Genomic DNA, 57671 nt, shown 5'->3' on the forward strand with positions numbered 1-57671 from the left:
TTGCCCTGGCGCATCACCGTGAAGGTGTCCAGCGACGGCGGCGTCATGACCTGGAAGACCTGGCGCGGCGGCAGTACTTCGCGCAGGGTCATGTCGGTGACAAAGCCCCAACCCTGCCACCCCTCGGGCGCCATCGGAGCCTGATGCACCAACCGTTTGAGCGCCGTCAGCGCCGGGGGCGTCCACTCGGGCGACGACGGCGTGGCCGCCCAGGGCCGCCACATGGCATGGCTGGGCCCCGGCTGCGGGGCGTCGGCTTGCAGCAACCATTCACGCGGGCCCTCGATGTGCAAAATCAGCTCGTCGTGCCCGTGGGCCTCGGGGTTCTTGAGCCGTAGCAACGGCTCATCGTCACGCCGGTACACGGTGTAGCGATGGCTGTCGTCCACCACGAATTGCTCGCCCTGCTTGGCGAAACTGCCCCGGTTACCGGGGCCTTGCAGCGCGACTGCATCGTCCAGGGTACGTGCCTTGCGCCAGTGCGTCAGGGCTTTGAAGGGTTTGACAAACCACGCGTGGCCCGCAAAAACAGCCGACGACCGGCGATGCAACTGCCTCAACGCGCCGCGCAGGGGCACCCCCTTGCTGCCGGGCACAAACGTGGTCAACACATCGATAAAAGCCAGCAGGGTCACAAAGGCCAGGTCCACCCCTTCATGACTGGTCCGCCCATGATGCAAGCGCCTGGCCGCCAGCAGCACTTCCCACAGGCTGATGCCCAGCCCGATCACCGGCACAAACGACAACACGCCGCGTACCGTGGCCTCGCGCTGTTCGCCCAGGCGTTCTTCGCGGTAGGCCGCCAGCAGTTGCGCAGAATGGGAGCGGCCCTGGCTGCGCCGCTGGATCTCGAACACCCGCGCATGGGCCAGCAACGCCACCATGTCGTCATGGTCAGTGGCGATGACCTCCAGCCAGGCGGTGGGGGCTTGGTCGACCTGCTCCTGGATCTGCGCCTCGATGTCATTCAGGGCGGCGGCCGCCACGGTGTGTTTGACCTTGAAGGAATGGATAAAGCGCTTGATCGCTTCAAAGGTTTCCAGAATGTGAAAGTGCGGCAAGGCCACCGGCGTCAGTTTGCGCACGTGCCTCACCCACGCAGGCGGGCCGGGCGGCGCCCCGGGGTAACCGGCCAACGCCTGCGCCTCCCAGCCCGGTGCCACCTGCTCGGCCAGCGCCTTGACGCGCGCTGGCAGGGCCCATTCACGGTTCAGCTCAGCGAGCATCGCCGCCCAGCCGGTGTGTTCGGTCAACGCCGGGTAACCCGACGCACTCGGCCAATACACCACGCAATGCCCGGACGCGACGTCGTGCAGCACCAGCACCCCGGCGATGTGCCGGGGATGCGCCAGGGTGTGGCCCACCAAACGCAGCACACACAGTTGCAACGGTTGCAGGGTGCCAGCCGTGCTGGCGGCCATGGCGCGGTTGAACAGGCCTTGGCCACTCGCGCTCAGCCCCTGCTGCGCTGCCGAATACAGGTGCAAGCGGGCCTGCTGGCGGATCACCCGCTCGCCCAAGCCACGGGGCAACCCCGCCTGGGGGGCCACGGGGTAGAACGCCTGCTGGATCAAGCCCTCGTACTGGCCGCCAACGTTCAAGGCCGACAGCGTCTTGATCAGGTACTGCGGGGTCAGGCGCGCTTTCCACTGGGGCACTAGATAACGGGCGCTGTTCAAGCGCCATTCGGTCCAGGGCGCCTGGGCATCCAGGTTGTTCAGGGCCAGTTGCAGCAGGCTGAACGTGCTGCGTTGCGGGCTGACAACCTTCTTGATTTGCCGGTCGCCCACCACGCACTGGCTCGACCACCCGCAATAGTGGGCGCTGACGTCATCGGGAATGTCGATAAAAGGCCGGTCGATGTCCAGCCCCGGCAACAGGCCGTCGGCGCTGAGCCGGGTGGTCAATGCCTGGCGGGCGAACTGGTCCAGCGAGGGCAGCACTTGCCAGAGCCGCCGCTCGAACGCCGCCGCGCTGGCCAGGTACACCCGCTGCAACCGCCAATATTCGCGGCGTCGGGCGGCGGTGGCAGCGGCCAGCCAGGTCGGCAACTTTTCGGCTTGCGCGGCGGCGTAGCGTAACAATTCGATGTGGGCCAGGGCCTCGACGCGGGCCTCGTTGGGCGCGATGCGGAGGTGCTCACGCAGCTCTTGGGCCACTAGCTGGCGGCCCAAGGCCAGGCCTGAAACTTCGCTGAACAGCCGCACGTTCTCGCCCAACAGCCGGTGCAGGTGGATGTGATGCTCGATCAGTTCCTTGAACACCGCCAGCAACACGTTGCCGTCCGTCGCCCGGTACTCGATCGGCGATGCGCCATTGCGCACTTCGTCACGCCCCAGCAGTTGCCACACCGGCGAACCGTCGGGGCTTTGCAGGCTGGCGCGCAGGCTGGCAGACAACGCGTCGAGGCCAGCAAACGCCTGCAGCCCGCCATACTGGCCGAGCATCACCCAAAGCACCGGCTGCGCACGATGGGGCCAGCGCAGGGCGCGGGTGGTGGTCACCACAAAGCTGTTGCGCAGCAGGCCGCCCTCGCGCAGCGAAACGCGCAGCACGCAGGTGTCGCTGCCCGGGCGCTGCGTGGCCAAAGGCGCATCCAACACTTCAAACAGCCTGCTCAGGGCGGGCTGCGGCAAAAGCTTCAGGCGCTGCTGGGTCCGGGCCTCGTACATCAACGCCTGGTGCTGGGCCAACAGCAACACTGTCGCCCGTGTGCGGCGGCCTTCGGGGCGCTCCACCCAGTACGCCTTTTTGAACAGCTGTTCGTCGGGCACTTGAAGGCTGGCGTGCACCGCCTCGCGCTGGGCCTGCTGCTGCGCCAGCTGCGCGGCGAGCACCCGCCAACTGTCGGTGTCTGTGCCCAGCGCCTTGTTGTTTAGCAGCGCCAGCAGGCCCGTCTCCCAACGCTTGACCTGCTGCTCCCGGGTGCGCAGCGCCTGCCCGGGGGCCGGGCGGCTCAGGGTTATTTCGTGCTGGCGGCGCTGCTGGTCCCACGCGAGCAAATCGGCCAAGGCGCCGCTCAAGCCGGTGCCTGTCACCAGGCGCTTGCGGCCCTGCTCCACAAACCGCATGAAACGCGCCGTGCCACCCGCCGCCGGTTGCGCCGGGCCCGGCGCGTTGACCCCGTGGTGATGCAAAGACAATGCACACGCCAGCTCGTGCTGCCACTGGCCCTGCCGCACGCCGTTCGCACTGTGGCGCAGCGCGTCGTCCGTCAATGCCGGGGCCGGTGTCAGTATCAGGTGGCCTTCGGCGCGGTAGCGCTGCAACGGCAGGCATTGCCATAAATCGTTGACCAGCGGCTCGCCGATCAACGACGGCAGTTCGCACTGCAGCGACGCCCACGTGGGGAACTCATGAAACTCGCGGGGCAGGCCGGGCAGGTAGAGGACATGGGGTGCGCCCGCCTCCCCTTGCAGGTGCAAGGCGCCCGGCAAGGCCAGCACGCCTTTATCGGCGTGCGGCCACAGCACCGGCGCCACCTGCACGTGGGCCCATGCGCCGCCCGCCCGCTCGCGGGCTTGAACGGTGGGCGCGTCGATCAGGTGTTGCACCAGGGCGAACGCGGGGGGCGAGAGTTGGAACAGCTCACAGGCAATAAGCGCCTTGTCTGCAAACAACGCGCGGCTCTGCGTCACCCAACGCTCGTGGCGCGTCAGCCACGAGCCGTCAGCCAGGCCCTGCCAATAATCGCTCACCGCCCGCTCCAGGGTGCTCAGCAGCGTCAACCCTGCGACGCGCTCCAGGGCTTGCCGGGCAGAAAAAGGCAGGCGGGCAGCCGGGTTGTCCTTGAGGCTCAGGGCGGTGAGCGAGTTGATATTGGCCGCCACCCGGGGTTCGACCAGCAGCGCCAGCGCCCGCTCGGTCAGGCTGTGGACTTTCTGCGCAGCGGCGGGCGGCAACGGTTCGGTGAACAGCAGGGTGTCCGGGTCCAGCGCGAAGGCCTCGCGCAACGCGCCGCGGATGACCGGCAGCACGCGCGGTGCACGGCTCATCAGGTGCCGCAGCAAGGTGATGGACTCGACGCAACGCGCCTCGGCGGCCTGCAGCCGGTTGATCACCCGGCTCGGCTGCGCACTGGCGTTGACTCGCCGGGTCAGGGGTTCATAAAGGGGAGGTGTGGCCATGGCTGGTTCGTCTCGGGCAGGAAAACCGAGCCTAGGCACACCGCACCACGGGTGTGCGCTACATAGGTGAACAGCGCACAGTTTGCCCGGGCGAAAAAAAGCCCGCAGTGTGGGCGGGCGAGGAAACAACGAAGAGCATTGGAGGTGTGAAGCGCGGTGACGACTCAGCTGCCGCGGTAGGTCGAGTAGCTGTAGGGCGAAATCAGCAGTGGGACGTGGTAATGGTCTTGCTCGGCGCTGATGCCAAAGCGCAGCACCACCACATCCAGAAAGGCCGGCTCCGGCAGTTGCACGCCACGGGCCCGGTAGTAATCACCTGCGCTGAACTGCAACTGGTAGACGCCGCTGCGGTAGTTGTCACCTTCCAGCAGGGGCGCGTCGCAGCGGCCGTCGCTGTTGGTCAACGCCGTGGCGACCCGTTCCAGTTGCGTACCTTCGACGCGGTACAGTTCAACCTTGATGGCACTGCCGGGGCAGCCGTGTGCGGCGTCCAAAACGTGGGTGGTCAAACGTCCCATGGCATCAACACTTCCTGAGGTGAAGGGTGGAGGTGGCGCACCTTTTCGGAGCATCCAAAAGGTCGGCGGTGGCTGATTAAGACACTTTTTAAAAAAATTGTACACAATAAATTTTACAAAGATTTCAATCGGCCTTTCCGCGCCGGGGTGGATCGCGATCTTCCAGTAATACTTGCTTTTAAAAGACCTTTTATCCTTTAGCTGACCAGTCGGGCAGGTTTCTTGCAACACCGGATAACCGGGCGAGGGTAGAAAAAATGCGGAAATGCAGGCTTACAAATTGGCTGACAAGTTGTATACAATCACTCATCGCTGTGACGCCACACGGTCTGGTCGCCACACTTTTTGCCAACACGAACAAGAAGGAAGACTGCAGTGAGCGCTGACTACCCACGCGACCTGATCGGTTACGGCAGTAACCCTCCTCACCCCCACTGGCCCGGCAACGCGCGCATTGCCTTGTCTTTCGTCCTCAACTACGAGGAAGGCGGCGAGCGCAATATTTTGCATGGCGACAAAGAGTCAGAAGCGTTCCTCTCGGAAATGGTCGCCGCCCAACCGCTGCAAGGCGCGCGCAACATGAGCATGGAGTCGCTGTACGAGTACGGCAGCCGGGCTGGCGTGTGGCGCATCCTCAAGCTGTTCAAGGCATTCGACATCCCGTTGACCATCTTTGCCGTGGCCATGGCCGCCCAGCGCCACCCGGACGTGATCCGCGCCATGGTCCAGGCCGGCCATGAGATCTGCAGCCACGGCTACCGCTGGATCGACTACCAATACATGGACGAGGACCAGGAGCGCGAGCACATGCTCGAAGCCATCCGCATCCTCACCGAGCTGACCGGCGAACGCCCGCTGGGCTGGTACACCGGCCGCACCGGCCCCAACACCCGCCGCCTGGTGATGGAAGAAGGCGGTTTCCTGTACGACTGCGACACCTACGACGACGACCTGCCCTACTGGGAACCCAACGCCCCCACCGGCAAGCCGCACCTGGTGATCCCCTACACCCTGGACACCAACGACATGCGCTTCACCCAGGTGCAGGGTTTCAACAAGGGCGATGACTTTTTCGAGTACCTCAAGGACGCGTTCGACGTGCTCTACGCCGAAGGCGGCGAGGCGCCCAAGATGCTTTCCATCGGCCTGCACTGCCGCCTGATCGGCCGCCCGGGGCGCCTGGCCGCGTTGAAACGCTTCATCGAATACGTCAAAGGCCACGAACAGGTGTGGTTCACCCGCCGTGTCGACATTGCGCGCCACTGGCAGGCAACCCATCCGTACAAGGAAGCGGCCCAATGACGGCGTTCCGCACCCTCACACCGTCGACGCTGAGCCGTGACGCGTTCGTCGCCGCCTTCGCCGACATTTACGAACACTCGCCATGGGTGGCCGAAAAGGCCTTTGATCTGGGCCAGGCCCCCTCGATCGACCAGATCGAAACCCTGCACCAGCGCATGAGCGATATCCTGTTGAGCGCCGATCACGCCAGCCAACTGGCCCTGATCAACGCTCACCCGGACCTGGCGGGCAAAGCGGCCGTCCAGGGCCAACTGACCGAAGCCAGCACCCATGAACAAGCCGGTGCCGGTATTCACCAATGCACGCGTGAGGAGTTTGCTCGCTTCACCGAGCTGAACGAGGCCTACAAGGCCAGGTTCAAGTTTCCCTTCATCATGGCGGTAAAAGGCAGCAACCGGCATCAGATCCTGGCCGCGTTCGAAACCCGCATTCACCATTCGGTGCAGGCCGAGTTCGACTGCGCACTGGCCGAGATCAACAAGATTGCGTTGTTCCGTTTACTGACTCTTTAAGCGAACCAGGCCCGAGCGTGCATGAGCGCCCATGGCCCGGCAAGCATCCCAAGCCACTCAATTTAAGGCAGACAAGAAGAATGAAAGATTACGCCGCACCGTTCGAGAAGTTCGTCAACCTGGCCGACGCCCGCCTGGGCACCAAGATCCTGTCGGTCACCGATGACTGGTTCGCCGACGCCAACCGCCTGTTCCAACCCACCCCGGCGGTGTGGAAAGAAGGTGTGTTCGATGACAACGGCAAGTGGATGGACGGCTGGGAATCGCGCCGCAAGCGCTTTGAAGGCTACGACAGCGCCGTGATCCGCCTGGGCGTGGCGGGCCAGATCAAAGGTGTGGACATCGACACCTCATTCTTCACCGGCAACTACCCGCCGTCTGCCTCGCTGGAAGCCTGCTTCTTGGCCACCGGTGAACCCGATGAAAACACCCCGTGGGAAGAAGTGCTGTCGGCCGTCGAGCTGCAAGGCAACAGCCACCACTACCACGAGATCAACAACGCCAAGGCGTACAGCCACCTGCGCTTCAACATTTACCCGGACGGCGGCGTGGCCCGCCTGCGCGTGTACGGCATTCCGTTTCGCGACTGGTCGGCAGTGGGCGACAACGAACAAGTCGACCTGGCCTCGGCCCTCAACGGCGGCCGTGCGCTGGCGTGCTCCGACGAGCATTTTGGCCGCATGAGCAACATCCTCAACCCGGGCCGTGGCGTGAACATGGGCGACGGCTGGGAAACCGCCCGCCGCCGCACACCGGGCAACGACTGGGTGATCGTCGCACTGGGCCACCCGGGCGAGATCGAAAAAATCATCGTGGACACCCTGCACTTCAAGGGCAACTACCCCGACAGCTGCTCCATCCAGGCCGCGTTCGTCAAAGGCGGCACCGACAGCCAGATCGAAACCCAGTCGCTGTTCTGGCGCGAACTGCTGCCGAGCCAAAAACTGCAAATGCACGCCGAGCACACCTTCGCCGAGCAGATCAAGGCACTGGGCCCGATCACCCACATCCGCCTCAACGTCTTCCCGGACGGGGGCGTAAGCCGTTTGCGCTTACTCGGCAAGGTCGCTAAATAAGCGCTGAACCCGATCGCGGGCAAGCCTCTCCACACCCGGTGGGAGTGGGCTTGCCTGCAATAGCCATCGACTAAACAACACAGCATTCGGATAAGAAGACAGCCATGCGCACACTGATGATCGAACCTTTGACCAAAGAAGCCTTCGCCCCCTTCGGAGACGTGATCGAAACCGACGGCAGCGATCACTTCATGATCAACAACGGCTCGACCATGCGCTTTCACAAGCTGGCCACGGTGCAGACCGCCCAGCCTGAAGACAACGCCATCATCAGCATTTTCCGCGCCGACGCGCTGCCAATGCCGTTGACCGTGTGCATGCTGGAACGACACCCGCTGGGCAGCCAGGCGTTCATTCCGCTGCTCGGCAACCCCTTTCTGATCGTGGTCGCGCCCCTTGGCGATGCACCTGTATCAGGCTTGGTCCGCGCCTTCGTCACCAACGGCAGGCAGGGCATCAATTACCATCGCGGCGTCTGGCACCACCCGGTGCTGACGATCGAAAAGCGGGATGACTTCCTGGTGGTTGATCGCAGTGGCACAGGCAATAACTGCGATGAGCATTTTTTTGAAGAGGATGAGCGGCTGATCCTCGCCCCCCACCAATAAGAGAAGGCCTGATCACCCGACAACAAGGGGGACAGGCGTGAGGTAAGAACTGTGCAAGCACATCTGTTGGAATGGCTGAACCTGAGCGTACGCTGGGTTCACATGATCACTGGCGTCGCCTGGATCGGCGCTTCCTTTTACTTTGTATGGCTGGAAAACAACCTCAATCGCGTCAACCCCAAGGACGGCCTTTCGGGCGACCTGTGGGCGATCCACGGTGGCGGTATCTACCACCTGGAAAAATACAAGCTGGCCCCGCCGACCATGCCGGACAACCTGCACTGGTTCAAATGGGAAGCCTATTTCACCTGGATGTCGGGCGTCGCGCTGCTGTGCGTGGTGTTCTACCTCAACCCCACCCTGTACCTGCTGGCGCCGGGCAGCAGCCTGAGCGGCCCGCAAGGCGTATTGCTGGGCATTGGCTCACTGTTCGCTGGCTGGTTCATCTACTCCTCTCTGTGCGACTCCGCCCTGGGCAAACGCCCTGCCCTGCTCGGTTTTATCCTGTTTGTGCTGTTGATTGCGGCCGCGTACGGCTTCAGCAAGGTGTTCAGCGGCCGTGGCGCGTACCTGCATGTGGGCGCGGTGATCGGCACCATCATGGTGGGCAACGTGTTCCGCATCATCATGCCGGCCCAGCGCGCGCTGGTGGCGGCGATTGCCGAGAACCGCACGCCCGACCCGGCACTGCCGGCCAAAGGGCTGCTGCGTTCGCGGCACAACAACTACTTCACCTTGCCGGTGCTGTTCATCATGATCAGCAACCACTTCCCGAGCACCTACGGCAGCCAGTACAACTGGCTGATCCTGGCCGGTATTGCGGTGGCGGCGGTGTTGGTGCGCCATTACTTCAACACCCGCCACAACAGCCAGAAATACGCCTGGACCTTGCCGGTGGGCGCCCTGGCGATGATTTGCCTGGCCTACGTGACCGGCCCGACACCGGTGGCGAGCGCGCCAGAGGTGGCCAAGGCTGCGGTCATCGAGTACCAGCCCCTGCCGGAAACCGCACTGGGCGGCGGCCTCAAGCCTGCCGCGCCGCCCGCACCGGCGGCCGAGCCCGCAGCGCCCGCCCAGGCCTCGGTAGCCTTTGACAAAGTGCACGGCGTGATCCAGGAACGCTGCGCCGTGTGCCATTCGGCCAAGCCCACCAGCCCGCTGTTCAGCACCGCCCCGGCCGGGGTGATGTTCGACACGCCTGCGCAGATCCAGCAACAGGCGGCGCGCATCCAGGCCCAGGCAGTCGCGAGCCAGATCATGCCGCTGGGCAACATCACCCAGATGACCCAGCAGGAACGCGACCTGATCGGCACCTGGATCAACCAGGGGGCGCGTACCAACTGATCACCGAACATCCCTTGCGGGCGCAGGCGTTGCAGCGCTCACAAGGGAGAGGGTCGTGCGGGAACAATGAGTGTCACCCCGGCAATTGAATGCCGAACAACACAACAATAAAAACGAGGTGTTGCATGTCCGAGTTAGCCCCAACGCAGATTCCCGCCGCACCCGCCCTGGTGCGGCTGCCCCTCTTGCAACGGATCCTGGTAGGCCTGCAACACGTGCTGCTGATGTACGGCGGCGCGGTCGCCGTGCCGCTGATCATTGGCCAGGCCGCCGGGTTGAGCCGCGAAGAAATCGCCTTTTTGATCAACGCCGACCTGCTGGTGGCGGGCGTCGCCACCCTGGTGCAGTCGTGTGGCATCGGCCCGGTGGGCATCCGCATGCCGGTGATGATGGGCGCCAGTTTCGCCGCCGTCGGCAGCATGGTCGCCATGGCGGGCATGCCCGGCATCGGCTTGCAGGGCATCTTTGGCGCCACCATCGCCGCCGGTTTTTTTGGCGTGCTCATCGCGCCGTTCATGTCCAAGGTCGTGCGCTTTTTTCCACCGCTGGTGACCGGCACGGTCATCACGGCCATCGGCCTGTCGCTGTTTCCCGTCGCGGTCAACTGGGCCGGCGGCGGCAATGCGGCGGCCACCTTTGGCTCGCCGGTCTACCTGGCGGTCGCCGCGCTGGTGCTGGCCACCATCTTGCTGATCAACCGCTTCATGCAAGGCTTCTGGGTGAACATCTCGGTGCTGATCGGCATGGCGCTCGGCTACGGGTTATGCGGGGTGATCGGCATGGTCGACCTCGACGGCCTGGCCAGTGCGCCGTGGGTGCAAGTGGTGACGCCGCTGCATTTCGGCATGCCCACGTTCGAGCTGGCGCCGGTTCTGTCGATGTGCCTGGTGGTGGTGATTATTTTTGTCGAGTCCACCGGCATGTTTCTCGCGCTGGGCAAAATCACCGGCCAAGAGGTCAGCCCGAAAATGCTGCGCCGTGGCCTGTTGTGTGATGCCGGCGCCTCGTGCCTGGCCGGGTTCTTCAACACTTTCACCCACTCCTCGTTCGCACAGAACATCGGCCTGGTGCAGATGACCGGCGTGCGCTGCCGCTCGGTGACGATGATGGCCGGTGCGTTCCTGATCGTGCTGAGCCTGCTGCCCAAGGCGGCCTTCCTGGTGGCGTCGATTCCCCCGGCGGTGCTGGGCGGCGCGGCCATCGCCATGTTTGGCATGGTGGCGGCCACCGGGATCAAGATCCTCCAGGAAGCCGACATCGCCGACCGCCGCAACCAGTTGCTGGTGGCGGTGAGCATCGGCATGGGCCTGATCCCGGTCGTGCGTGCGGATTTCTTCGCGCACTTGCCGTTGTGGATGAGCCCCATCACCCACAGCGGAATCGCCATGGCCACCCTGAGCGCCTTGGTGCTGAACCTGTTGTTCAACGTGCTGGGCGGTTCTGAAAGAACCGCAATGGCCGAGCCCACGCCCCATTCCTGACCCTCACGCGCTGTAACGGCGCACTTGAGCCGGGTTGCCGGAGCCAGTACTCTGCGCGCCCGCTCAAATCGGCTCAAAAAAAACAGCACCGCTAAAAGCTGACCTGATGGCCCACTTACCCCGGCCCTCAAGTACGCGGCCAATGTGCATGAAAAACCCTGTTCCCGGCTATGTTCATGACAGCCGACGACGTTTTTATCGGCGTTTTAAACACCTTGGCGCAGCTCTTGCTAAAAGCATTAAAGCTGACCGAATGGACGATTTTTGCAGCGAACCCAAAGGCGCCACACCAGAGCGCCTGTTTAGAAGAAAACCTTGAATATTGACTCGGGAGCACCGAATGAAACCTATGTTAAAAGGCCTGATGCTGGCAGGATCCCTGCTGGCCGGCGGCCAGGCTGTGGCGGGCGATTTGTTGCAGTGGCAGAACAACAGCCTGACGTACTTGTGGGGCAAAAACTTCACCGTCAACCCGCAAATCCAGCAAACCGTCACGTTTGAACATGCCGACGCATGGAAGTACGGCGACAACTTTCTGTTCATCGACCGCATCTTTTACAACGGCAAGGAAGACTATAACTTCGGCACTAACACCTACTACGGCGAGTTCAGCCCTCGCTTGTCGTTTGGCAAGATCTTCGACAAGGACCTGTCCTTCGGCCCGATCAAGGACGTCTTGCTGGCCCTGACTTACGAGTTCGGTGAGGGCAATAACAACTCTTACCTGATCGGCCCGGGCTTTGACCTGAACGTGCCCGGTTTTGACTACTTCCAGCTGAACTTCTACCAGCGCCACCCGGCAGGCGATCGCCCGGGCAACAACATCTGGCAGATCACGCCGGTCTGGTCCTATACCCTGCCCTTGGGCAACTCCAATGTGCTGATCGACGGCTACATGGACTGGGTGGTGGACAACGACAAAAACCCGCGCGGTACTTACCACGCCAACCTGCACTTCAACCCGCAAGTCAAATACGACTTGGGCAAGGCGCTGCACTGGGGCGAAAAGCAGTTGTATGTCGGCTTTGAATACGACTACTGGAAGAACAAGTACGGGATCGAAGACAGCGGCGCGTTCCGCACTAACCAGGACACGGCCAGCTTTCTGGTCAAGTACCACTTCTGATCCCACGCGGCATTTAAGCGGTACGCAGGACGGCTTGCTGGGCCTATGACAGGCCCAGGAAGCGCGACAACTCCTCGCGCTTGGCCAAGGCATCGCGCCGACCCAACTCGATCAACTCGCTGCAATACCCCGCCTCGAACAGCAGGTAACTCAACACCCCCGCCCCGCTCGTTTTGGTCGCACCCGGCCCGCGTAAAAACAGGCGCAAGGCCGCCGGCAGTTCCGAGCGATGGCGCGCGGCGATTTCATCGATGGGCTGGCTCGGCGCAATCACCAGCACCTCGACGGGAGCCAGCCCCTGGACCGTACTGTTGGCCGGCAACGCGTGGCTGAACTGGTTCAGGCGTTCAAGCAGTTCGATATCGCTTTCCAGGCTGTCAATGAACGTGCTGTTGAGCATGTGCCCGCCGATCTGTGCCAGCGTCGGCTCCTGCCCGGTGTAAGTCCGTGTGAGCGGGTGGGCCGGATCCACGCCGCGCGGGTTGCCACTGACCCCGACCACCAGCACCCGGCTGGCGCCCAAGTGCAGCGCCGGGCTGATGGGGGCCGATTGCCGCACGGCGCCGTCGCCAAAATATTCCTGATCGAGTTTGACCGGCGCAAACAGCAACGGAATCGCCGAGCTGGCCAGCAGGTGGTCAACGGTCAACTGGGTGGGCACGCCGATCCGTCGGTGGCGCAACCAGGCATCGATGGTGCCGCCCCCTTGGTAAAAGGTCACCGCCTGCCCCGACTCGTAACCGAACGCCGTGACCGCCACGGCGTGCAAGGCCTTCTGGCGGATCGCCGCGTCGATGCCTTCCAGGTGCAGCTTGTCTTGCAGCAGCTCGCGCAGCGGCGAGCTGTTCAACAGCGCCACCGGCAACGGGCGACCCAAACCGAGCAGGCTGTGGGTGAGAAAACGGCTGGCCTGGCGGATCACGCCCGGCCAGTCGCTGCGCAGCACCCGGTGGCTGCGAAAGCCTTGCCAGAACGCGGTCAGGCGGCCAATGGCAGCGCTGAAGTCGGTGGCGCCGCTGGCCAGGCTCACCGCATTGATCGCCCCGGCGGACGTGCCGACAATCACCGGAAACGGGTTAGGCGCCCCCGGTGGCAACAACTCGGCAATCGCCGCCAACACCCCCACCTGATACGCCGCACGCGCCCCGCCACCCGAAAGAATCAAGCCTGTGACCGGTTCAGCTGGGCGCATCGCATCACTCCATAGCGGGGAAAAATTCACATCAACGGCGGCGTTTTTCGTACAGCTTGGGCTCGCCCGGCGGACGGCTCTTGAAGCGGCGGTGGGTCCACAGGTACTGCTCGGGGCAGTCACGTACCGAGGCTTCTACCCATTGGTTGATGCGCAGGCAGTCCACTTCGTCGGTTTCACCGGGGAAATCGCTCAACGGCGCGTGGATCACCAGGCGGTAACCGCTGCCGTCGGCCAGGCGCTCCTGGGTGAACGGCACCACCAAGGCCTTGCCCAGGCGCGCGAACTTGCTGGTGGCGGTGACGGTGGCCGCCTGAATACCGAACAACGGCACGAAGATACTTTGCTTGGCGCCGTAGTCCTGGTCAGGCGCGTACCAGATGGCGCGGCCCGAACGCAGCAGCTTGAGCATGCCGCGCACGTCGTCGCGCTCCACGGCCAGGGAATCGAGGTTGTGGCGCTCACGGCCCCGGCGCTGGATGAAGTCGAACAACGCGTTGCCGTGCTCGCGGTACATGCCGTCGATGGTGTGCCGCTGGCCCAGCAGCGCGGCGCCGATTTCAAGCGTGGTGAAATGCAGGGCCATCAAAATGACGCCCCGGCCTTCCCTGTGCGCCTGCTCCAGGTGCTCCAGCCCTTCGACATGGGCCAGGCGCGCCAAGCGCGGCTTGGACCACCACCAGCTCATGGCCATCTCGAAAAAGGCGATGCCGGTGGACGCAAAGTTTTGCTTGAGCAGATGTGTACGTTCTGGCGCGGACTTTTCCGGGAAGCACAGTTCAAGGTTTCGCGCGGCAATGCGCCGACGATCACCGGCCACCCGGTACATGATCGCACCCAGTGCGCGGCCGATCCCCAGCAATACCCGGTACGGCAATTGCGCGATCAGCCAGAGCAGGCCAAGGCCCAGCCACAGCAGCCAAAAACGCGGGTGAAAAAATACAGCTCGAAAACGCGGGCGATCCATTACAGATTCCGGTAAAGACAAGGGCCGCGCATTCTACAACGGTTCGACCCGGCTTGCGGCCCGTGGATGTTCTCGTTATAAGTCTCGACACTTTTCGTGACAAGCCGCTTTGCCGACCATGAGCCAAACCGAACCGCTAGACCAAGATCCCGTGTTCCAGTTAAAAGGCAGCATGCTCGCCATCACCGTGCTGGAGCTGGCCCGCAACGACCTGGATGCGCTGGACCGCCAGCTCGCCGCCAAGGTTGCCCTGGCGCCGAACTTCTTCAACAACGCCCCGCTGGTACTGGCCCTGGACAAACTGCCCGCCGGCCAAGGCGCAGTCGACCTGCCCGGGCTGATGCGCGTGTGCCGCCAGCACGGCCTGCGCACCCTGGCGATTCGTGCCAGCCGTATCGAAGACATTGCCGCAGCCATTGCCATTGAACTGCCGGTATTGCCACCGTCCGGCGCCCGTGAGCGCCCGCTGGAACCTGCCGAAGCGCCTGCCCCGAAAAAACCGGAAAAGCCGCCCGAGCCCGCCATAAAGCCTACAAAGATCATCACCTCCCCCGTACGCGGCGGGCAGCAAATTTACGCCCAGGGCGGCGACCTGGTTGTAGTCGCTCCCGTAAGCCCGGGGGCGGAACTTCTGGCCGATGGCAACATCCATGTATACGGCCCCATGCGTGGCCGCGCATTGGCCGGCGTGAAGGGTGATACCAAAGCCCGAATTTTTTGCCAGCAGTTGACGGCTGAGCTAGTGTCCATCGCAGGTCAGTACAAGGTTTCGGAAGACTTGCGTCGCGATCCGCTGTGGGGGGCCGGGGTACAAGTCAGCCTGTCGGGCGATGTGTTGAACATCATCCGGCTTTAACGGATACTGCCGCATTTTCCAAGCATCTCTGGACTCTGATAGCACAGCGAAACCGGCAAGATTTGTGTAGGAACTATTAAAGCTGCGGGTTTTTCCCGGCTTTTCCCTACAAAGACTGTCCGCCTGCGGCGAGTGTCAAGAGATGTTTTTCAGGGACTGGACAGTCCTTTTTCCTTAGGGGTGAAACACCTTGGCCAAGATTCTCGTGGTTACATCCGGCAAGGGTGGTGTGGGCAAGACCACCACCAGCGCCGCTATCGGTACCGGTCTCGCTCTGCGTGGCCACAAGACAGTCATCGTCGACTTCGACGTGGGTTTGCGTAACCTCGACCTGATCATGGGCTGCGAACGCCGCGTGGTGTACGACTTCGTCAACGTCGTCAACGGCGAAGCCAACCTGCAACAGGCCCTGATCAAAGACAAGCGCCTGGAAAACCTCTACGTGCTGGCCGCAAGCCAGACCCGTGACAAAGAAGCGCTGACCAAAGACGGCGTGGGCAAAGTGCTCGCCGAGCTCAAGGAAACCTTCGAGTACGTGGTCTGCGACTCCCCGGCCGGTATCGAAACCGGTGCTCACCTGGCGATGTACTTCGCTGACGAAGCCATCGTGGTGACCAACCCGGAAGTGTCTTCGGTACGCGACTCGGACCGCATGCTGGGCCTGCTGGCCAGCAAGTCCCAACGCGCCGAAAAAGGCGAAGACCCGATCAAGGAACACTTGCTGCTGACCCGCTACAACCCGGATCGCGTCAGCAAGGGTGAAATGCTGGGCGTTGAAGACGTCAAGGAAATCCTGGCAGTGGCCCTGCTGGGTGTAATCCCCGAGTCCCAGGCAGTGCTCAAGGCTTCCAACCAGGGCGTTCCAGTGATTCTCGACGACCAGAGCGACGCCGGCCAGGCGTACAGCGACGCCGTCGATCGCTTGCTGGGCAAGACCGTGGAACATCGCTTCCTCGATGTACAGAAGAAGGGATTCTTCGAGCGCCTGTTTGGAGGCAACTAAACAATGAACATTTTTGACTTCTTTCGTACCAGAAAAACGCCTACAACTGCGTCCGTGGCGAAAGAGCGTCTACAGATCATCGTGGCGCACGAACGCGGCCAACGCAGCACCCCGGACTACTTGCCCGCCTTGCAGAAGGAACTGGTGGAAGTGATCCGCAAGTACGTCAATATCGGCGACGATCAAGTGCAGATCGCCCTCGAGAATGAGGGAAGCTGTTCGATTCTGGAACTTAACATCACCCTGCCTGATCGTTGATCGAACAGGCCGTCGCCACGGCGGCTCACCGGCCCTGATCCCCTTGCGGGAACTGGGCGGGCGAGCCGCCGTTGGCGTTTGTAGCGAGACTGTTCAATGCCGCTGTCCAACATCCACATCCTGCATCAGGACGACGCTGTCCTGGTGGTGAACAAGCCGACCCTGCTGCTCTCGGTGCCCGGTCGCGCCGACGACAACAAGGACTGCCTGATTACCCGCCTACAGGAAAACGGCTACCCCGAAGCGCGAATTGTCCACCGACTGGACTGGGAAACCTCCGGCATCATCCTGCTGGCCCGGGACGCCGACACCCACCGCGAACTGTCCCGCCAGTTTCACGACCGGGAAACCGAAAAAGCCTACACCGCCCTGTGCTGGGGCCAGCCGGAGCTGGACAGCGGCAGCATCGACCTGCCCCTGCGCTACGACCCGCCGACCAAGCCACGGCATGTGGTAGACCACGAGTTCGGCAAACACGCACTGACCTTCTGGAAAGTGCTGGAGCGCTGCGGGGACTGGTGCCGCGTGGAACTCACGCCCATCACCGGGCGTTCCCACCAGTTGCGCGTGCACATGCTGTCCATCGGCCACCCGCTGTTGGGTGACGGTTTGTATGCCCATGCACACGCCCTGGCCGCCTGGCCGCGCCTATGCCTGCACGCCAGCATGCTGAGCTTCACTCACCCGCACAGCGGCGAACGCCTGCGCTTTGAGTGCCCGGCACCGTTCTAGGCCACCGAGTGGAGGCTGGCGTGCCCGCCTCCACATTCGTGCCGTGCACTTCTGCCCCCTGAACGGTAAACTCGCGCCCAAAGCTGTCTGGAGCTATTTATGCGCGAAGCGTTGAACCAAGGCCTGATCGACTTCCTCAAGGCCTCTCCCACCCCCTTTCATGCCACCGCCGCCCTTGCGCAGCGCCTGGAAGCAGCCGGTTTCCAGCGTCTGGACGAGCGCGAAACCTGGGCCACCGAGCCCAACGGTCGCTATTACCTGACCCGCAACGACTCCTCGATCATCGCCTTCAAGCTGGGCCGCCAGTCACCGCTGCACAGCGGTATCCGCCTGGTCGGCGCCCACACCGACAGCCCGTGCCTGCGGGTCAAGCCCCAGCCCGAGCTGCAGCGCCAGGGTTTCTGGCAACTGGGCGTGGAAGTGTACGGCGGCGCCTTGCTGGCCCCCTGGTTCGACCGCGACCTGTCATTGGCTGGCCGTGTCACGTTCCGCCGCGACGGCAAGGTCGAAAGCCAGTTAATCGACTTCAAGCAGCCCATCGCCATCATCCCCAACCTGGCCATTCACCTGAACCGTGAAGCCAACCAGGGCTGGGCGATCAATGCCCAGACCGAGCTGCCGCCGATCCTCGCGCAATTTGCCGGTGACGAGCGCGTGGACTTTCGCGCCGTGCTCACCGAGCAACTGGCCCGCGAGCACGGGCTGAACGCCGACGTGGTGCTGGACTATGAGCTGAGCTTCTACGACACCCAGAGCGCCGCGGTCATCGGCCTCAACGGCGACTTCATTGCCGGCGCCCGCCTGGACAACCTGCTGTCGTGCTACGCCGGCCTGCAAGCCCTGCTCACCAGCGACACCGACGAAACCTGCGTGCTGGTGTGCAACGACCACGAAGAGGTCGGCTCCTGCTCGGCCTGTGGCGCCGATGGCCCGATGCTGGAGCAGACCCTGCGCCGCCTGCTGCCTGAAGGGGATGAGTTCGTACGCACCATTCAGAAATCGCTGCTGGTGTCGGCCGACAATGCCCACGGCGTGCACCCCAACTACGCCGAAAAACACGACGCCAACCACGGCCCCAAACTCAATGCCGGGCCGGTGATCAAGGTCAACAGCAACCAGCGCTACGCCACCAACAGCGAAACCGCCGGTTTCTTCCGCCACCTGTGCATGGCCGAAGAAGTGCCGGTGCAAAGCTTCGTGGTACGCAGCGACATGGGCTGTGGCTCCACCATCGGCCCGATCACCGCCAGCCACCTGGGTGTGCGCACCGTGGACATCGGCCTGCCGACGTTCGCCATGCACTCGATTCGCGAGCTGTGCGGCAGCCACGACCTGGCGCACCTGGTGAAAGTGCTGGGCGCGTTCTACGCGAGCCGCGACTTGCCGTAACACGGTGGGCCCTCCTCGCAGGCACGCCTGCGGTGAGGGCCCTCACACCCTTCCCGAAACCCGCTGACCCACATCAACCCCACGCCCGCCAATCCGGCCTAGACTTGTCACTATTGCCACCCGACAAGGCCGTCGTCCCATGATCTCAATGTCTGCGTTCCACTCCATGCTCATCCCTATTCTGGCGGGCATGATCCTGCTGGCCATCGGCTTCAACTTCCGCGACAAGAACCTCGGCGTGTTCGCCATGTGGGTCGGCATGCTGCTGATCCTGGGCACCGTGGTGTACAAGATCCTCGCCAAACTGGCCGAATGACAAATGCACTCGCATTGACCATAACGGCCTCGTACACTCGGTCAATTGATCATTTGCAAGGTTGACCGCCTCGTGCTTGCCCGTCTTTTGCTGTTTGTGTGCCTGATGGCCCTGCTACCCGTCGCCCCCGCCCAGGCCGTGAGCCTGCCCGGCCTGCTGGGCAGCGCCGCCAAACCCCAGCCGCAGGCCGACGTGCCGCTGGGGCAATCGTTGGACGAGGTGATCAAGACCCTGGAAAACGACCAGCAGCGCACCCAGTTGCTGAGCGACTTGAAAAAGCTGCGCGAAACCACGCAAAAGGCCCAACCGGCCACCGAGCAGGGGGTGCTGGGCCTGATCGGCGGCACCCTCACCAGCCTTGAGCAACAGTTTTCCGGCGCCGACAGCCCGCTGAGCCGCTGGTCCAACGAGGTCGACCAGGCCCGTGAAGAACTGGGCGCCCTGATGCTGCCAGCCAGTGAATGGCTGCCGATCATTTTCGGCTTTGCCTTGATCCTGGCGGTGTGGAGCCTGCTGGCCGCGGCGTTGATCTGGCTCAGCCACCGCGTGCGCGAGCGCTTCGGGCTGCCCGAAGAGTTGCCGCAACACCCGCGCACCTGGGACATGTTGCGCTTTGCCCTGCGCAAACTGGGGCCGTGGTTGATCGCGCTGGTGATCACCGTGTACCTGACCTACGCCCTGCCCTCGTCGCTGGGCAAATCCCTGGCCATGGTGCTGGCCTATGCGCTGGTGGTGGGCACGTGTTTCTCGGCGATCTGCGTAATCGCGTTTTCCCTGCTCGACGGCCCCCATCGCCACCGCGCGCTGTACATCCTGCGCCGCCAGGCGTTTCGCCCGCTGTGGTGGATCGGCAGCTTCGCCGCATTTGGCGAGGCCCTGAGCGATCCACGCATGGTGCAAAGCCTCGGCCAGCACCTGGCCCACACCGCCGCGACCGTCGCCAATGTGATGGCGGCGTTGTCCACGGGGGTGTTTATCCTGCGGTTCCGCCGCCCCATCGCCCACTTGATCCGCAACCAGCCGCTGTCCCGTCGCCTGACCCGTCGCGCCCTCAGTGACACCATCGAGATTATCGGCAGCTTCTGGTTCGTCCCGGCCCTGCTGCTGGTGGGCATCTCGTTGTTCGCCACCTTTGTGTCCGCCGGGGACACCAGCACCGCCTTGCGCCAGTCGCTGCTGTGCACGGTGTTGCTGGTGCTGTGCATGGTGATCAACGGGCTGGTGCGCCGCCATGCCCTCAAGCCACAACGCGGGCACAAGCGCCACGCGCTGTATTCCGAACGGCTGAAAAGCTTTGTGTACACCCTGGCGCACCTGCTGGTGTGGCTGGTGTTTATCGAGCTGGGCCTGCGGGTGTGGGGCCTGTCGCTGATCCGCTTTACCGAAGGCGACGGGCATGAAATCAGCGTCAAGCTGTTTGGCCTGGCCGGCACGCTGCTGTTCGCCTGGCTGATCTGGATCCTCAGCGACACGGCCATCCACCACGCCCTGACCCGTTCGCGCAAAGGCCTGGCCAATGCGCGGGCGCAAACCATGATGCCGTTGATCCGTAACGTGCTGTTTGTGACCATTTTCATCATTGCAGCCATCGTGGCGCTGGCGAACATGGGCATGAACGTCACGCCGCTCCTGGCCGGTGCCGGTGTGATCGGCCTGGCCATCGGTTTTGGTGCGCAGTCGCTGGTGGCCGACCTGATCACCGGCCTGTTCATCATCATTGAAGACTCGCTGGCCATCGATGACTACGTGGACGTCGGCGGCCACCTGGGCACGGTCGAAGGCCTGACCATCCGCACCGTGCGCCTGCGGGACATCGACGGCATCGTGCACACCATCCCGTTCAGCGAAATCAAAAGCATCAAGAACTACTCCCGAGAATTCGGCTATGCGATCTTCCGGGTGGCGATCCCCTACAACATGGAGATCGACGACGCGATCAAGCTGATGCGCGACGTGGGCCAGAAAATGCGCAATGACCCGCTGCAACGGCGCAACATCTGGTCGCCGCTGGAGATACAAGGGGTGGAGAGTTTCGAGTCCGGCAGCGCGATCTTGCGCGCCCGCTTCAAGACGGCGCCGATCAAGCAGTGGGAAGTGTCACGGGCGTTCAACCTGTCGCTCAAACGGCACCTGGACGAGGCCGGGCTGGACCTGGCAACGCCGCGCTTGAATGTGCAGGTGGTGACGGCGGCCGCGTCGGGCCAGGACAAGGAGGCAGGCGTTTAAACGCTCGCCTCCTGCAGGGGGGTTCAACCGGCGATGGCCGCGCTGTCCATCTTCTGGCGCAGGCTCAAGGGGCGCATGTCGGTCCAGACTTCTTCGATGTAGGCCAGGCATTCTTTTTTCAGGCCGCTCTTGCCCACGGTGCGCCAGCCTTCTGGCACGGCCTTGTAGTCAGGCCAGATGGAATACTGTTCTTCACCGTTGACCACTACCTGAAAAAGGATGTCGTCGCGGTCAAATACTGAGGTCATTGCGGTTCTCCGTCGCTCAAAGGCAGGCTGCGCGACACGCGCAGCTGATGTTAGTTAGAACGTATAAACACCGGCAAAAATTAAACGCTCGCCACGGCCGCCCCCAGCGCCCGCCCGAAAATTTCGGCCACCCGGTCGATTTCGGCGGCGGTGATCACCAGCGGCGGCAAAAAGCGCACCACGCTGCCATGCCGCCCGCCCAACTCCAGGATCAGGCCGCGCTTGAGGCATTCGCGTTGCAGCACCGGCGCCAGCTCGCGATGGACCGGTGGGTGGCCCTGGACATCCGGCGTGCCATTAGGCTGCACCAACTCCACCCCAAGCATCAGGCCGCGACCGCGAATGTCCCCCAACTGCGGGAAATCGCGCTGCAGGATGCGCAAGTGTTCGCCCAGGCGCTCCCCCATGGCCGCCGCGTGCGCGGGAATGTCGTGCGCCTTGAGGTAGCGCATCACCGCCGAGCCCGCCGCCATGGCCATCTGATTACCACGGAACGTTCCGGCATGGGCGCCCGGCAACCAGGTATCGAGCACGTCGCGGTACACCACCACCGCCAGCGGCAGGCTGCCGCCGATGGCCTTGGACAGCACTACCACGTCCGGAATGATGTCGGCGTGTTCAAAGGCAAACATTTTGCCGGTGCGCCCAAAGCCGCTCTGGATCTCATCGACAATCAACGCCACGCCCGCCTGCTCGGTGATGCGCCGCAGGCCGCGCAGCCAGTCGAGGTCCGCCGGGATCACCCCGCCCTCGCCCTGCACCACTTCAACGATCACCGCCGCGGGCAGCAACACGCCCGCTTCCGGGTCGTTCAGCAGGTTTTCCAGGTAATGCAGGTTGGCCTTGACCCCCTGCGCGCCGCCCAACCCGAATGGGCAACGGTAGTCATACGGGAACGGCAGAAACTGCACGCCATTGCCCAGCAAGGCGCCCAGCGGTTTTTTCGGCCCCAGGCTGCCCATCAGGCTCAGCGCGCCCTGGCTCATGCCGTGGTAACCGCCCTGGAACGACAACACCGTGCTACGCCCGGTGGCGGTGCGCACCAGTTTCAACGCGGCCTCCACCGCGTCGGTGCCGGTGGGGCCGCAAAACTGGATTTTTGCCTGCCGCGCCAGCGCAGGCGGCAACAGGCCGAACAGGTCCTGCACGAATTGGTCCTTGACCGGGGTGGTGAGGTCGAGGGTGTGCAGCGGCAGTTCGTCGCTCAGCACCTGCTGGATGGCCTCGATCACCACCGGGTGGTTGTGGCCCAACGCCAGGGTGCCAGCACCGGCCAGGCAGTCGATAAAGGTGCGCCCCTCAACGTCTTCGACGTAAATGCCCTTGGCCCGCTTGAGGGCCAGAGGAATGCGCCGGGGGTAACTGCGGGCGTTGGACTCCTGCTGGCGCTGGCGCGCGAGCAACGGGGTGTCGTCGAACTGGTACAGCGTTTGTGCGTGAACCGACGAGTCTTCGATGCGACGGGTGGCGACGGACATGTCTCAATCCCTCAATGCGCTGATAGTGGTGGCCAAAACTGCCAATCCGTGGCGTCTGGCCCCTGAGGCGTGCGCGCGGATTTTCTGTTCTGGAAACGCACCAGCGTCGACAAGATTTACACCACCGCTCGTTAAAACCAGCAGAACCGGCACACACGTCACACTCCAATCACCGCAGGATTTTGGACAACAGTCCCTTGGCGGGTTTATCAAAGCCATGGCTGGCGAACAGGGCTTTCACGTCGTCATCACGCAGTACACGCTGGTCAATCAATGGCTGCAAGGCCAGCTTGAAGGCGTTGATTTCTTCCTGCTTGAACGCGGGCTGCTTTGCGGCCTTTCTGTCAAACGGCGGGCCTTGCAACAGCGCCTTGATATCCGCACGTTCCAAGATTCTTTTGGCGTAGCAAGCGCCCAACTGCTTGGCCACAACGGCCATGGCCTCGTGATCACAATGAAACCAGAGGTGATTAAAACCCGATCCCAGCGTTGGCTCCGGCGCTGAAAAGAGCGCTTTGGCCTGAGACGACCTTAACGCGCCCTCATCCGCGGCTTTTATCACTTGCGCCATAAACACTTTGATCGTATCGAGGTTCCGTGTACGTAGCGGTACGACGAAACCATCTTCCACACCATCATGGGCCTTGAATAACGCAAACACGTCATCTTGTGTAAGCAGGCGCGGGGCAACCAGCTTACGAATGCCCTTCATCCAACTTTCAACCGTCGAGGTGTGACCTTTTTCCAGCGAAACGGCCAGGTAGGGCATACCGTCGTAAGACTGGCCCAGGGTTTCCTTCAGGCCCCTTGGATTTTCGCTGACGGCTTTATTCAAGAGCATCACCGCCAGCGCCGGGTCACGTCGCGTATGAGCGTGAAACATCGCCGAGCGGGTCAACTGGTCGGGGGTGGACGAGGGGCCAGGGCTCAGAAACCTCATTTCTTGCTGAGGCTGGAAAATATCGTACGTCGCACGCAGCGAAAACGCGTGGCTCTGATCGTTCTGGCGATAGAGCTGCAGCGACCCGACCAATTGACTCAGAGCTTGTAAATCATGGGCGCCGTTTGCCTCGATCCTCAGTTGACTGTTTGTACAATTGGGATCGTAAAAGCTCACGCATACCTGATTGTGGTTCTGGATCTTGATGTTCAACGCCATTGAATGCACGCCGCTGTTAAGCATGAAGTCGTTATTTTTCTGGTTGATATGAATCATCGTTGCCGCGATCTCACTGATCTGCGTCGGCAACATGTCCAGCGAAAGCACACGCGTATTGAGCAAGGTCGCAGTATCCCGCATGGCCTCGCTTCCCTCGTTGGACGAATGCAGCGTGCCACCGGAAAAATACTTCTTGATGCCCGCCTCGTTCTTCACCGCCCCCAGAAAGTCTAATTTTTTCTCACTTCTGAAGTATTCGTAGGCCAAGTGGCGGCACCACACCACCGTTTCCCCTCCGTGCTCGGCCTCTTTGCGCGACAAACTGACTCGCCCGTTGAAATTCGAAATCTCACGCCCGATCGGCTCGTAATGAGCGTCTACCCTGCGTGGCTGTGCGGGCGCCACAGGTGCCATCCCCCACCCCATCGGTTGCATATGCCAAGGTGACGGCGCCATGCCAGAGCGCATCGCCGGGCCTTTAACCGTCGGCAACGCCACCCCAGGCCCCCTCCTCAGGGAAAGCGTACTCAACTGCGTGCGTGTCCCGGACACGGCACGCTCATGTAGGGTGGTTGGCCGGGCAGCGCTCCCCTCAGGCTCAGCGACGGGCGGCGTTTGAGCCTGTGCAGGCGCAGGCTCTTTTACGGCTGGGTTGTCACTCAAAACAAAGACGGGGGACGGTACGGAGCTGATGATGGTCATAGACGCCTGGAATCAACTTTCTTGAAAGTGATAGGTTGAGTGGTGCCGGAGCGCTTGCGGGTTCCCCCTCATCCGTCGCGATGTCATGGCGTATTTTCCAGGGGCCTGGCCTTGGCCGACCTCACAACCCCCGATATTTTTCATTCAACGCATACAAGATCCCGCACGTTTCCCCGTCCAGCACCCCGCCATACTCCCTTGGCCGAAAGTGCATCTGAAACGCGCGGGTGCGCAGCACGAAAGCCTGGCGGTTCTTGGCCGGTGCGTAGCCGTAGCGCTGGAACGCGCGCTCCACTTCGACCTCGGGCGGCAAGCCCATGCAGAACCTGCGTTGATACATAGCCTGCACCGGCTCGTCGAACCAGGCGCCGAGGCCCGCCTCATGCAGGCGCTGCCACGGCAGCCGCGGGCCCGGGTCGCTCTTGCGCCCGTAGGCCACGTCCGAATGGCCCAGCAGGTCGGTGGGGCCGATCTGCGGGTGACGCGCGGTGATATCGCGCAGCAGTGCAATCAACGCCCCGACCTGTTCGTCGCCGTAGTCAGGAAACGTGAAGACGCCGCCGTCGTCCCGCGCCAGGTTGACGATTTCGATGCCGATGGAGCGGCTGTTGAGGTTGTCCCGCCCGCCCCAATGGCTGGCCCCGGCGTGCCATGCGCGGCGGCCTTCGTCCACCAGGCGAAACACACGCAGCTCGTCGTAGCCAGCCGCCCGATAGCCGGACTCACGGGGGTCTGGCAGCAAGTAATGGGCGCTGACCCCGTCCTGTGTCAGGGTCTTGAGCGACGACGCGAAGGGCGCCGCCGTGTAATGCACAATAATCTGGCGCACGCTTTCGCCGTGGCGCTCGTTGAAATCCTTTGCCGGGTAGGTGCTATCAATGACCAACATGCGAACTGTCCTTTTCAACACAGGCCAAGTCATTCGGCCCGTCCAAACGCAAAAATTACCGCCATCCTGAAGCGCTCGAGCACCAGGAGGGCGGTAGTTATTTGCACGTTGAAAAAGCTCAGCTGCGCAGCGGCATACCCAACTCGACCCGCAGGCCATCGGCCTGGCTGTCAAACTTCAATGAGCAGGAACAGCGCTGCACGATCGCCTGCACGATCGCCAGGCCCAGCCCGCAGCCATCGCTGCTGCCATTGCGCCAGAAGCGTTGGGTGAGGTGTTGCAGGTCGTCACTGGAGATCTGCTTGCCATGGTCGCGCACGCGAAACACCACCTGGTCGCCGGTGGTGAACACGTTCAGCTCCACCCGGGTGTCGGCCGGGGTATGGCGCAAGGCGTTGTCCAGGAGGTTGCGCAAGGCCGCCACCGCCAGGCCCACCGGCATTTGCACCGGGGTGTCGCGAAGGCCGTCGGCCAGGATCAGGTCGATGCGCTGGTTGTCACCGGCATTGGCGTCCTGGATCGCCATGCGCGCCACTTGCTCGGCGCTCGATTGCAAGCCGTCGTCAAATGACAGGCTGCCCTCGACCCGCGCCAGCAACAGCAGTTGCTCAAGGGTGCGGTGCAAGCGGTCGGCGCCCGCCTCGGCGTGGGCCAGGGACTGGTCGCGTGCGGCGCCGTCGGTCATGCGCGCCACTTGCAGGTGGGTCTTGATGGCCGTCAGCGGGCTGCGCAGTTCATGGGCGGCGTCGCCGGTCAGGCGGCGCTCCCGCTCCAGGGTCTTGGCGATGCGTTGGAACAGCTGGTTCTGGGTGTCGAGCAGCGGCTTGAGCTCACTGGGCAACGGGCTGATCTGCAAGGGCTCCAGGGAGTCGGCGCTGCGCCGCGTCAAGGCATCGCGCATGCGGTTGAGCGGCACCAGGCTCTGGCCGATGCCCAGCCACAGCAGCCACAGGCAACCCAGCAACGCCACGCCCACCGGCACCGAGGCCGCCAACAGAATCGAGAGGTTGAGGGACTCGCGCTCCACCTGCCGGTCGGCGGTGGTGATCAGTAAATCGCCGCGCGACAGGGTAAAACTGCGCCAGCCCACACCGTCGATGACCTGGTCACGAAAGCCACTGCGGCGCGACTCCAGGCCCTCGTCCGGGGTGGTGTGGCTGCGCGCGAGGATTTCACCGCGCAGCGAGCTGACCTGGCACGCCATGCCGCCGGGCACGTTCAATTGCTGGGCGCTGAAATGCGCGCCGCCGCTCACGCTGGCCAGGCCCGGCATTTGCTCGGTCAGCCCGGCCACCATGCGCGCCGACGCCACCAGGCGCTGGTCCAGGGAAAACATCATCTGGTTGCGCAGGTCGTTGAGCATCCAGGCGGCCGCCAGGGTCCAGATCAGCACAAAGGCGGCGCCCAGTTTGAACGTCAGGCGCAGGCGCAGGCTTTTCACGAGGCTTCATCCCCGTCATCCGCCGGGCCCAGGCGGTAGCCCAGGCCGCGCACGGTTTCGACGATGCCGTTGCCCAATTTGCGCCGCAGGTGGTGGATATGCACGTTGAGGGCGTTGCTTTCCAGTTCGTCGCTCAGGCCGTAGACGCTGTCTTTGAGCTGCTCGCTGGACAGCACCCGGCCCCGGTTTTGCAGCAGCGCCTGCAACAGCGCCTGCTCACGGCGGGACAGGTCCACCGGCTGGCCGCCCAACAGGGTTTCGCGGCTGCTGGGGTTGTACGTCAGGCGCCCGTGCTCGATCAGGTTGACACTGCGCCCGGCCACGCGCCGCAGCAGGGTGTGCAGGCGGGCGGCCAGTTCGCGCAGGTCGAAAGGCTTGAGCAGGTAGTCGTCGGCCCCGGCCTGCAGGCCGTCCACGCGGTTGGTCACCGAGTCGCGCGCGGTGAGGATCAGCACCGGAATTTCCAGGCCCTGGCTGCGCAAGTGCTGCAACAGCTTCAGGCCGTCTTCATCCGGCAGGCCGAGGTCGAGTACCATCACGTCGAATTCGGCGACCTTGAGCATCGCCCGGGCAGCGGCCGCCGTGCCGACGCGCTCCACGGTCAAGCCCTGGGCGCCGAGGCCGGCGACAATGCCACTGGCAATCAGCTCATCGTCTTCACAGACCAGTACGTGCATGGTGAGTCCCTTGATAAATGAGGGTGATTAAACGGCCGGTGGATTAAGCACGCATTATGCGGTGCCTGCGGGCAGCTTCAGACAATCCTTACGCCCTAGAATAGCCCGGTTAATCATCGGTTAATCAACGCCACACATTGTGTGTCCCATATTGCTTTGAACTAAGGCTTGATCATGCGGCATCTGTTTATCTTTCTGCTGGCGTTGTTCGCGGGGTTCGCCCAGGCCGCGCCGGGCAACAACCCCTTTGAGAAACAACCCGACTTTCTCCCGGTGGGCAAGGCCTTCATCTTTACGTCCGAGCGCCTGGCCTCCGGCGAAACCCAGTTGTTCTGGCAGATTGCCGACGGTTATTACCTGTACCAGCAGCGCCTGAAGTTCGACGGCCTCGCCGAAAAACCGGCGCTGCCACAAGGCGAAGCCCATAGCGACGAGTTTTTTGGCGAGCAACAGGTGTACCGCCAGGGCCTGGAAGTGAAGATTCCGGCCGGCGTCACCGGCACCGTCAAAGTGGGCTGGCAGGGCTGCGCCGATGCGGGCCTGTGCTACCCGCCGCAGTCGATGACCGTGGACCTGGGCGGCAACCCGGCCGTCGCCGCCCCCGCGCAGGCCCAGGACCAAAGCCTGGCCAGCGGCCTGCAAGACCGCAGCCTGGGCTGGAGCCTGTTGCTGTTCTTTGGCCTGGGCCTGCTGCTGGCCTTTGCCCCGTGTTCGCTGCCGATGCTGCCGATTCTTGCAGGCCTGGTGGTGGGCAGCGGCGCCAGCCCACGGCGCGGTTTTGCGCTGGCCGCCAGCTACGTGGTGTGCATGGCGCTGGTGTACGCAGCCTTGGGTGTATTGGCCGCGCTGCTGGGCGGCAACCTGGCGGCCCTGCTGCAAACGCCATGGATCCTGGGCAGTTTCGCCGCCCTGTTCGTGGTCCTCGCGCTGCCGATGTTCGGCTTCTTTGAACTGCAACTGCCCGCCTTCCTGCGTGATCGCCTGGACAACGTCAGCCGCCAGCAAAGCGGCGGCAGCCTGGTGGGTGCGGGCATTCTGGGGGCCTTGTCCGGCCTGCTGGTGGGCCCGTGCATGACCGCCCCACTGGCCGGCGCGCTGCTGTATATCGCGCAAAGCGGCAATGCGCTGCACGGCGGGCTGATCCTGTTTGCCATGGGCATCGGCATTGGCGTGCCGCTGCTCTTGCTGGTGACGGTGGGCAATCGCTTCCTGCCCAAGCCCGGCACCTGGATGAACGTGCTCAAGGGCATCTTCGGCTTCCTGTTTTTGGCCACCGCCGTGCTGATGATTCGCCCGGTGGTGGGTGAAAGCCTGTGGCTGGGCCTGTGGGGCGCGCTGGCGCTGGTGATGGCCTACTGCGGCTGGCGCCTCTCGCGTGAGCAGGGCCTGGCGGCCCGGGTATTCGGCGCAGGCTCCTTGGTGCTGGGCCTGTGGGGCGGCCTCCTGGTGATCGGCGCAGCCGGTGGCAGTGGCGAGTTGTGGCAGCCGCTGAAGGTCTACAGCGGCGGCTCGGTGGCCAGTGCACCTGCCGCTCACGAAGCGTTCACCACGATCAGCGACCCCGCTGTGCTGCAAAGCCAGCTCGACAGCGCCAAGGCCCAGGGCCAATGGGTGCTGGTGGACTACTACGCCGACTGGTGCGTGTCCTGCAAGATCATGGAAAAACAGGTGTTCGGCCAAGCCGCCGTCATGGACGCCCTCAAAGACGTGCGCCTGCTGCGCCTGGACGTGACCGCCGACACCGCCGCCAGCCGCGAGCTGCTGGGCCGCTACAAGGTCCCCGGCCCGCCGAGCTTCGTGTGGATCGGCCCCGACGGTGAAGAGCGCCGCGCCCAGCGCATCACCGGCGAAGTGGACGCCGACGCCTTCCTGCAACGCTGGAACCAGACCCGGGAAACCCGCTGATGCTGACACTGACTATCGGCGCCTTTGCCATCGCGCTCAATCACCTGCTGCTGATCACCGCCTTGATCCTGGCTACCCTGGTGGGCTGGCGGGTGGCCAAGCGCGGTGGCGAGAACCCGGAGTCGGTGCTGTTCAGCTTGTTTTTGCTGGGCATGCTCGCCGCCCGCGCAAGCTTTGTGCTGATGTACTGGACGTACTACCAGAACGACCCGCTGCAAATCGTCGACCTGCGCGACGGTGGCTTTCTCGCCTGGCCCGGCGTGATCGCCCTGGTGCTGGGCGCCGTGGTGTATGGCAAGCGCCGCCCGGCGTTGCGCAAGCCGCTGGCGGCGGGCGTGGTCACGGGCCTGGCGTTCTGGGCGGTGGCCAGCCTGTCCCTGGGCATTTACGAAAAAGGCACCCGCCTGCCGGACATCGCCCTGCTCGATGCCAACGGGCACAGCGTGCAACTGGCCGACTATCAAGGCCGCCCGCTGGTGATCAACCTGTGGGCCACCTGGTGCCCGCCGTGCCGCCGGGAAATGCCGGTGCTGGAAAAAGCCCAGCAGCAGCGGCCCGACGTGACCTTCCTGTTCGTCAACCAGGCCGAAAGCATGCAAAGCGTCAGCACGTACCTGGCCACCCAGGGCCTGGAACTGGACAACGTGCTGTTCGACGCCAGCGGCCGTCTCGGCCAGGCGGTGGGTTCCATGGCCCTGCCGACCACCCTGTTCTACCAACCCGATGGACGCTTGATCAACAGCCACCTGGGCGAACTGTCCCAAGCCAGCCTCGCCCGCGCCATGGAGCGCTTCGATCCGACTGCCGTTGAACCGGCCACCACAAGGAAACCCCTATGCCCCGCCTCCGCCACCTGCTGACCCTGCTACCGCTGACCCTGGCCGCCACCCTCGCCCAGGCTGAAGACTGGCCCGCACCGATCAAACAGATCGAGGCCAAGGGCGCCAAGATCATCGGCACCTTCGACGCCCCCAGTGGCCTCAAAGGCTACGCCGCGCAGTACCAGAACCGGGGCATGGCGCTGTACCTGACCGCCGACGGCAAACACGTCATCGCAGGCAACCTGTACGACGCCGACGGCAAGGACTTGAGCGCCGCGCCGCTGGAAAAACTGGTGTACGCCCCGATGTCCAAGCAAGTGTGGGCCAAGATGGAACACAGCAACTGGATCCAGGACGGCGATAAAAACGCCCCGCGCACCGTGTACCTGTTCAGCGACCCCAACTGCCCCTACTGCAACATGTTCTGGGAACAGGCCCGCCCGTGGGTGAAGGCTGGCAAGGTGCAATTGCGCCACATCATGGTCGGCATCATCCGCGAAGACAGCGCTGGCAAGTCGGCCGCCCTGTTCGCCGCCAACGACCCGCAACAGGCGCTGCAAGCCCACGAAGCGGCTGGCAAGGCGAGCAAGCTGCTGCCACTGGACAAGATCCCGACAGACATCGAGGCCAAGCTCGACGCCAACATGAAGTTGATGGATGAACTGGAACTGTCGGCCACCCCGGCGATTTTCTACCTGGATGACAAGGGCCAGTTGCAGCAACAGCAAGGGGCGCCGTCGCCGGAGAAGTTGGTGAAGATTCTGGGGCCGAAATAAAAACAGGCCTCCCGTGCAAAAACGGGAGGCCTGCCCTTTGACGTCAAGACGCGTGAGTGCGGGTCGACTAACCCCGCACGCGGATATCGGTTATCGCATAATCGTTGCCCGTGATGCCCTCCCCTTCATGACTCCACACCTCCAGCCGCATGTTGCTGGCATTGGCCACAAAGTTACCTTTCAACGGCGCCCACGCCATGGTGTAGAACGTCGTCACCGCCGTCACTGCGCCCATGTTGGTGCGTAGCGACAACTTAGGCATAGGTGCCGCACCGTTGTAAGTGCACGCCAACAAACTGAACTCATAACTACGCCCCACTTCAAGTCCCGTGAAGTCTTTATAGAGGACCGAACCTATCCCCCCGATACTGGCGGTGCCGTTACGTACACAGGGTTTGCCAAAGACTACGTTGTAGAGCATTTCGCCGTTGGCAGCAGCGCCGGGACGCCAGCCGTTCCAATTCGCCCCCGCAAACGATGTGAAGTCATCGAGCGGCAAACGGATGGTCAGGTTCAAGACCGGGAACACCACCGCGTTGCTTTCAACGGTACTGCCGTCCGGCGTTACTTTGCAGGTGACCGTAAAGGTGCTGCCGTTGGCCAATAACAACAGCTGGGACCGGATTAACAGGTCCGCCAACCCCGCACTCACTTCTGCCGCCGTCACGCTCTTGCCCAGGTACACGCTGATCGTGTGTGGACTGCCATTGGTCAGGGTTCCGACAGCCCGCAGCCAGACCTTTTGCCCTGCCAGGGCAAACCACCACGGCTCCACCTGGACGTTAGCGTTTGCGGCAAAGGTGCGCAGGTCCAGGATACCGTTGGTTGCCTGAGTGACCACCGGCGTTGGCAAGCGCACCGGGACGCTGATCTGCAGGTTCAAGTCGTCTGAAGTGGCCAGCTTGCAGGCGCTGGTGACGGTGTAGTTGACGGCCACGGTTTTACCGATGCCGTGAATGACCGCTTCGCGCGCGATCTTGAAGTCCACATAACCGGGCCTGTTATTACCCACTTGAGTCTCAAGGGGTAAACACGTCCCGTCGGGCAGCGTCCAACAAACTCCGATACGGTGCCGGGCACTCATGTGCGGGTACTCCACTCGCACGCTCACGCCGTCTTTGCCGTTGTAGACCGTCAGTTGGTTACCCACCGCTTCGCGCACGGTCGGATGCTTGAGTACGAGGTCTTCCTGCTCAATCGTGAACACGGTGGCTGCAAACGCCAACGCGCTCTCTAACTGCGGCACACCGTTGAAGTTCACCGCAAAATGCAGCTCAAAATCACTGCAATCCGCCAGTTTTTGCAAGGCCGTCCGCGGGATCGGGGTATCAACGCCTGCACTCACCCACTGCGCGGTGATCGGCTCGGCCACCAGCACGTCGAAGCGGTAAGCGCTGTCGTCCTCAAGGGTGCCTGTTACCCACATCCAGCAATACTGCCCCAACGCGGCGTAGTCCCAGTGAGCAACGGTGCCCGTCGCCTGACCGGCAAAGGTGTTCAGGTCCACAATGCTGCCGGTCGCCTGCTCGATACTGGGCCTGGTCAACTGCGGCGCCAGCACCTTAACCCGGTGTTCAGGAGCGATCTGTGGCGCATAGTCGTTGAACGCCACCGAGTAAGTGATGCTGACAGGGCCGCAAAAGTTGGCGCTGATCGCCGAGGGCGGCACGTCAAACACCAGCGTGGTGTCACCTTCTTGAACAACGGCGCACGCCAGCTCAGGCGTGCCGAGGCCAGGGTTGCCAGACAAAAATGCACAGACGTGGTCTCCCGCCTCCATGCCTTCGTAGCTCACCTCAATGTGTGCCCCTGCGACGGTATTGACCGGGTTCACCACCCAGCCCTCGGTGCCGCAATTGACCGCTTCGCGAAGTTGCGCAGGCGGCAGGTCCAACGTCGGGTCCACCCGCAACAACGTGGTGGAGCGCTGATGGAAGTCCTGAGCATTGAGCGGCAGCGGGTTTTCCAAGACCGGGTCACCCGGTGTCGGGTTGACGGGGTTGGACTGATCCCAAATTACCCCCAAATGAGCGGTCAACGCCGAATAGTCCTGCCGGCGCGACATCCAGCCACGCAGCAGCCTGAATTCAAATACATGATCCGGATGTGCTTCGGCGGCGGTGACGTGATGATCGTAAGTCACCCAGATAAACCGGTACGGCGCCTCATGCTGGTCACCGGCAACGGTCACGAACAGACGCTGCCCGGCCTGGATCATCGGCCAGGCCTTGATCCGGATGGTTTCATCGCCCGAAAAGGTATGCATGTCCAGCCAGCGAGTGCTCCATTCCAGCCGCGAATGCGCGAACTCCGGCATCGATTCGCGCAGATCCGCCTCGCGCACCTGCTGGATTTCCAGCTCCAGGGTCAACGACGTTTTCACCAACCCACCGACCGTGGCCGTGTACCAGATCAACACGGTGTGCCCGATACAGGTACTCACCCACTGCCACGGAATCTGGACCTCGACGCTGCCACTTGTACCACCAGGCACCACGATGGGGGCGAACGACGGCTCGGGCTGTTCCTTGATCGCCCAATGCAGGGTGACCGGTTTGTCGGCAAGCCCGGGAACGGTAATGGTTGCGACGGTGCCGTCCATGGCATCGAGGGGATACAGCACGCTGTTGTTGGCCGCGTACAGAATCTGTGGGTAAGGCAATTCGGCAAGGGTGGCTACCTCGGACGGTTGCGCAGCCACCACATTTTTTTGAGGGATCGGTTTCTTCGCCACGATAAGACCTCCTGTCCAACGTTGGATAACTTCGGCCTGATGGCCAAAACTGCTGTTATCTAACGTCCGGAACAGGTGCGGCGCCTACTGTCAGATTTGACAGTTACGCCAAAAAGCCGACCGGCGGCCTCCCCCGTCAAAGCCCCTCCAGTTCGGCCATCAGGTCACTCAAGCGGTCCACCTTCTCCACGCTGATCGTGTCAACCGCCAGCCCGTCGATGTACTCGGCCAGTTGGGCCACCGTGCTGCACTCGAACATCGCCCGAAGCGGCACATCGCGCTGCAGGGTCTTTTGCACCCGCGAGGCAATCTGCGTGGCCAGCAGCGAGTGCCCGCCCAATTCGAAGAAGTTGTCCTGCACCCCCACCCGCTCGACTTTGAGCACCTGGGCCCAGATTCCGGCCAGGGTCTGCTCCAACTCATTGCGCGGTGCCAGGTAGTCCTGTTGGTGCAACTGGCCGATGTCCAGCGCGGGCAAGGCCTTGCGGTCGAGCTTGCCGTTGGCGTTGAGCGGCAGGCTGTCCAGCCATAGCCAGTGCAGCGGCACCATGTATTCGGGCAACTCGGCGCGCAGGCGTTGCTTGATGCGGTCCAGGCGTTCGCCCTGGCCCAGGCTGGCGTCGGCCGCCACCAGGTAACCCACCAGGTGTTTGCCGTTGGCGCCCTCCTGTACCCCCACCGCCGCGTCGCGCACCTCGGGTTGCTCGTGCAGGCGGGCTTCGATTTCACCCAGTTCGATGCGGTAGCCACGAATCTTCACTTGATGGTCGATACGCCCCACGTACTCCAGCACCCCGTCGCGGCGTCGACGGGCCAGATCGCCGGTGCGGTACAACCGCTCGCCCGGTGCACCGAACGGGTTGGGCACAAATACCTGCGCCGTCCGTAGAGGGTCGCTCACATAGCCGCGCCCCACGCCCGTCCCCGCCACACACAATTCGCCCACCGCGCCTTGCGGCACCAGGTCCAGCGCACCGTCCAGCACGTACAGGCGGTTGTTGTCGGTCGGCGTGCCAATCGGCAGGTACGTGCCCCGGGTGGAGGCCAGGTCTACGCGGTAGAACGCCACGTCGTCCGAACATTCCGCCGGCCCGTAGGCGTTGACCAGGCCGATCTGCGGGTAGCGCAGCAGCCACTGGTGCGCCAGCTCCGGCGGCATGGCTTCGCCGGTCGGCAGCATCCAGCGCAGGCCGTCCAGGTGGATACGGTCCTGGGCGAGCATGCCCTGGATCAGCGACGGCACGCTTTCCAGCACGGTGATGCCTTGGGCCTGCACATGCTCGAGCAAGCCTTGCGGGTCATGGGCAACGGCATTCGGCACGATGTCCACCCGTGCGCCAAACAGCGGCGCCGCGAGGAACTGCCACACCGAAATATCAAAGCTTTGCGAGGCGGTCTGGGCGATCACGTCCGTCTCGCTCAGTTGCAGGTACGGCAGCTTGCTCAATTGGTTGTTGAGCATGCCGCGCTGCTCCACCATCACGCCCTTTGGCAGGCCGGTGGAGCCTGAGGTGTAAATCACATACGCGAGGTTGTCCGGGGCGCTGTAAAGGCCCAGGTCCGCGTCGGGCCCGGCCAATTGCTCCCACACCAACAACTTGGGCCGCCCGGCGCAGGCGAAGTCTTCCAACAACTGTTGCGCCTGTTCACGGCACGCCTCGGTGCACACCAGCAACGGTGTGCGGCTCAGGTCGATGATGCGGCTCAGGCGCTGGCCCGGCAGGCCCGGGTCCAGCGGCAAGTAACCGGCACCGGCCTTGAAGCTGCCGATGATCATGCCCAAAAGGTCCAGGCCACGCTCGGCGAGCAGCGCCACCGGCTGGTCCAGGCCAACACCGGCGGCCACCAACGCATGCCCCAGGCGATTACTGCGCCGGTTCAGTTCGGCGTACGTCCATTGCTGGTCCAGGCAACTGGCGGCAATGCGCTGCGGATGCTGCGCCACCTGCGCCTCGAACAACGCCACGTAGCTGTGATCCAGCGGGTAGTCGCGGCCGCTCTGGTTGCACCCTTCCAGCAAAAAGGCGCGCTCCGGCTCGCCGATCAATGGCAGGTCGGCCATGTCGCCATGGAACCCTTGCACCAGCGCCAGCAGCAGGCGCTTGAACTCGGCGAGCATGCCTTGCACGGTGCTTTCGTCGAAATATCGCTGGTCGTAAGACAGGTGCAACCCCAGGTCATCGCCCGGGTAACACACTGCCGTCAGCGGGAAGTTGGTGTGGGTGCGGCCCGAGTCCGAGGTGGCGTTCAGGCTTTGCGCACGGTCCAGCACCGAGACTTCTACCGGGGCGTTTTCAAACACGAACAGGCTGTCGAACAGCGGCTGGCCCTTGGGCAATTCGCTGTGCTCCTGGATCGTCACCAGGGGCAGGTATTCGTACTCGCGCAGTTGCATGTTGCTGTCCAGCAGGCCGCTCAACCAGTCGCGCACACGGCACGGCTGACCGTCCTCGGGCAGGGTCACGCGCAGCGCAATGCTGTTGATGAACAGGCCGACGGTGCGTTGCATCTGCGGCATCTCCACCGGGCGCCCGGCCACGGTGACGCCGAACAGCACATCACGCTCACCGCTCAAACGCTGTAGCACCAGGGCCCACGCCGCTTGCGCAAAGGTGTTGACGGTCAATTGGTGCGCCTGCGCCAGTTCGCGCAGGTGTGCGCCGTCCTGCGCATCGAGGCGGGTGTAGCAGTCGCCTACCACCATGCCGCCGCTGTGGCCTGCGTGTTCGCGCAGGAACGGCCGGTCGCTGGGGATCGGTGTGGTGCGCTCGAACCCTTGCAGGTTGCGCTGCCACCACTGCTTCGCCTCGGCCAGGCTCTGGCGTTGCAGCCAGGCAATGTAGTCGCGGTAGCGCGACGGGGCGGCCAACGTGGCCTCATGGCCTTCGCCGAGGGCCAGGTAAATCTCGAAGAAATCGTTCATCAACAGCGACCGGCACCAGGCATCGATCAGGATGTGGTGGTTGCTCATCATGAACCAGTAGCGCGCCTCGCCCACGCGGATCAGGCGCAGGTGGAACGGCGCCTGGTTGAGCAGGTCGAAGCCCGCTTCACGCTCTTGCTTGAGCAAGGCTTGCAGGCGCGGCTCGTGTTCTCCGTCGGGGTCAGCGCTCCAGTCCAGGTACTCGACCGGCGTGCTGCCGGGCTTGTGCACCACCTGCAACATGTCCTCGCCCACGTTCCAGCAGAACGATGCGCGCAGGGCTTCGTGACGGGCGATCACCGCCTGCCAGGCCCTGGCGAAACGCTCGGGGTCCAGGGCGCTGTTGATGCGGTAGCGGTCCTGCATGTAGTAGAGGCCGGTGCCCGGCTCCAGCAGGGTGTGCAGCAGCATGCCCTCTTGCATGGGGGTCAGCGGGTACACGTCTTCGATGGCGCTGGCAGGCACCGGCAAGCTGTCGAGTTGCGCCTGGGTCAGCCGGGCCAGCGGGAAATCGGACGGCGTGAGGCCGCCCGCATCCGCGCTCAGGCAATGGCTGATCACGCTGCACAGTTCGCCAAGGTAAGCGTCGGCCAGCTCACCGATGGTCTGGGGGTCGTGGCGCTCGCGGCTGAAGGTCCAACGCAGCACCAGTTCGCCGCCATACACCTGGCTGTCCACGCTCAACGTGTTGGGCAGCGGTGCGTCCAGGTCATGGGCGATCCCGGCGGGTTCGTCCACCGGGTGGAACAGCGCATCGTCACCAAAACTCTGGTCGAACTGGCCCAGGTAATTGAAGGTGATGGACGCGCTCGGCAACGCGGCCATGGCCTCGCGGCACGGTGCGTCGGCCAGGTAACGCAGCACGCCATAGCCCAGCCCTTTGTGCGGCACCGCACGCAGTTGCTCCTTGATCGCCTTGATGGAGGCGCCCTGCCCGGCGGCTTCCTCGATGTTCAGCGGGGTCAGGCGCAGTGGGTAGGCGCTGGTGAACCAGCCGACGCTGCGGGTCAGGTCGATGTCGTCGAACAGGGCTTCGCGGCCGTGGCCTTCCAGTTGGACCAGCACCGACGCCTGCCCGCTCCAGCGGCACATCACACGGGCCAGGGCGGTCAGCAGCAGGTCGTTGACCTGGGTGCGGTAGGCACTCGGTGCCTGTTGCAGCAACTGGCGGGTGCGCTCGGCGTCCAGGCGTACGCTGACACTGCTGGCATCGCGATGACGCGCAAGGCCGTGAGGGTGGTCCACCGGCAACGCCACCGCCGGGCCCGCCAGTTGCGCCTGCCACAGGCCCAGCTCTTCGCGCAGCGATTCGCTGCCGGCATAGGCCTGCAAACGCGCAGCCCAGTCTCGCAGCGCGCTGGTCTTGGCGGGCAAGCTCACCGGCTGGCCGTCGCTCAATTGGCGATAGACGTTTTGCAGGTCTTCAAGCAACACGCGCCACGACACGCCGTCCACCACCAGGTGATGCACCACGATCAAAAGGCGCCGCTGGCCGAGCGGGCCGTCCACCAATAAGGCGCGCAGCAGCGGGCCGTGGGCCAGGTCGAGGCTGCGCTGGGTGTCGGTGAACAGCGCCTGGCACTGCGCCATGTCTGTCACCTGGGCTTGCAGCAGCAGTGCGCCTTGCGGCACGGCGCTGTGCTCGGCGTGCCAGTGGGCGTCACGCGCGGTGAAGCTCAGGCGCAGGGCGTCGTGGTGTTCCAGCACGGCCAGCAACGCCTGCTCCAGGCGGTGGGGCTCCAGGGCCTGCGCAGGCTCCAGCACCAGTGCCTGGTTCCAGTGCTGGCGCTCGGGGATGTCGGTGTCAAAGAACCACTGCTGGATCGGCGTCAGCGCCGAAGCGCCGGTGAGCACGCCTTGCTCGGCAATCACCTGTTCGCTGCGGGTGGCGACGGCGGCCAGGGTGCGCACGCTCTGGTGCTGGAACAGGTCGCGGGGGCTGAAATGAATCCCGGCCTGCCGCGCACGGCTGACCACCTGGATCGACAGGATCGAGTCGCCGCCCAGTTCAAAGAAGTTATCGTCCAGGCCCACTTGCTGCACATTCAGCACGGCGCACCAGATAGCGGCCAGGGTCTGCTCCAACGTGTTGCGCGGGGCCACGTAGTGTTGGCGGTTGGCCTCGGGGTCGGGCTGGGGCAATGCACGGCGGTCGAGCTTGCCGTTGGCGGTCAGCGGCATGCTGGCCAGCACCATCAGGTGGGCAGGCACCATGTAGTCCGGCAGTTGGGCCTTGAGGTGCGCCTTGAGGGACTCGCGCAGGGCGTTGTGGTCGGCATCGTCGCTGACCAGGTAACCCACCAGTTGCTTGCCGCTGGGGCTGTCCAGCGCCAGCACCACCGCTTCGGCCACGCTGGGGTGTTCCAGCAGGCGGGTTTCGATCTCGCCCAGTTCAATCCGGAACCCACGGATCTTCACCTGATGGTCGACCCGCCCCAGGTATTCCACCAGGCCGTCGGCACGCTGGCGCACCAGGTCGCCGGTGCGGTACAGGCGGCCGCCATCACGGGCGAACGGGTCGGCGACAAAGCGCTCCGCCGTCATCCCGGGACGCTGGTGATACCCCTGGGCCAGGCCGGCGCCGCCGACATACAACTCGCCCGTCGCGCCTTGCGGCACCAGCGCCAGGTCGGCGTCGAGGATATAAGCCACCCGGGCACCGACGATGCTGCCGATCGGCACGCTGCCCGCGCCCTCCTCCAGCTGCTCCGGTGCCAGGCAGGCCAGCGGCATCACCACGGTTTCGGTGGGGCCGTAGGCATTGAAGAACCGTTCAGGCTGGAACGCCGCGCGAATCCGCTGCAAGTGCTCGCCCGTCAGCGCCTCGCCGCCGGTGATGCACATGCGCACCGGCAAGGTCTGCTGCTGCGTGGCCAGCCATTGCGCCAACTGGCTGCCGTAGCTGGGGGTGAAGCCCAGAATGTTGATGCGGTGCTGGCGGATCAGCCCGCAGATTTCTTCGGCGTCCCACTGGCCTTGCGCCCGCAACACCACCTGCGCGCCGCTGAGCAACGGCACCAGCAGGCGCTCGGTGGCGGCGTCGAAGTTGATGGAATAAAAGTGCAGTTCGCAGTCGTCCGGGCGCATGCCAAAACGCTCGATCACCGCCTGGCAATGCATGGCGATTTCGCCGTGGGACACCACCACGCCCTTGGGCTTGCCGGTGGAGCCGGAGGTGTAAATCAGGTAGGCCTGGTGTTGCGGCACATTGATGAACGGCAACTCGGTGGTCGGGTAACGGGCCAGGTCCTGCGCCAGGCTCCAACGGTCGACGCCCACGGGCAGCTCGCCCAGGGCCTCGAACATCGCGGCATCGCTGAGCAGCAGGCGGATGCCGCTGTCCTCGATCATGTAATGCAGGCGGTCCAGCGGGTATTCCGGGTCCAGCGGCACATAGGCGCCGCCGGCCTTGAGGATCGCCAGCAAGCCCACGACCATCTCCAGCGAACGCGGCAACGCCAGGCCCACCCGCACCTGCGGGCCCACCCCGCGCTCGCGCAGCGCCCAGGCCAGGCGGTTGGCGCGGCTGTCCAGCTCGCGGTAGCTCAGGGTCTGCCCGGCAAACGTCAACGCCGGGGTGTCGGGGCGTGCCTGGGCCTGTTGGCTGAACAGCGTGTGAAGGCACTGGTCGAGGCGATGCTCACCCGCCTCACTGCCCAGGCTGTTTTGCAACGCGCGCTGTTCGGCGGCGTGCAGCAGCGGCAGTTCGCTCAGGCGCTGCTGTGGGTCGCCAATCAGCGCTTCGAGCAGGTTGCGCCAATGCTCGGCCATGCGCGCAATGCGCGGTTCATCAAACAGGTCGGTGCTGTAGGTCAGGCAGCAACCCAGGCGATGGTCGAGGTCGGTGACTTCAAGGTTCAGGTCGAACTTGGTGGCGCGGGCGTCGTTGGCCAGGTACTCGACCGTCATGCCAGCCAGGGGCCGGCGCTGCTGGAATTCCCAGCGCTGCACGTTGCACATCACTTGGAACAACGGGTTGTACGCAGCGCTGCGAGGCGGTTGCAGGGCCTCCACCAAATGGTCGAAGGGCAGGTCTTGATGGGACTGGCCTTCGATCACGGTGTGGCGCACCTGCTCGAACAATTGAGCGACGCGCATCTGCCCGTCGAGCTGGCAACGCAGCACTTGGGTATTGAGGAACGCGCCGATCAGCCCCTCGCTTTCCGGGCGGATGCGGTTGGCCACCGGGGCGCCGATGCGCAGGTCGGTCTGGCCACTGTAGCGGTAGAGCAACACGGCCAGAGTCGCGGTCATGGTCATGAACAGGGTCAGGCCGCGCTCGGCGTTGAACGCCCGCACGCGAGCGGCCAGCTCGTCGCTCAAGTCGAAGCGGAACAGTTCGCCCTGGTGGCTTTGCACCGGCGGGCGCGGACGGTCGCTGGGCAGTTCCAGCAGTGGGTGCTCGTGACCCAACTGCGCGGTCCAATAGTCCAGTTGGCGCTGGCGCTCGCCCGACTCCAGCCACTGGCGCTGCCACACGCTGTAGTCCAGGTACTGCACCGGCAGCGCAGGCAATGGCGACTCGCGCTCGTCAATAAAAGCCTCATAGAGCGCGCTGAGTTCACGGGCAAAAATGTCCATGGCCCAGCCTTCGGTGACGATGTGGTGCAGGGTGAGCACCAGGTAGTGTTCCTGCTCACCGGCCTTGACCAGGCACGCGCGCAGCAACGGGCCGGTGTCCAGGTTGAAGGGGGTGTGGGCCTCGTGGTCGGCCAGTTGCTGCAAACGCTGCTGGCACTCGGCGTGGGTCAGTGCACTGAAGTCTTGCCACGCCATGCGCACGCTGCTTTGCGCCGACACCTGCTGCTGCGCCACGCCGTCACGGCTCGGAAATGTGGTGCGCAAGGTTTCGTGACGCATGATCAAGGCCTGCAACGCCGCCTCGAAACGCCCCACGTCCAGCACCCCACGCAAACGCGCCATGCCGCCGACGTTGTAGGCCGGGCTGTCCGGTTCCATCTGCCAGAGAAACCACATGCGCTGCTGCGAATACGACAGCGGCACCGGCTGGCGGCGGTCGACCCTGGCGATGGCCGATTGCAGGTTGCGTTGGCCCGAGGCCTGGATCAGCCGCACATGCTCGGCAAACGCGCCCAGCTCGCTGGTTTCAAACAGGGTGCGCAAGGCGAGCTCCACGTCGCAGGCCTGGCGGGTGCGCGAGATGATTTGCGTGGCCAGCAACGAGTGGCCGCCCAGCGCGAAGAAATCGTCACGCAGGCCGATACGCGGCAGGCCGAGGACTTCACGCCAGATGGCGGCGATCTGCTGTTGCAGCGCCGATTCGGGCTCGACATGCTCGCGCACCTGCCACACCGGCTCCGGCAGCGCGCGCAGGTCCAGCTTGCCGCTGGGGCTCAAGGGCATCGCGTCCAGGCGGATCAATTGCGCGGGCACCATGTACTCCGGCAACTCGGCGGCCAGGGCGGCCTTTACCGCCTGTTCATCCAGCGCCCGGTGGGCGGTGTAATAGCCGATCAACTGCGCGCCCGCGGCGGTGTCGCGCACCCGCACCACGGCGTTGGCGATGCCCTCCAGCGCCAACAGGCGTGCCTGGATTTCTTCGGGCTCCACACGAAAGCCGCGCAGCTTGACCTGCTGGTCGAGGCGGCCCAGGTATTCCAGCACGCCGTCAGCGCCCCAACGCACGCGGTCGCCGGTGCGGTACAGGCGCGCGCCCGACGCATCGGCCACGAAGCGCTCGGCGGTCAGCCCCGGACGGCCCAGATACCCTCGGGCCAACCCGATGCCGCCAATGCACAGCTCGCCGGGCACGCCGATCGGCAGGGGGTTGAACTGCTCGTCCAGCACCCGGCAGATCACGTTGCCCAGCGGCCGACCAATGGGTGAGCGCTCGCCGTCTTCACGGCGGCAGTGCCAGTGGGTCACGTTGATCGCGGTTTCGGTGGGGCCGTATCGGTTGTGCAACTGCACCCCCGGCAAGTGCGCCAACACGCGGTTACGCAGCTCGGCGGGCAAGGCTTCGCCGCCAGAGAACACGCGGCGCAGGCTGCTGCATTCGGCGCTCAAGGGCTCATCGATAAACAGCTGCAACAGCGGCGGCACAAAGTGCAACGTGGTCACGCCGTGCTGTTGCACGCACTGCGCAATGCGATGGGGGTCACGGTGCTCGCCGGGCGCGGCCAGCGCCAGGCGGCAGCCGGTGATCAGCGGCCAGAAGCACTCCCACACCGACACGTCAAAACTGACCGGCGCCTTTTGCATCAGCACATCGGTTTCGTCGAGTTGATAGGTGGCCTGCATCCACTGCAAACGCTCGGCCAGTGCAGCATGGGTGTTGCCCACGCCTTTGGGCTGGCCGGTGGAGCCGGAGGTGTAGATCACGTAGGCCAGGTTGTCGCCTTGCACATTCACGCCCGGTGCGTGAGTGGGCCAGCTGTCGAGCTTGAGGTTGTCCAGGGCGATGACACACACATCGTCGGCCACCGGCAGTTGCTCCAACAGCGCGGTCTGGGTCAGCAGCAGTTGCACACCGCTGTCCTTGAGCATGTAGGCCAGGCGGTCGGCGGGGTAGTCCGGGTCCAGCGGCACGTAGGCACCGCCCGCCTTGAGGATGGCCAACAGGCCGATCAGCAGGTGCGGCGAACGCTCGGCGGCGATGGCCACGCACACGTCCGGGCCCACGCCTTTGTCGCGCAGGTAATGGGCCAGGCGGTTGGCCTGGGTGTGCAACTGGGCGAAGCTCAGGTGGCCGTCCTGCCAGACCAGCGCGGTGTGCTCATTGGCGGCCTGCGCGTTGAGCAACTGCGGCAGCCAGCGCTGTGCCGGCGCGCAAGGGGCGGCGCCCCACTGGTCTTGCAGGGCATGCTCAGCGGCGGGCACCAGCGCCAGCTCGCCAATGGCGTGCCCGGGGTGTTCGCACACCGCTTGCAGCAGCGCGACGAAGTGCCCGGCCAGGCGTTCAATGGTGCTGGCGTCGAACACTTCGTCGGCGTAGTCGAAGGCCAGGCTCAGGCGGCCGTTGCGGTCCTGGTCGGTGTGCAGTTGCAGGTCGAACTTGGCCTGGCGGCTGTGCCAGGGCAGCTCTTCGGCCAACAGGCCCGGCAAGCGGCGCAGGGCGCCGAGGTCGCGCTGCTGGTGGTTGAACAGCACTTGGAACAGACCCTGTTCGCGCGCTTGCGGGAAGGCTTCCAGCAGTTGCTCGAAGGGCAAATCCTGATGGGCCTGGGCGCCCAGCGCGGCCGTGCGGGTGGCGGCCAGCAAGTCACTGAACGGCAGGCGCGAGTCGATCTCGGCGCGCATCACCAGCGTATTGATGAAAAAGCCGACCAGGCCCTGGGTTTCCTGGCGCAGGCGGTTGGCGTTGGGCACGCCCACGCGGATATCGCGCTGGCCGCTGTAGCGGTGCAACAGGCTCTGGAACGCCGCCAGCAACAGCATGAACGGGGTTGCCTCATGCGCCTGGGCGGTCTGGCAAATTGCCTGGCTGAGCTCGTTGCTCAGGCGCACGTTGTGGCGGGCGGCGCTGTGGCGTTGCTGCGCCACGCGCGGGTGGTCGGTGGTTAAGCTCAGCGCCGGGTGTTCATCGCCAAGCTGCTGTTTCCAGTAGGCCAGTTGGCGCTCGCCCTCGCCTTGCGCCAGCCATTGGCGCTGCCAACTGCCGTAGTCGGCGTATCGCAGGGCCAGGGGCGGCAGCTCAAGGGTCTGGCCCTGGGACGCGGCGGCGTACAGGCGGGCGAACTCGTCCAGCAGCACTGTCAGCGACCAGCCATCGGCAATGATGTGGTGCATCGTCACCAGCAACTGGTGGTCTTCGTCATCCAGGCGCACCAGGGTTACCCACAGCAGCGGGCCGTTTTCCAGGTCGAACTGGGTGTGGGCCTCGTCTTCGCGGATCTGCGCCGCGCGGGCTTCCCGCTCGGCGGCAGGCAGGTCGCGCAGGTCGATCAGTTGCAGGTCAAATTCAACCTGGGCCTCGACCCGCTGCAAGGCTTGGCCGTCGCGCTCGAAGAACCGTGTACGCAGGGCTTCGTGACGCTGGATCAGTTGCGCAAAGGTGGTGCGCACGGCGTTCTCGTCCAGCTCGCCACGCAAGCGCAGGCCACCCGGGAGGGTGTAGGCGCTGCTGTGCGGGTCCAGTTGCCAGGTGATCCACAAGCGGTTCTGTGCCAGGGACTGCGGCACGTCCTCACCGCGAGGCAACGCGTGAATCGCGCCCTGGGCGGTGCCGCCGTCTTGTTGCAGTTGCGCGATACGCGCGGCGAAAGCGGCCAGGGTCGGCGCTTCAAACAGCAGGCGCAGGTTGAGCTCTAGGCCCAGGGTTTCACGCAGGCGCGCAACGACTTGGGTGGCGCTGATGGAGTTGCCGCCGAGCAAGAAGAAGTGGTCGTCGGCGGCCACCTCGGCCACCTGCAGGTGTTCGCGCCAGATCGCGGCGATCTGCTGCTGCAACGCCGACGTCAATACCGCCTCGTCCGCCCGGGCCTGGGTGCTGGGGAATTGCGCGTAGCTATCCAGGCTGCCCTCGGCATGGCGCGTGCGGCAGGCGGATCGCTGCACTTTGCCGCTGGAGGTTTTGGGCAGGCCGCCCGGGTTGAGCAACACCACCACGCTGGGCGCCTCTTGATAAGCCTCGGCCACGGCTTGGCGAATGGCCTTGATCAGCGCTTCGGGCGGCAGGATTTTCTGCACGCTGCGGCTGATTTCGGCGGCGATGCCGATGCCGTCCAAACCGTTGTCGTCCACGGCAAACGCCGCCACCCGGCCTTTGCGCACCACTTCCACTTCGCGCTCGATGGTCTGTTCGATGTCTTGCGGGTACAGGTTGTGGCCGCGCACGATCAGCAGGTCTTTGAGGCGTCCGGTGATGAACACTTCGCCGTCACGTATGAACCCCAAGTCGCCGGTGCGCAACCAGGTACGGCCCTGGTGCTGCACGAACGTCTTGGCCGTGGCCTCGGGGTTGCGCCAGTAGCCATGGGCGATGCTCGGGCCGCTGGCCCAGAGTTCACCGACGGCGTTGTCGTCCAGCTCGCCAAGCGTGTGCGGGTCGGCGATCAGCACCGCGTGTTCGGGCTGGCTCGTGCCGCAGCTCATGATCGCGCTGCCCTGCCCGGGCTCTGCACGGTTGGCGGCCAGCGCCTGTTCGTCCAGGCGCAGCGCCGGGATGCCCTGGCCACAGGTGCCGCCCGCCACAAACAGGGTGGCTTCGGCCAGGCCGTAGGAGGCGAAGAAGGCATTTGAAGTAAAACCACAGGCGGCGAATTTGTCGGCGAAGCGCTCCAGGGTGTCGAGGCGGATCGGCTCGGAGCCGGAATAGGCCACGCGCCACCGGCTCAGGTCCAGGCGCTCCAGCGCCGAGTCGCTGACACGCTCGCTGCACAGGCGGTAGGCGAAGTCCGGCCCGCCGCTGATGGTGCCGCCGTATTGGCTGATCGCTTCCAGCCAGCGCAGCGGGCGGCCGAGGAAATACGCAGGCGACATCAACACGCACGGCACGCCGCTGAAGATCGGTTGCAACAGGCCGCCGATCAGGCCCATGTCGTGGTACAGCGGCAACCAGCTGACGATCACGTCATCGGGGTTCAGGTCGATGCCAAAGCCGCGCCGGATCAGCACTTCGTTGGCCACCAGGTTGCCGTGGGTGACTTGCACGCCCTTGGGCAGCGCGGTGGAGCCGGAGGTGTATTGCAAAAAGGCGATGTCGTCATCGACCAGCACCGGGGCCACCCACTGGGGCGCGATGTCGGCGCTCAGGGTGTCGACACACAGCAACGGCGGCGCGTTGTCGATCTGGGCCAGCGCATCGCCCAGGCTGGCGGTGGTCAGCAACAGGCGCGGCTCGGCATCCTGCAGGATCGACAACAGACGCTCCTGGTGATGGCGACGGGTGGACTCGGGCGGGTACGCCGGCACGGCGATGACCCCGGCGTACAGGCAACCAAAAAACGCCGCGACGTAGTCCGCCCCGCTGGGGAACAACAGCACCGCACGGTCGCCCTGCACCGCGTGGGCCTGCAAGGCGGCGGCAATGGTGCGGGCTCGCAGGTCCAGGTCGCGGTAGCTGAGGGTGACTGACAGCGCGTCGGTTTCGGCAAGAAAACGCAAGGCCAGTTGGTCCGGGGTTTGCGCGGCGCGACGTTGAAGGGACTCGGCCAGGGTGCGGGGAAGTTCGAAGGCGTCCATCGTGGGGTTCCTGCCAGAAATCGGCTTGCTGGAAAATCGGGAATGAGGGAGGGCTGTTTTCAGCCGGCGGCGTGGGCCGGTTGCCGCGCCGCGCCATTGCGCAAGCGGGCCAGGTGTTCGTCGGCGTAACGCCTGAGGCAACGCAGCACGGCGGTTTCGTGCTGCATGAGGAAGAAGTGGTGGCCGTCGAACATGTCCAGGGAAAAACCGCTGGCGGTGTCGTCCTGCCAGTCCAGCAGTTGCTCGGCGCGCACGCTGTCCTGCTTGCCGCCGAATACGTGGATCGGCAGGCCCAGCGGCTCGCGTCGGCCGTACTGGAAACTGCCGCAGAGCAGGAAGTCGGCGCGCAGGACCGGCAGCATCAAGGCCATCAGTTCGGGGTCGGCCAGCGCCGCTTCCGGGGTGCCCTTGAGTTCGCGCAGGCGGGCGATCAACTCGGCGTCGGTTTTCTCGACGGCGTACTCGCTCACATCACGCCGCGCCGGGCCTGCAGTGCCGGAGGCGAACAGCGCGAGCGGCGCAGGCAAGTGGCGTTGGCGCAGGGCGTGGGCCAGTTCAAAGGCGAGCAGGCCGCCCAAGCTGTGACCGAACAGTGCGTAGGGGCCGTCCAGCTCCGTGCTGATTTCGTCGGCCAGTTGCGCGGCCAGGCGGCGGATGTCGCGTTGCAGTGGCTCGTCCATGCGCATGCCACGGCCCGGCAACTCCAGCGGGCGCACCTGCAACCAGTCGGGCAAGGCCTTGCGCCAGCGGCTGTAGACCATGGCGCTGGCGCCCGAATAAGGCAGGCAAAACAGGCGTAATCGAGTCGGCGTGCTCATCTGAAACCCACCCCGTTCACACGATAAAACCCCCATTGTCTGTTCCCCTCGGCGCTGGTCCTTGGCCGGTTGGCTAACTGGCCTGTCACCCATGAGAACGGATGGCCGCGGCAAATAATTAGTCCGGCCAGACGCCGCTCACCCCCTCACTAAAAGGCATAGGATTAGTTCGTCTTCTCATTTGACAATCATTATCATTCAGCATAATTTGTTGCCCGATGTGTAGGAGGCCTCAGCACGGACGCCCTCCCCCAACCCTCTTGCGACAAGGTGATTTCCATGACGGAACCAGTATCCACAGGCAGGTGCGACTCACCACTTCTCCAGGCATTTGTCGACAATCGGTTGATTCTGGTGAAGATCGCGGCACGTATTACCGGTTGCCGCTCCCGCGCCGAAGACGTTGTGCAGGACGCCTACTTCCGGCTGCAATCGGCGCCGACCATCACGTCGTCGTTCAAGGCGCAACTGAGCTACCTGTTCCAAATCGTGCGTAACCTGGCCATCGATCACTACCGCAAGCAGGCGCTGGAACTCAAGTATTCGGGCCCGGAGGAAGAAGGCTTGAACGTGGTGATTCACGGTGCGTCGCCGGAAGCGTCCCACATCAATTTCAATACGCTGGAAAACATCGCGCAGGCGCTGACCGAGCTGCCCCAGCGAACCCGGTATGCCTTTGAGATGTACCGGCTGCACGGCGTGCCGCAAAAGGACATCGCCAAGGAATTGGGCGTGTCACCGACCCTGGTCAACTTCATGATCCGCGATGCGCTGGTGCACTGCCGCAAGGTGTCGGGCAGCCAGAGCGATACGTTTGCCCGGCGCGTCTGACGCCGTGTCGCCGGGGAGCGGGAACCCCGCTCCCACCGCCCCCTAGACCAACCCGCACCGATCAAAAAAACGCTCGCGCCCCAGCACCATCAGTGCGGCGCGCTTGTGCGGGAAGTCGAACTCTTTTTCACAGTGAAAACACTGGTTCTGCAGGTGGCCGATCATCCGGGCGTTATCGGCGCGCGGCTCGGCCACCACGTGCTGGGTGCGCGGGTCGTCCAGAAACAGGTAGTGCACCAGCGCCGAAAGCCAGCTGGCGACTTTGTGCGGGCCACGGTGATGCTCCTCGCCCACCAGCATGTGAATGCCGCGGTCGTAGTCTTCCACCGCGTAGAACGGTGCGATGCGGTCTTCCTTGGCCCAGTAGGCCTCGAAATAAGCGAAGGGCTCGTCGTCGAAGCAGCCGATGAGCGTCAGGGTGTGCGGGTCGGCGTGCAGTTTTTCCAGGTACTCGCGGTGCTGTTCCAGGCTGCCGGTTTCCTGCCAGAAGCTGGCCACGCGCGCGCTGTTCTGCCAGCGGTTGAAGCGGGCCAGGTCGACCTCGACCTCGACGGTGCGCAGCGACACCCAGGCGTTCAACCGCGCATCGAAGCGTCGATACACTTCGCCCTGCGGTTTGGGCGGGCGGGCCGGATGGCGTTTGCCCGCGCTGATGATCATCTGTTGCGGGTAGCTGGCGCCCGGCACCGCTCCCAGCCAGGGCTGGGGCAATTGCCAAAAGGTGGTGCGCTCGCAATAAAACTCGCCAGCGGTGCCGGTGTGCCTCAACAGGCCGTTGCGCAGGGCTTCATCGGGTGCATGTTCCAGTTGCCAGACCAGGCGCTGGCGTTCCGGCTCGCGGGAAAACAGCCAGTAACAGGCGGCCCACACCGCACGCACCGGCGGTACGCCGCTGGCGTCCTGCAGGTGCACGCGCAGCGCGTCGCCCCGCTCGAGGCGCAGGCGAATCAACGGCTGGTCGCCCAGGCTCAGGCTCAAGTGGCTGTCGGTTTCATCGGCGTTCAGGTGCGGCCCTGCGGGCAGGGGCAGGCCGGTACGGTGGTTCGCAGTGGGCATGGCATAGGCTCAAGGTGGCTCGGCAGTTCAACAAGTGACGTGAACCGGCGCGCAAAATTTAGCCCTCAGGGCACCGGCACCACGTCGATGCGGTAAGGCTCGAAGAGCTTGAGCAACTCGCCGTTGTCGCGCAGCTGTGTGATCAGCGCCGCGAACGCCGCCCCGCTGATCGGCGCCTTGGGCCGCAGCAAGGCGTAGTGGTGGTAGATCTGGTCGATGCGCTCCGACACCAGGAACTGGTCGGCCATGTCGGCGTTGCGCACCAGGAAATCGCTGAGGTAGGACCGCGTCACCAGGGCAATATCGGCCCGCCCCCGGGCGACCATCAGCAGGTTGCTGTCGTGGGAATACGTGAGCGTGGCGTGAAAACGCTCGGCCATGTACTTGGGGTCGGGATTGAAGTTGGCGAACGCGTAGTGATACCCGCTGAACACCGCCAGGCGCTTGCCGCCCAGGTCGGCGAAGTAGGTTTGATCGCGCCCGGGTTCACGCTGGGCGACAAAGATCTCGGCGTCTTCCAGGCCCAGGTCCACCGCGACATGCGGGACGTCCTGCCAGCCCCACTTGGGGTTTTCGAAGATCGCCATGTCGATGCGACCTTGTTGCAGGTCGCGAAAACGCCGGGGGATGGAGGTGGGCACCAGCACGAACCGGTAGTCGCTCTGCAGCCCGTTCAAGGCGTCCACCAACTGCGGCAGCAGCCCGGTGTCGGCGCCCTGCTCCGGGCGCACGGTGTAGGGCGGAAAATGCGCCGCCCCCACCCTTACCACTTGCGCGGCCCAGGCCGGCAGTTGCCACAGTGCGCCCAGCACCACGATTGAAAAGCCTGCTGCCAGCCGCCAGGTCGAACCCATCAAGGCACACACCGTCAAAATTGAATGTCGATAAGCTAGGCGTTTTTGTCGGACGAAACAACGTCACGCCGCACAATTAACCGCTGGCATGGCCGGGCGAGTCGGCCTTGAGCACCATCAGCAAGGCTTCGTCCGCCAGTTGCTCCAGGGTCAGGCTGCCCTCGGCGCGAAACCAGGTGGTGGTCCAGGACAAGGCACCGGTCAGAAAACGCCGGGTGACAAACACATCGCCCTTGATGTAACCGGCGTCTTTGGCTTCCCCCAGCACCTGCAACCAGATCTGCTCGTACACATCGCGCAGGGCCAGCACCTGGGCCTGGCCGCTGGCCGACAACGAGCGCCACTCGTACACCAACACCGCCATCGCCTCGCCGGTGCCGCCCATGATCGACTGCAATTCGCAGCGGATCAGCGCCAGCACCCGCTCGCGCACATCGCGGGCTTCGGCCAGGGAAGCGCGCATGAGCGCGGTGTTGTAGTGGATGGTTTCTTCCATCACTGCGCGCAGGATGTCGTCCTTGCTCTTGAAGTGATGAAAAATGCTGCCGGACTGGATCCCCACCGCACTGGCCAGGTCGCGCACGGTGGTGCGTTCAAAGCCCTGGTTGCGAAACAGGTGGGCCGCCGTTTGCAGCAGCTTGCCCCGGGCACTGTCGGGGTCGATCAACTGGCCATCGTCTACCATGGTGCGCATCACCCGCCGGGCTTTTTGCTCATCCATGCCGCTCTCCTTAACTTGTGCTGACGTGTTGGACGGCAATTTAGGCCCAGGCGGCCACCCAAGCAAGCGCTTGGGTAAAAGAGACCGGCGGCGTTTACAGACCAAGCGCTTGCTTGGTAGTCTCGCCACAGCCTTTTGCGCAAGGATTTCGCATGACAGACACGGTTCGTATCGGCTGCGCCAGCGCCTTCTGGGGCGACACCTCTACCGCCGCCGCCCAGCTGGTGCACGGCGGCGCGCTGGACTACCTGGTGTTCGACTACCTGGCGGAAGTCACGCTCTCGATCCTCGCCGGGGCCCGCCTGAAAGACCCCGGTGCCGGATACGCCCATGACTTTGTCGACGTGCTCAGCCCGCTGTTGGCCGACATCCACCGCCAAGGCCTGCGTGTGATCAGCAATGCCGGCGGTATGCACCCGCAAGCCTGCGCCGCAGCCTTGCAGGCGGCCTGCGACAGCACCGGTGTACCGTTGAAAATCGCCGTGTTGCTGGGCGATGACCTGCACCCCCAACTCGCCACCCTTACGGCCCCCGAGCTCCCGCCTCACTGTGTGTCGGCCAATGCCTACCTCGGCGCGCCGGGCATTGTCGAAGCGCTGAGGCTGGGCGCCGATATCGTGATCACTGGCCGCGTGGTGGACAGCGCCGTGGTCAGCGCGGCGCTGGTGCATGAATTCGGCTGGGGCTGGCACGACTACGACCACTTGGCCCAGGCCGCATTGGCCGGGCACATTATCGAATGCGGCGCCCAGTGCACCGGCGGTAATTTCACCGACTGGCGCGACGTGCCCGACTACGAACACATGGGCTTTCCCATCGTTGAAGTCGACGCCAGTGGCACGTTCACCGTGTGCAAGGTCCAGGGCAGCGGCGGGCTGATCAGCCCTCTGAGCGTGGCCGAGCAACTGCTGTATGAAATCGGCGACCCACGCGCGTATGTACTGCCCGACGTGATCTGCGACTTCAGCCATGTCACGCTCGCCCCCTGTGGCCACAACCGCGTGCGCCTGCAAGGCGCCAAGGGTTTGCCGCCCACCGACCAGTACAAGGTCAGCGCCACTTGCCTGGACGGGTTTCGCTGCACCGCCAGTTGCCTGATCGCCGGGATCGATGCGCAGGCCAAGGCCGAACGGGTCAGCCAGGCACTCATCAACAAAACCAGCGAGCTGCTGCAACTGCGCGGTTGGGCGCCCTACACCGAGGTGAACATCGAACTGCTGGGCAGTGAGGCCACCTACGGCGCCCACGCGCAGCGCCGCGACTGCCGCGAGGTGGTGATGCACGTCGCGGTGCGCCACTCGGACAAAAACGCGCTGGCGCTGTTCGCCCGGGAAATCGCCGGGGCCGCCACCGGCATGGCACCGGGGTTGACCGGCATGGTCGGCGGCCGGCCTGCGGTGTCACCGTTGATTCGGCTGTTCTCGTTTTTGGTCGACAAACATACCTGCGCGCTAACCGTGGACTTCGAGGGCACACAGCACGCGTGCCCGTTGCCGACAGGCACCGCCCTGGAACTGCCCCGCGCCCCGCTCGACCCGCCCAAGCCCCAAGGCCGCGCCGACGCCAGCGTGGCCCTGGTGAAACTGGCCGTGGCCCGGGCGGGCGACAAGGGCAACCACAGCAATATCGGGGTGATCGCCCGCCATCCCGATTACCTGCCCTGGATCGCCGAGGCGCTGACCCCCGAGGTGATCGTGGACTGGATGCGCCATGTGCTCGACCCCGTTCACGGGCGCGTCGAGCGCTGGTATTTGCCGGGCAGCCACAGCCTGAATTTTTTGCTCGAAAACGCCCTCGGCGGCGGCGGCATGGCCAGCCTGCGCAGCGACCCGCAAGGCAAGGCCCTTGCCCAGCAGTTGCTGGAGATCCCGATTGCCGTGCCGCAAGACCTTGCCGATCAACTGACCTAAAGGACCGCCACCGTGGCCTTCGCCTCTGAACTGGATGTGCACAGCGCGCAATTTGCCCGCAACCGCGAGGCGATGCTCAAGGGCATCGAACACCTGCGCCAGCTGGAACAGACCCTGCTCGACAAGGCCGCGCAGGCCAAGGCCCGCTTTGAACAGCGTGGGCAACTGCTGCCACGCGAGCGCCTTGATTTACTGCTTGACCCCGGCGCGCCCTTTCTCGAACTGGCGAGCCTGGCCGGTTACAAACTGCACGACGACAAGGACGGCAGCGCCGCCGGGGGCGGGCTGATCGCAGGCATCGGCTATGTCAGTGGCGTGCGTGTGCTGGTGGTGGTCAACAACAGTGCGATCAAGGGCGGGACCATTTCGCCCTCGGGCCTTAAAAAAACCCTGCGCCTGCAACAGATCGCCCTGGAAAACAAATTGCCGGTGCTGACGCTGGCAGAAAGCGGCGGGGCCAACCTCAACTATGCAGCCGAGATTTTTGTAGAAGGCGCGCGCTGCTTTGCCAATCAGGCGCGCCTGTCAGCCCTGGGGTTGCCGCAGATCACCGTGGTGCACGGCTCGGCCACGGCGGGCGGGGCGTACCAACCGGGGTTGTCGGACTACGTGGTGGTGGTGCGCGGCAAGGCCCGGCTGTTTCTCGCCGGGCCCCCGCTGCTCAAGGCCGCCACCGGCGAGGTGGCCACCGAGGAAGCGCTGGGCGGCGCCCAAATGCATGCCCAAGTGGCCGGCACCGCCGAATATCTGGCCGAAGACGACGCCGACGGGGTGCGCATCGCCCGCGAGATTGTCAGCCTGTTGCCCTGGAACGAGCGCCTGCCGGTGACGCCCGCGCCGCGCTACGCCGAACCGCTGCATGCCATTGAAGAACTGCTGGGGCTGATCCCCGAAGACCCGAAAAAACCCTATGACGTGCGCGAGATCATCGCCCGCCTGGCGGACGGGTCGCGCTTTCTGGCGTTCAAGGACGCGTTCGACCCGCACACCGTCTGCGGCCACCTGCACATCCAGGGCCGGGCCTGTGGCCTGATCGGCAACAACGGCCCCATCACGCCCCAAGGCGCGAGTAAGGCGGCGCAGTTTATCCAGCTGTGCGACCAGAGCCGCACACCCTTGCTGTTTTTGCACAACACCACAGGCTTCATGGTGGGCACCGAAGCGGAACGCCAAGGCGTGATCAAGCATGGCGCCAAGCTGATCCAGGCGGTGGCCAATGCCCGGGTGCCTAAACTCACGCTGGTGGTGGGCGGCTCCTACGGCGCTGGCAACTATGCGATGTGCGGTCGCGGGCTGGACCCGCGCTTTATCTTTGCCTGGCCCAACAGCCGCACTGCGGTGATGGGCGGCGCGCAGGCGGGCAAGGTGCTGCGGATCGTCACCGAAGCCCGGCAACTCAAGGACGGCATCCCCCCCGATCCGGCAATGCTCGACCAGTTGGAACAGGCCACCGCGCAACAACTCGACAGCCAGTCCACTGCGCTCTACAGCACCGCCAACCTGTGGGACGACGGGCTGATAGACCCCCGCGACACCCGCACCTTGCTCAGCTTTTTGCTGGACATCTGCCACGAGGCCGAGGTGCGGCAACTGCACCCCAACAGTTTTGGCGTGGCGCGGTTTTAACGACCAGGAGAACAATAAAAATGATCTTCACCCCGGAACACGAAGCCCTGTGCCGCACCGTCCACCGCTTTGTCGAGCACGAGATCAACCCCCACGTGGATGAATGGGAAAAGGCCGGGCACTTTCCCATCCACGCGGTTTTTCGCCGGGCGGGCGAACTGGGCCTGCTGGGCATCAGCAAACCCGCACAGTTCGGCGGCATGGGCCTGGACTACAGCTACGCGATCGTGGCCGCCGAAGCGTTCGGCGCCATCCATTGCGGCGGCATTCCCATGTCCATCGGGGTGCAGACCGACATGTGCACCCCCGCCCTCGCCCGCTTTGGCGGCGATGCGTTGCGCGAGGAGTTCCTGCGCCCGGCTATCAGCGGCGAGCACGTGGGCTGCGTGGGCGTCTCGGAACCCGGCGCGGGCTCCGATGTGGCGGGGCTCAAGACGTTCGCCCGCAAGGACGGCGACGACTACGTGATCAACGGCAACAAGATGTGGATCACCAACTCGCCCAGCGCCGACTTCATGTGCCTGCTGGCCAACACCTCCGACGACAAACCGCACCTCAACAAGTCGCTGATCATGGTGCCCATGAACACACCCGGCATCAGCCTTGGCGCGCCGCTGGAAAAACTCGGCATGCACAGCTCGCAGACCGCGCAGGTGTTTTTCGACGACGTGCGCGTGCCCCAGCGCAACCGCATCGGCCAGGAAGGCGCCGGGTTCATGATGCAAATGCTGCAGTTTCAGGAAGAACGGCTGTTTGGCGCGGCCAACATGATCAAGGGCCTGGAGCACTGCATCGACAGCACCATCGCCTACTGCAAAGAGCGCAGGACCTTCGGCCATGCGCTGATCGACAACCAGGTGATTCACTTTCGCCTGGCGGAACTGGCCACGGAAATCGAGTGCCTGCGGGCGCTGGTCTACCAGGCCACCGAGCAGTACATCAACGGCCAGGACGTGACGCGGCTGGCCTCCATGGCCAAGCTCAAGGCCGGGCGCCTGGGCCGCGAGGTCAGCGACAGCTGCCTGCAATACTGGGGCGGCATGGGCTTTATGTGGGACAACCCGGTGGCCCGTGCCTATCGGGACATGCGGCTGGTGTCGATCGGCGGCGGCGCCGACGAAATCATGCTGGGCATCCTGTGCAAACTGATGGGCACGTTGCCGGGGAAAACGCCATGAATACCGTGCTGCAAGAAGCGCATAACGGCGTGCTGCACCTCACCCTCAACCGCCCGCAGCACCGTAATGCGATGAACCGGCAGATGGTCGACGAACTGCGCACCGCACTGGCACAGATAGACAGCCAGGTGCGCGCCGTGGTGATCAGCGGCGCGGGCGGGCATTTTTGCGCGGGCGGCGATGTGAGCGACCTGCGCCAGGCGGACTCCGCCGAGGCCCTGCGGGAACTGAACCGCACATTCGGCCATTTGTTGCAGGAGGTGCAAGCGCTGGCGCAGGTGGTGATTGTGGTGGTGCAAGGCGCGGTACTGGGCGGCGGCCTGGGCCTGGTGTGCGTCAGTGATATGGCGATGGCCGACCACCAGGCGCAGTTCGGTTTGCCGGAAACCAGCCTGGGGCTGCTGCCCGCGCAAATCGCGCCGTTTGTGGTGCAGCGCATCGGCTTGACCCAGGCTCGGCGGCTGGCGCTGACCGCCGCACGGTTCGACGGCGTCGAGGCCCAGCGTCTGGGCCTGGTGCACTGGGTGGAGCGTGACCCGCAGGCCCTGGCAGAGCGGCTGGATGAGGTATTGAGCCAGGTGCTGCGCTGTGCGCCAACGGCCAATGCACGCACCAAGGCGCTGCTGCTGGCCAGTGTCGAACAGCCGCTGGACGCCTTGCTGGACCGGGCTGCCGAGGCATTCGCCGAGGCCGTCACCGGGGCAGAAGGCGTCGAAGGCACCCAGGCGTTTGTGCAAAAACGCACACCGCTGTGGCAACGCACGTGACCGTGATCAAGCTCCACCGCCCCGAACACTTCAAGGGATAACCCATGCCCGCCTTCAGCAAAATCCTGATCGCCAACCGTGGCGAAATCGCCTGCCGTATCCAGCGCACGGCCCAGGCCCTGGGCTACCGCACCGTGGCGGTGTACAGCGACGCCGACGCCAACGCCCTGCATGTGCAGATGGCCGACGAGGCGGTGGCCATCGGCCCGTCCCCGGCCCAGCAGTCGTACCTGCACATTCCCGCCCTGCTTGAAGCAGCACGCCGCACCGGGGCCGACGCGATTCACCCAGGCTACGGCTTTCTTTCGGAAAACCCCGATTTCGCCCGCGCCTGCCAGCAAGCGGGCCGGGTGTTTATCGGCCCGACGCCCGAGGCCATCGAACTGATGGGCAGCAAGCGCCGGTCCAAAATCGCTATGTTGCAAGCAGGCGTACCCTGCATTGCCGGTTATCAAGGGGCTGACCAGGACGACGCCACCCTGCAACAGCAGGCCGAGCGCATCGGCTACCCGCTGATGATCAAGGCCAGTGCCGGCGGCGGCGGCCGGGGCATGCGCCTGGTGCGTGGCGCCGACGAGTTGCTGGAGCAGTTGCGCAGTGCCCGCTCCGAAGCGCTGAACGCTTTTGGCAGCGCCGAGCTGATCCTGGAACAGGCGTTGATCAACCCGCGCCACGTCGAGATCCAACTGTTTGGCGACACCCACGGCCAGCTGATTTACCTGGGTGAACGCGATTGCTCGGTTCAGCGTCGCCATCAGAAAGTCATCGAGGAAGCGCCCTGCCCGGTGATGACGCCCGCGCTGCGCCAGGCCATGGGCGAGGCGGCCCTGAAGGCCGGGCGGGCGGTGAATTACGTCGGCGCGGGCACCGTGGAGTTTTTGCTGGATGCCCACGGCCGATTTTACTTTTTGGAGATGAACACCCGCCTGCAGGTGGAGCACCCGGTCACCGAGCTGATCACCGGCCTGGACCTGGTGGCCT

At 64.3% G+C, this 57671-nt stretch carries 40 protein-coding genes (2 of these 40 only partly in view); 24 read left to right on the forward strand and 16 right to left on the reverse strand.

The window, feature by feature from the left end; translation table 11 throughout:
• Positions 1-4127 carry the 5' portion of a dermonecrotic toxin domain-containing protein gene (locus ACW9H9_RS09210; RefSeq protein WP_457342840.1) on the reverse strand. 958 nt of this gene lie to the left of the window's left edge, so the window shows 4127 of its 5085 coding nt (coding positions 1-4127); its start codon is at positions 4125-4127; its stop codon lies off the left edge, out of view.
• 164 nt (positions 4128-4291) lie between these two features.
• A complete protein-coding gene (gene uraH, locus ACW9H9_RS09215; protein ID WP_457342841.1) occupies positions 4292-4645 on the reverse strand; it encodes a hydroxyisourate hydrolase in 354 nt (117 codons plus the stop codon).
• Between the two features lie 375 nt (positions 4646-5020).
• Between uraH and puuE the strand changes: the two genes are divergently transcribed.
• The 8 genes from puuE (at position 5021) to ACW9H9_RS09255 (ending at position 12094) form a co-directional block, all read left to right on the forward strand.
• Positions 5021-5947 (forward strand): allantoinase PuuE, encoded by a 927-nt coding sequence (gene puuE, locus ACW9H9_RS09220; protein ID WP_457342842.1) that lies wholly within the window; start codon positions 5021-5023, stop codon positions 5945-5947.
• Positions 5944-6459, forward strand: coding sequence for a 2-oxo-4-hydroxy-4-carboxy-5-ureidoimidazoline decarboxylase (gene uraD, locus ACW9H9_RS09225; RefSeq protein WP_457342843.1), 516 nt, complete (start codon positions 5944-5946; stop codon positions 6457-6459). Before puuE ends, uraD begins: the two co-directional genes overlap by 4 nt.
• An 80-nt stretch (positions 6460-6539) precedes the next feature.
• Positions 6540-7535, forward strand: coding sequence for an allantoicase (gene alc / locus ACW9H9_RS09230; protein WP_457342844.1), 996 nt, complete (start codon positions 6540-6542; stop codon positions 7533-7535).
• Between the two features lie 104 nt (positions 7536-7639).
• Positions 7640-8143 carry an ureidoglycolate lyase gene (locus ACW9H9_RS09235; RefSeq protein ID WP_457342845.1) on the forward strand — a complete coding sequence of 168 codons (504 nt, stop codon included), beginning with the start codon at positions 7640-7642 and terminating at the stop codon, positions 8141-8143.
• 51 nt (positions 8144-8194) lie between these two features.
• A complete protein-coding gene (locus tag ACW9H9_RS09240) occupies positions 8195-9487 on the forward strand; it encodes a urate hydroxylase PuuD (protein WP_457342846.1) in 1293 nt (430 codons plus the stop codon).
• Positions 9488-9612: 125 nt separating this feature from the next.
• The gene (locus ACW9H9_RS09245; RefSeq protein ID WP_457342847.1) at positions 9613-10968 is read left to right on the forward strand and encodes a nucleobase:cation symporter-2 family protein; all 1356 of its coding nucleotides are present in this window, start codon (positions 9613-9615) and stop codon (positions 10966-10968) included.
• A 176-nt stretch (positions 10969-11144) separates the two neighbouring features.
• Positions 11145-11294, forward strand: coding sequence for a hypothetical protein (locus ACW9H9_RS09250; protein ID WP_457342848.1), 150 nt, complete (start codon positions 11145-11147; stop codon positions 11292-11294).
• 14 nt (positions 11295-11308) lie between these two features.
• Positions 11309-12094 (forward strand): outer membrane protein OmpK, encoded by a 786-nt coding sequence (locus tag ACW9H9_RS09255; protein ID WP_457342849.1) that lies wholly within the window; start codon positions 11309-11311, stop codon positions 12092-12094.
• Positions 12095-12137: 43 nt separating this feature from the next.
• On the opposite strand, the gene ACW9H9_RS09260 is transcribed toward ACW9H9_RS09255, so the two are convergent.
• The gene (locus ACW9H9_RS09260) at positions 12138-13286 is read right to left on the reverse strand and encodes a patatin-like phospholipase family protein (RefSeq protein WP_457342850.1); all 1149 of its coding nucleotides are present in this window, start codon (positions 13284-13286) and stop codon (positions 12138-12140) included.
• Positions 13287-13317: 31 nt separating this feature from the next.
• Positions 13318-14253 (reverse strand): lipid A biosynthesis lauroyl acyltransferase, encoded by a 936-nt coding sequence (locus ACW9H9_RS09265; RefSeq protein WP_457342851.1) that lies wholly within the window; start codon positions 14251-14253, stop codon positions 13318-13320.
• Between the two features lie 118 nt (positions 14254-14371).
• On the opposite strand from ACW9H9_RS09265, the gene minC reads away from it, so the two are divergent.
• The 7 genes from minC (at position 14372) to ACW9H9_RS09300 (ending at position 21033) form a co-directional block, all read left to right on the forward strand.
• A complete protein-coding gene (gene minC / locus ACW9H9_RS09270) occupies positions 14372-15109 on the forward strand; it encodes a septum site-determining protein MinC (RefSeq protein WP_457342852.1) in 738 nt (245 codons plus the stop codon).
• 190 nt (positions 15110-15299) lie between these two features.
• Entirely contained in the window at positions 15300-16112 is an 813-nt protein-coding gene (gene minD, locus ACW9H9_RS09275) for a septum site-determining protein MinD (protein WP_457342853.1), read from the forward strand.
• Between the two features lie 3 nt (positions 16113-16115).
• A complete protein-coding gene (gene minE / locus ACW9H9_RS09280; RefSeq protein ID WP_019410761.1) occupies positions 16116-16370 on the forward strand; it encodes a cell division topological specificity factor MinE in 255 nt (84 codons plus the stop codon).
• Between the two features lie 96 nt (positions 16371-16466).
• On the forward strand, positions 16467-17102 hold the full coding sequence (locus ACW9H9_RS09285; protein ID WP_457342854.1) for an RluA family pseudouridine synthase: 636 nt from the start codon (positions 16467-16469) through the stop codon (positions 17100-17102).
• Positions 17103-17201: 99 nt separating this feature from the next.
• Complete coding sequence (locus tag ACW9H9_RS09290) at positions 17202-18491, forward strand: M18 family aminopeptidase (RefSeq protein ID WP_457342855.1); 1290 nt, start codon at positions 17202-17204, stop codon at positions 18489-18491.
• Positions 18492-18630: 139 nt separating this feature from the next.
• Entirely contained in the window at positions 18631-18807 is a 177-nt protein-coding gene (locus ACW9H9_RS09295) for a hypothetical protein (RefSeq protein ID WP_457342856.1), read from the forward strand.
• Between the two features lie 105 nt (positions 18808-18912).
• On the forward strand, positions 18913-21033 hold the full coding sequence (locus tag ACW9H9_RS09300; protein ID WP_457342887.1) for a mechanosensitive ion channel family protein: 2121 nt from the start codon (positions 18913-18915) through the stop codon (positions 21031-21033).
• Positions 21034-21056: 23 nt separating this feature from the next.
• Here ACW9H9_RS09300 and ACW9H9_RS09305 read toward each other — a convergent pair whose 3' ends face one another.
• The 6 genes from ACW9H9_RS09305 to ACW9H9_RS09330 form a co-directional block, all read right to left on the reverse strand.
• On the reverse strand, positions 21057-21281 hold the full coding sequence (locus ACW9H9_RS09305) for an MbtH family protein (RefSeq protein ID WP_457342857.1): 225 nt from the start codon (positions 21279-21281) through the stop codon (positions 21057-21059).
• Between the two features lie 80 nt (positions 21282-21361).
• Complete coding sequence (locus ACW9H9_RS09310; RefSeq protein ID WP_457342858.1) at positions 21362-22759, reverse strand: diaminobutyrate--2-oxoglutarate transaminase; 1398 nt, start codon at positions 22757-22759, stop codon at positions 21362-21364.
• Between the two features lie 169 nt (positions 22760-22928).
• Complete coding sequence (locus ACW9H9_RS09315) at positions 22929-24416, reverse strand: ShET2/EspL2 family type III secretion system effector toxin (protein WP_457342859.1); 1488 nt, start codon at positions 24414-24416, stop codon at positions 22929-22931.
• A 325-nt stretch (positions 24417-24741) separates the two neighbouring features.
• Positions 24742-25509 (reverse strand): N-acetylmuramoyl-L-alanine amidase, encoded by a 768-nt coding sequence (locus ACW9H9_RS09320; RefSeq protein ID WP_457342860.1) that lies wholly within the window; start codon positions 25507-25509, stop codon positions 24742-24744.
• A gap of 118 nt (positions 25510-25627) precedes the next feature.
• Positions 25628-26950 carry an ATP-binding protein gene (locus ACW9H9_RS09325; RefSeq protein WP_457342861.1) on the reverse strand — a complete coding sequence of 441 codons (1323 nt, stop codon included), beginning with the start codon at positions 26948-26950 and terminating at the stop codon, positions 25628-25630.
• A complete protein-coding gene (locus ACW9H9_RS09330; protein WP_457342862.1) occupies positions 26947-27627 on the reverse strand; it encodes a response regulator in 681 nt (226 codons plus the stop codon). Before ACW9H9_RS09330 ends, ACW9H9_RS09325 begins: the two co-directional genes overlap by 4 nt.
• Before the next feature lie 174 nt (positions 27628-27801).
• Here ACW9H9_RS09330 and dsbD point away from each other — a divergent pair, with 174 nt between their 5' ends.
• Genes dsbD through dsbG form a run of 3 tightly spaced genes read left to right on the forward strand, consistent with a single transcriptional unit; the run spans position 27802 to position 31129 of the window.
• Complete coding sequence (dsbD, locus tag ACW9H9_RS09335) at positions 27802-29532, forward strand: protein-disulfide reductase DsbD (protein WP_457342863.1); 1731 nt, start codon at positions 27802-27804, stop codon at positions 29530-29532.
• Entirely contained in the window at positions 29532-30392 is an 861-nt protein-coding gene (locus tag ACW9H9_RS09340) for a prolipoprotein diacylglyceryl transferase family protein (RefSeq protein WP_457342864.1), read from the forward strand. The genes dsbD and ACW9H9_RS09340 overlap by 1 nt, the downstream gene beginning before the upstream one ends.
• Positions 30368-31129, forward strand: coding sequence for a thiol:disulfide interchange protein DsbG (gene dsbG / locus ACW9H9_RS09345; RefSeq protein WP_457342865.1), 762 nt, complete (start codon positions 30368-30370; stop codon positions 31127-31129). Before ACW9H9_RS09340 ends, dsbG begins: the two co-directional genes overlap by 25 nt.
• 67 nt (positions 31130-31196) lie before the next feature.
• On the opposite strand, the gene ACW9H9_RS09350 is transcribed toward dsbG, so the two are convergent.
• From ACW9H9_RS09350 to ACW9H9_RS09360, 3 genes are all read right to left on the reverse strand, one after another.
• Positions 31197-33863, reverse strand: coding sequence for a hypothetical protein (locus ACW9H9_RS09350; protein WP_457342866.1), 2667 nt, complete (start codon positions 33861-33863; stop codon positions 31197-31199).
• A 136-nt stretch (positions 33864-33999) separates the two neighbouring features.
• Positions 34000-46929, reverse strand: a complete 12930-nt coding sequence (locus ACW9H9_RS09355) for a non-ribosomal peptide synthetase (protein ID WP_457342867.1) — start codon at positions 46927-46929, stop codon at positions 34000-34002.
• A gap of 59 nt (positions 46930-46988) precedes the next feature.
• Positions 46989-47747 carry a thioesterase II family protein gene (locus ACW9H9_RS09360; protein WP_457342868.1) on the reverse strand — a complete coding sequence of 253 codons (759 nt, stop codon included), beginning with the start codon at positions 47745-47747 and terminating at the stop codon, positions 46989-46991.
• 279 nt (positions 47748-48026) lie between these two features.
• Here ACW9H9_RS09360 and ACW9H9_RS09365 point away from each other — a divergent pair, with 279 nt between their 5' ends.
• Complete coding sequence (locus ACW9H9_RS09365) at positions 48027-48578, forward strand: RNA polymerase factor sigma-70 (protein WP_457342869.1); 552 nt, start codon at positions 48027-48029, stop codon at positions 48576-48578.
• Positions 48579-48620: 42 nt separating this feature from the next.
• Here ACW9H9_RS09365 and ACW9H9_RS09370 read toward each other — a convergent pair whose 3' ends face one another.
• From ACW9H9_RS09370 to ACW9H9_RS09380, 3 genes are all read right to left on the reverse strand, one after another.
• A complete protein-coding gene (locus ACW9H9_RS09370) occupies positions 48621-49634 on the reverse strand; it encodes a GNAT family N-acetyltransferase (RefSeq protein ID WP_457342870.1) in 1014 nt (337 codons plus the stop codon).
• 65 nt (positions 49635-49699) lie between these two features.
• Complete coding sequence (locus ACW9H9_RS09375) at positions 49700-50488, reverse strand: substrate-binding periplasmic protein (RefSeq protein ID WP_457342871.1); 789 nt, start codon at positions 50486-50488, stop codon at positions 49700-49702.
• Positions 50489-50564: 76 nt separating this feature from the next.
• The gene (locus ACW9H9_RS09380) at positions 50565-51209 is read right to left on the reverse strand and encodes a TetR family transcriptional regulator (protein WP_457342872.1); all 645 of its coding nucleotides are present in this window, start codon (positions 51207-51209) and stop codon (positions 50565-50567) included.
• Positions 51210-51361: 152 nt separating this feature from the next.
• Here ACW9H9_RS09380 and ACW9H9_RS09385 point away from each other — a divergent pair, with 152 nt between their 5' ends.
• The 5 genes in view from ACW9H9_RS09385 to ACW9H9_RS09405 are tightly spaced (at most 44 nt apart) and all read left to right on the forward strand, a layout consistent with a single transcriptional unit that may run on beyond the window.
• Positions 51362-53119, forward strand: a complete 1758-nt coding sequence (locus tag ACW9H9_RS09385; protein ID WP_457342873.1) for an acyclic terpene utilization AtuA family protein — start codon at positions 51362-51364, stop codon at positions 53117-53119.
• Positions 53120-53131: 12 nt separating this feature from the next.
• On the forward strand, positions 53132-54745 hold the full coding sequence (locus ACW9H9_RS09390; RefSeq protein WP_457342874.1) for an acyl-CoA carboxylase subunit beta: 1614 nt from the start codon (positions 53132-53134) through the stop codon (positions 54743-54745).
• 20 nt (positions 54746-54765) lie between these two features.
• Positions 54766-55923, forward strand: a complete 1158-nt coding sequence (atuD, locus tag ACW9H9_RS09395) for a citronellyl-CoA dehydrogenase (RefSeq protein ID WP_457342875.1) — start codon at positions 54766-54768, stop codon at positions 55921-55923.
• Positions 55920-56690 carry an enoyl-CoA hydratase/isomerase family protein gene (locus tag ACW9H9_RS09400; RefSeq protein WP_457342876.1) on the forward strand — a complete coding sequence of 257 codons (771 nt, stop codon included), beginning with the start codon at positions 55920-55922 and terminating at the stop codon, positions 56688-56690. The genes atuD and ACW9H9_RS09400 overlap by 4 nt, the downstream gene beginning before the upstream one ends.
• 44 nt (positions 56691-56734) lie before the next feature.
• Positions 56735-57671, forward strand: the beginning of a protein-coding gene (locus ACW9H9_RS09405) for an acetyl/propionyl/methylcrotonyl-CoA carboxylase subunit alpha (RefSeq protein ID WP_457342877.1). It continues 947 nt past the right edge of the window; only the first 937 of its 1884 coding nucleotides appear in the window; it begins with the start codon at positions 56735-56737; the stop codon falls past the right edge of the window.

It is taken from the genome of Pseudomonas sp. SDO5215_S409 (genome assembly GCF_054071325.1).

Coding starts and splice junctions, on each gene's coding strand:
- ACW9H9_RS09260 (WP_457342850.1), bottom strand. CDS start 13,286: ATGCGCCCAGCTGAACCGGTCACAGGCTTGATTCTTTCGGGTGGCGGG.
- ACW9H9_RS09310 (WP_457342858.1), bottom strand. CDS start 22,759: ATGTCCGTCGCCACCCGTCGCATCGAAGACTCGTCGGTTCACGCACAA.
- ACW9H9_RS09300 (WP_457342887.1), top strand. CDS start 18,913: ATGGCCCTGCTACCCGTCGCCCCCGCCCAGGCCGTGAGCCTGCCCGGC.
- minC (WP_457342852.1), top strand. CDS start 14,372: ATGAGCCAAACCGAACCGCTAGACCAAGATCCCGTGTTCCAGTTAAAA.
- atuD (WP_457342875.1), top strand. CDS start 54,766: ATGATCTTCACCCCGGAACACGAAGCCCTGTGCCGCACCGTCCACCGC.
- ACW9H9_RS09320 (WP_457342860.1), bottom strand. CDS start 25,509: ATGTTGGTCATTGATAGCACCTACCCGGCAAAGGATTTCAACGAGCGC.
- ACW9H9_RS09245 (WP_457342847.1), top strand. CDS start 9,613: ATGTCCGAGTTAGCCCCAACGCAGATTCCCGCCGCACCCGCCCTGGTG.
- dsbD (WP_457342863.1), top strand. CDS start 27,802: ATGCGGCATCTGTTTATCTTTCTGCTGGCGTTGTTCGCGGGGTTCGCC.
- ACW9H9_RS09365 (WP_457342869.1), top strand. CDS start 48,027: ATGACGGAACCAGTATCCACAGGCAGGTGCGACTCACCACTTCTCCAG.
- ACW9H9_RS09250 (WP_457342848.1), top strand. CDS start 11,145: ATGACAGCCGACGACGTTTTTATCGGCGTTTTAAACACCTTGGCGCAG.
- ACW9H9_RS09290 (WP_457342855.1), top strand. CDS start 17,202: ATGCGCGAAGCGTTGAACCAAGGCCTGATCGACTTCCTCAAGGCCTCT.
- ACW9H9_RS09385 (WP_457342873.1), top strand. CDS start 51,362: ATGACAGACACGGTTCGTATCGGCTGCGCCAGCGCCTTCTGGGGCGAC.
- ACW9H9_RS09265 (WP_457342851.1), bottom strand. CDS start 14,253: ATGGATCGCCCGCGTTTTCGAGCTGTATTTTTTCACCCGCGTTTTTGG.
- dsbG (WP_457342865.1), top strand. CDS start 30,368: ATGCCCCGCCTCCGCCACCTGCTGACCCTGCTACCGCTGACCCTGGCC.
- ACW9H9_RS09305 (WP_457342857.1), bottom strand. CDS start 21,281: ATGACCTCAGTATTTGACCGCGACGACATCCTTTTTCAGGTAGTGGTC.
- ACW9H9_RS09285 (WP_457342854.1), top strand. CDS start 16,467: ATGCCGCTGTCCAACATCCACATCCTGCATCAGGACGACGCTGTCCTG.
- ACW9H9_RS09255 (WP_457342849.1), top strand. CDS start 11,309: ATGAAACCTATGTTAAAAGGCCTGATGCTGGCAGGATCCCTGCTGGCC.
- ACW9H9_RS09355 (WP_457342867.1), bottom strand. CDS start 46,929: ATGGACGCCTTCGAACTTCCCCGCACCCTGGCCGAGTCCCTTCAACGT.
- ACW9H9_RS09330 (WP_457342862.1), bottom strand. CDS start 27,627: ATGCACGTACTGGTCTGTGAAGACGATGAGCTGATTGCCAGTGGCATT.
- ACW9H9_RS09370 (WP_457342870.1), bottom strand. CDS start 49,634: ATGCCCACTGCGAACCACCGTACCGGCCTGCCCCTGCCCGCAGGGCCG.
- ACW9H9_RS09235 (WP_457342845.1), top strand. CDS start 7,640: ATGCGCACACTGATGATCGAACCTTTGACCAAAGAAGCCTTCGCCCCC.
- ACW9H9_RS09295 (WP_457342856.1), top strand. CDS start 18,631: ATGATCTCAATGTCTGCGTTCCACTCCATGCTCATCCCTATTCTGGCG.
- ACW9H9_RS09400 (WP_457342876.1), top strand. CDS start 55,920: ATGAATACCGTGCTGCAAGAAGCGCATAACGGCGTGCTGCACCTCACC.
- ACW9H9_RS09340 (WP_457342864.1), top strand. CDS start 29,532: ATGCTGACACTGACTATCGGCGCCTTTGCCATCGCGCTCAATCACCTG.
- ACW9H9_RS09375 (WP_457342871.1), bottom strand. CDS start 50,488: ATGGGTTCGACCTGGCGGCTGGCAGCAGGCTTTTCAATCGTGGTGCTG.
- minE (WP_019410761.1), top strand. CDS start 16,116: ATGAACATTTTTGACTTCTTTCGTACCAGAAAAACGCCTACAACTGCG.
- alc (WP_457342844.1), top strand. CDS start 6,540: ATGAAAGATTACGCCGCACCGTTCGAGAAGTTCGTCAACCTGGCCGAC.
- ACW9H9_RS09380 (WP_457342872.1), bottom strand. CDS start 51,209: ATGGATGAGCAAAAAGCCCGGCGGGTGATGCGCACCATGGTAGACGAT.
- uraD (WP_457342843.1), top strand. CDS start 5,944: ATGACGGCGTTCCGCACCCTCACACCGTCGACGCTGAGCCGTGACGCG.
- uraH (WP_457342841.1), bottom strand. CDS start 4,645: ATGGGACGTTTGACCACCCACGTTTTGGACGCCGCACACGGCTGCCCC.
- ACW9H9_RS09360 (WP_457342868.1), bottom strand. CDS start 47,747: ATGAGCACGCCGACTCGATTACGCCTGTTTTGCCTGCCTTATTCGGGC.